A 57,543-nucleotide genomic window follows, 5' to 3' on the forward strand; every position below is an offset into this window, starting at 1 on the left:
CGCTTCTTGTTGCGGCGATCGCGGTAGGCGTATTGGCCTGCGCGCATGACCGCTTGCTTCGCGATGCGGTAGACGTTATTGCGACGGCCGCGGTAACCCTTGGCCAGGTTGATGATCTTCTTGTGGCGGGCACGTGCCGTAACCCCACGTTTGACTCGAGGCATGTTTCGCTCCTATGAGTAAAGGTTGAGGGTTAGGCGAAGGGCATCATCGCGCGCACGGAATCCAAATTGGAATCGTGCACAGCGGCGGAACCGCGCAGGTGGCGCTTATTCTTCGTGGTTTTCTTCGTAAGAATGTGGCGCTTGAAGGCTTGACCGCGCTTGACGGTACCGCCCGGACGCACCACGAAGCGCTTTGCAGCGCTCTTCTTGGTCTTCATCTTAGGCATGACGAACTACTCCGTTATTAGATGGCGATGGGTGTGCGGCCGGCCGAAAAGCCCCAGATCCGCCCTTTGAAACCCAGTCCACTTGTCTGCGGCACGGCCGTTTCCGGCCGCCGCGCTTTCAGGACGCGCGCCCGGCATCGCCGGGCACGCCTCCGAAACCTGCTTACATCGATTACCGCTGCAACGCGCACGCCGTCTCGGCCGCTCAACCCCGGCCGATTCGCGACACGCCAATCGGCGAGCCTTGCGGCGCACCTTGCGGCGAACCGAATGTCACTTCTTTTTCTTCGGCGCGAGCACCATGATCATCTGGCGCCCTTCCATCTTCGGCATCTGCTCGACCTGACCGACTTCTTCGAGGTCGGTGCGCAAGCGCTCGAGCATCCGCATGCCGATTTCCTGGTGCGCCATTTCGCGCCCGCGAAAACGCAACGTGATCTTCGTCTTGTCGCCGTCTTCGAGGAAGCGCGTGAGGTTGCGCAGCTTGACGTTGTAATCGCCGTCATCGGTACCCGGGCGGAATTTGACTTCCTTGACCTGGATGACCTTCTGCTTGAGCTTGGCCTCGTGCTGCTTCTTCGCTTCCTGGTATTTGAACTTGCCGTAATCCATCAAACGGCAGACCGGAGGAACCGCCTGCGGGGCGATTTCCACCAGATCGAGGTCCTGCTGTTCCGACATGCGGAAAGCATCAACCAGTTTCACAATGCCGAGCGGTTCGTTGTCGACTCCGACTAGACGCACCTCGGGTGCCGAAATCTCACCGTTGATGCGATGCCCCTTATCAGTAGCGATGTTCCGTTTCCTCTAAAAATTAAAAAAACGAGCCGCGCTGCCGCAGTGGCTACTTGAACGCCTTGATGTCTTGACCCAGGCGTTCAACGAAGGCATCGACAGGCATCACGCCAAGATCGACACCGCCACGGGCACGCACGGCTACCGTTTGTGCTTCACGCTCTTTGTCGCCCACCACAAGGAGGTACGGCACTTTTTCGAGCGTATGCTCGCGTATTTTATAGCTAATTTTCTCGTTGCGCAAATCCAGCTCGATTCTAAGCCCTTGTTTTTGCAACGATTGGGCCACCGACCGCGCGTACTCGGCCTGACTTTCGGCGATATTCATGACGACAACCTGCGTCGGCGCGAGCCACGACGGCATTGCACCGGCATGGTGCTCGATCAGGATGCCCAGGAAACGCTCCATGGAACCGACGATCGCCCGGTGCAGCATGACAGGCCGGCGGCGGCTGTTGTCCTCGGCCACGTACTCCGCGCCGAGCCGCTCGGGCAGCACCATGTCGAGCTGCAGCGTCCCGCATTGCCAGGACCGGCCCAGCGCGTCCTTGATGTGGTACTCGATCTTGGGGCCGTAAAACGCACCCTCCCCTTCGAGTTCTTCCCACTGCAAGCCGCACGCCGTCAGCGCCTGACGCAACCCTTCCTCGGCCCGATCCCAAATTTCGTTCGTTCCGGCCCGCTGCTCGGGGCGCAGCGAGAGCTTGATGTCGATGTTCTCGAAACCGAAGTCGCGGTACACGCTCATCGCGAGCGTGTTGAACTTGATCGACTCCTCGATGAACTGCTCTTCCGTACAGAAGATGTGCGCGTCGTCTTGCACGAAGCCGCGCACGCGCATGAGCCCATGCAGCGCGCCCGATGCCTCGTTGCGGTGGCACGAGCCGAATTCGGCGTAGCGCAGCGGCAAATCGCGATAGGAGCGCAGGCCATGCTTGAACACTTGCACGTGGCCCGGACAGTTCATCGGCTTGATCGCGTAGTCGCGCTTTTCCGACTCCGTCGTGAACATATTCTCGCGATAGTTCTGCCAGTGGCCCGACGCTTCCCAGAGCGAACGGTCCATGATCATCGGCGTCTTGATCTCGAGATAGCCGTCGGCGTTCACGCGCCGGCGCATGTACTGCTCGACTTGCTGCCACAGCGACCAACCCTTCGGATGCCAAAACACCATGCCGGGTGATTCGTCCTGCAGGTGAAAGAGGTCGAGCTGACGGCCGAGCTTGCGGTGATCGCGCTTCTCGGCTTCCTCGAGCATATGCAGATACGCATCCTGCTCTTCCTTCTTCGCCCAAGCCGTACCGTAAATGCGCTGAAGCTGCTCGTTCTTCGAATCGCCGCGCCAATAGGCGCCGGCCACCTTCATCAGCTTGAAGACCTTGAGCTTGCCCGTCGACGGCACATGCGGACCGCGGCACAAATCGGTGAAGCCGCCGTGCGAATAGAGCTTGATTTCGTCGCTGGCGGGAATCGATTCGATGATCTCGGCCTTGTACTTCTCGCCGATGCTCTTGAAGTAAGACACGGCTTCGTCGCGCGAGACGACGCGGCGCGACACCGGCTCGTCCTTCTTGGCGAGTTCCACCATGCGCTTCTCGATCTTCTCGAGATCCTCGGGCGTAAACGGCCGCTGGTAGGCGAAGTCATAGTAGAAGCCGTTGTCGATCACGGGCCCGATCGTGACTTGCGCTTCCGGATACAGATCCTTCACCGCGTAGGCGAGCAAGTGCGCCGCCGAGTGCCGAATGATGTCGAGACCGTCCGCGTCCTTTTCCGTCACGATCGCGAGCGCCGCGTCGCGCTCGATCAGCGTGGACGTATCGACGAGTTCGCCGTCGAGTTTGCCGCCGAGCGCGGCCTTGGCGAGACCCGGACCGATCGAGGCCGCAACTTCGGCCACCGTCACGGGGTGATCGTACTGTCGGGACGAACCGTCGGGCAGGCGTATCGAAACCATTGCGTTCTCTCCGAGATACCGCAAGCGGCATCTAAATCAATCGGTTGGCGGCAACAAACCAAACTGCACGCGCTTGCTGAGTGAATGACCGATAAAAAAAATGCGGCCCCGCTTTCGAGGGGCCGCATTCACTTTCACTTACAAGCAGAATCAACAGGGCGAAAGAGGTCCTCGACTAGCGTCGCTCCGAAAATGTTTCGGTCAACGTTCGCGGTGTCATAACCGTATTCGCCTTGTGCGCTTTCGCGCTTTTGACTGCCGTTGAACACCCGGCGCTAACCGGACATTCGATTTCGTTGGTAGGCTCGATTGGACTCGAACCAACGACCCCCACCATGTCAAGGTGGTGCTCTAACCAGCTGAGCTACGAGCCTGAAGAAGACGAGATTATATGGAGCCTATCTGACCTTGGCAAGCCCTTTTATGCTTCCACATGAAAAAAGTTACGACTTGCGCGCCGCGCGCACGACGCCGCCCACTTCACCGAGCAATGTGCAAGCGCGTTGGACCTGCGATGAGTTCGACACTTCGACTGTGAACTGCATGAACGCCGCATTGCGACGGCTCATTGTCTTCACGCCAACGACGTTCATCTTCTCGCGTGCGAACACTTCGGAGATATCGCGCAGCAGCCCCTGCCGGTCCTGCGCCTCGATCGTAATGTCCACGGGATAGACGGACGCGCCGCGCCCGCCGAGCACGTCGGCAGACCACGCGGTCTGCAACACGCGCTCGGGTGCGCGCGCCGCCATCCGCTCGAAGGTCGCGCAATCGCTGCGGTGGATCGACATGCCCTTGCCGCGCGTCACGAAGCCGCTGATCGGATCGGGCGGAGCCGGACGGCAGCAGCGCGCGAGCTGCGTCAGCAGCGCATCCACACCGACGACGAGCACGCCCGTCGACGCGCCGCGCGCGACGCTCGCGCCGCTGCCGCGCTTTTCGAACTGCTCGGGCGTATCGGGCGCAGGCTCGGCCGGCGCCGTATCGGAAATCGCCTGTTCGATGTTGCGCAGGCTGAACTCTTCCTTGCCGACCACGTTGAACAGATCGTCGGGCGACTTGAAGCCGAGCTTGCTCGCGAGCTGGTCGAGATTGACGGAGGTCTTGCCTTCGCGCTGCAGCGTCTTTTCGACCATCGCGCGGCCGTTCGCGATGTTCTCCTGCAATTCGATCGCATTGAACCACGCGCGCACCTTCTGCCGCGCGCGGTTGCTCTGCAGATAGCCGAGCTGCGCATTGAGCCAATCGCGCGACGGGCCGCCCTCCTTCACCGCGACGATCTCCACGGTTTGCCCGTTTTGCAGCGTCGTGTTGAGCGGCACCATCGCACCGTCGACGCGAGCGCCGCGGCACCGGTGGCCGAGTTCGCTGTGCAAGTGGTACGCGAAATCGACGGGCGTCGCGCCCTGCGGCAACGCGATCACGCGTGCTTGCGGCGTGAGGACGTAAATGTGGTCGTCGTCGAGCGTGGCATGACGCAGCTGTTCCCACGGCTTGGCCATCGCCGGCTCGCCCGCCGGCACATCTTCCGATACGTCTTCCTTCCAAGCGAGCAGTTGCCGCAGCCAGGCGATCTTCTCGTCGTACTTCTCGCTCGCGCTGAATTGGCCGCCATAGCCCCGCGCACCAGCTTCTTTGTAGCGCCAATGGGCGGCGACGCCGTACTCGGCGAAGCGATGCATTTCGTGCGTGCGGATCTGCACTTCGAACGCGCGGCCGTCGTCGCCGATCACCACCGTATGCAGCGACTTGTAGCCGTTCGGCTTCGGCCGGGAAATGTAGTCGTCGAACTCCTTCGGCACCGGCTGCCAAAGGTTGTGCACGATGCCGAGCACCGCGTAGCAATCCTTGATGTCAGGCACGATGACGCGAAACGCGCGGACGTCGTAGAGCTCCGCGAAGTCGAGCGCCTTGCCGCGCATCTTGCGCCAGATGCTGTAGATATGTTTGGGCCGCCCGCTCACTTCCGCCTGGATGTGGGCCGCCGCCAGTTCCTGCTGCAGCCGACCGATCGCCTCGGCCACGTACGATTCGCGCTCGACTCGCTTTTCGTCGAGCAGCTTGGCGATGCGCTTGTAGGTGTCGGGGTCTTCGAAGCGGAACGCCAAATCCTCGAGTTCCCACTTCAATTGCCAAATGCCGAGCCGGTTTGCGAGCGGCGCGTAGATCTCGAGCGTTTCGCGCGCCACGTCGGCCCCGGGCGATAGCTTGGCCGCCGCGTAATAGCGCAGCGTCTGCAGACGCGAGGCGAGCCGAATCAGCACGACGCGGATGTCCTGCGCGAACGCAAGCAGCATCTTGCGGAGCGATTCGATTTGCGCGCGCCGGGCCGCCTGTGCATCGCGACCCGCCTCGGGCGCCGCATTCTGCGCCGCCTTCAGGCTCACCGTGCCGAGCCGCAGCAGCTTGCGCACGTCGCCCACGAGTTGCGCGACTTCCTCGCCGAAGCGCTCGGCGATGATCCGCTCCGGTTCCGCCAGGTGCGGCGTCAGCGCGAAAAGTATCGCCGCCAGCACCGCGGGCGGATCGACGTTGAGCTTGCCGACGATCGAGGCCGTGCCGGCCGCGTGATCGACCAGCAGCTCGCCCGACGATAGGCGCGCCTCGCCGGCGTGTTCGCGCACGAACGCGAGCGCGTCCGCGTAGGACGGCAGCGATGGGGCGCCGGTGGCGACGGTATCGGCGTTCATCGTTCGACTCGTTTGCTGGACTTCAACTGCCGACTGCTCATGCTCGATTCGTGGACGCGCGCTTCGCTCAGCTCCGCTGAGCCGCGACGACGACGATTTCGACGAGACATTCCGGATTGGCCAGCTTGGCTTCGACGGTCGCGCGCGGGGGCGTGTCGCCTTGCGCGACCCACTCGTCCCACACCGCGTTCATCCCGCCAAAATGAATCATGTCCGAGATGTAGATCTGCACCGACAACAGCAGCGATTTGTCGCTGTTCGCCTCAGCGAGCAGGCGGTCGACGTGGCCGAGCACTTCGCGCGTCTGCCCGCCGATGTCCTGCGCCGTATCGTCGGCGATTTGCCCGGCCAAGTAGACCGTACCGTTGTGAATCGCGATTTCGGAAAGACGCTTGCCGACGTGATGACGAATGACTGCCATTTCGATGTTCCTGTTCGATTGAAGGTTGGGCGGGTGGCGCAGACCGCTATTATGACGCGAGCGCGCCGCCGACGAAGAACTGCCGCGCGAGAGCGATCTGCTCGACATTCAAGAAGGCCGGCGCATGGCCCACGCCGGCGATTTCGGCCGACTTCACCGAGCGGCCCCGCTGTACCATCAGCGACACGGTTTCGCGCGACAGTAGATCCGATCGCTCACCGCGCACGACGAGCACCGGCCCTTCGATCGCCGCGAACAACTGCCATAACGCGGCTTCGCCCGCGGCCGCGGCGTCGGGCGTCACCGCGTTGAACGGCACGGCGATCGCCGGATCGTAGCGAAACTCCCAAGCGCCGTCCTCGCGCTGCCGCAAGAGCGGTGCATTGATTTCGGTCCATTCTTCCTCGGTGAGCGGCCCAAAGCTCGTCGCCAAGGCGGCAGCGTGAGCGACACCCTCCTGAACGGTCGCAAATTCCGCCCGCTTGCCGACATAGCCGCCGATCCGCACGAGCGCATCGGGCTCGATGTGCGGTCCAATATCGTTCACGAGCAGCTTGCGCACCGGCGAGCCCGGCAAACCCGCCAGCGTCATGCCGATCAAGCCGCCCATCGAGGTACCGAACCAGTCGACGGTCTCGACGTTTAGCCGGGCGATCAGCGTGACCATGTCGGCCACGTACTGCGCCACGACGTATCGGTTAGGATCGCTTAGCCAATCGGATAGACCGCGCCCGACGACGTCCGGACAAACCACACGGTACGTATCGCTGAGCGCCGCGGCCACGCGATCGAAGTCGCGGCCCGTTCTCGTGAGCCCATGGACGCAAACGAGCACCCGAGGATTGCCAGGGTCGCCCCATTCGGTGTAGGCCATCCGGTGCAGCCCCGTCGGGCTCGCGCATTGCACGTAGCGCTGCGCCGGCGCGGCGCGAGCTTTGGAATCGAGCGAAGCGGCGGAAAGCGGCGTCGTGCTCATCGTATCGTCGTCCTCGGGTCAATGCGGCGCGACGCGCATCGCACACGCGCGTCGCCCATTGCGACCGATTGTAGTCGTTTCGAGACAGAGACAACGACGATCGAACCGGCGAGCGGCCCGCGAATGAAAACGGGCGGCACAGGCCGCCCGTCGATCATGCTGCGCGTCATGCGCGCGACAGGGTTACTGCACGGCGCTCGTATCGAGCGGCGCGCCCGTCTTCGCCTTGATTTCGTCGACAGTCACGCCGGATGCGAGCTCGACGAGCTTCAATCCTGCCTCGGTCACGTCGATCACGCCCAAATCGGTGATGATGCGATCGACCACGCCCACGCCCGTCAGCGGCAGCGCGCACTGCTCGAGAATCTTGTGCTGGTCGCCCTTGGCCACATGCTCCATCAGCACCACCACGCGCTTGACGCCCGCCACCAGATCCATCGCGCCGCCCATGCCCTTGATCATCTTGCCCGGGATCATCCAGTTCGCCAGGTCGCCGTTCTTGCTCACCTGCATCGCGCCGAGAATCGCCAGGTTGATGTGTCCGCCGCGGATCATCGCGAACGAATCGGCCGACGAGAAGATCGACGAGCCCGGCAGCGTCGTGATCGTCTGCTTGCCCGCGTTGATCAGATCGGCGTCGAGCTCCTCTTCCGTCGGCGACGGGCCGATGCCGAGCAAGCCGTTCTCCGACTGCAGCCACACGTCGATGCCCGGCGGCACGTAATTGGCCACCAGCGTGGGCAAACCGATGCCCAAGTTCACGTAGAAGCCGTCCTGCAGCTCTTTCGCCGCGCGCGCGGCCATCTCTTCACGCGTCCAAGCCATGTCAGTCTCCTTTCGCGCGCACGACGCGTTGTTCGATGCGTTTTTCCGGATGCGCATTGAGCACGATGCGCTGCACGAAGATGCCCGGCGTATGGATCGCGTCCGGATCGAGCTCGCCCACTTCCACGATCTCCTCGACCTCGGCCACCGTGATGCGCCCGGCCATTGCACACATCGGGTTGAAGTTGCGCGCGGTGCGCCGGTAGATCAGATTGCCTGCCTTGTCGGCTTTCCAGGCCTTCACGAGCGCCACGTCGGCCGTCAGCGAGCGCTCCAGCACATAGTGGTTCTCGCCGAATTGACGCGTTTCCTTGCCCTCGGAGATGACCGTGCCGAAGCCCGTGGCCGTGAAAAACGCCGGAATGCCCGCGCCGCCCGCGCGCAGCTTCTCGGCCAACGTGCCTTGCGGCGTGAATTCCAGCTCGAGCTCGCCCGAGAGAAACTGCCGCTCGAACTCCTTGTTCTCGCCTACGTACGACGAGATCATCTTCTTGATCTGGCGCGTCTCGAGCAGCAGCCCGAGGCCGAAACCGTCCACGCCCGCGTTGTTGCTGATGCAGGTGATGCCCTTGACGGCCGTATCGCGCAGCGCCGCGATCAGCGCCTCGGGAATGCCGCACAGGCCGAAGCCGCCGACGGCGAACGTCTGGCCGTCCTTGACGATGCCTTCGAGCGCGGCGGACGCGCTTGGATAGACTTTGTTCATCAGTGTGTCCCTTCCGTTATGGAAATCCGAAACCGGATCGGCGCAGCTCGCTTCGAACGAATCGAAGCTCATTTTAGTCGTTAAGCGCGTCCGTACCGGCTAAGGACACGCGACGCCGCGCTCGGTTTAGTGAGCCAAAGGGTACGATGGCAGCCCATTGCGGCACAATACGCAAAAATACATAAGCGAAAGCCCCGGTGCGAACAGGCGTCGGACTGCCGCGAACCATGCCCAAACTCGACTACCAAACCGCCTTCCATCTCGCGCCGATCGGCCTCGTGCTTTCCCGCGACCGAGCGATCGAAGACTGCAACGACGCGGTCGCGGCCATTTTCCGGTGCGACCGCACGGCGCTCATCGGGCGTTCGTTCGAGGTGCTCTACCCGTCCTCGGACGAGTTCGAGCGCATCGGCGAGCGGATCGGCCCCATCATGACGGCCCAAGGCAGCTACGCCGACGATCGGATCATGAAGCGCGCCGATGGCGAGCTGTTCTGGTGCCACGTCACGGGGCGGGCGCTCGAACGGGAAGCGCCGCTGGCGGCCGGCGTCTGGACCTTCGAAGATTTGAGCGCGACGCGACGCGTCGCCGTGGAGTTGACGCCGCGCGAACGCGAAGTGGCGGCTCAACTGGCAACCGGAAAGACGAGCAAGCAGATCGGCCGTGCGCTCGACATCAGCTCGCGCACGGTCGACATCTACCGAGCGCGCCTCATGCGCAAGTACGGCACGGGAAACGCCACCGAACTCATGCAGCGGCTGCTGGGCCACTGACGGGCGCGGCCGGGGCGGCCCGCGGCGCGGGGGCGCCGACTTACGCCGATTGGCGCCGACTCTCGCGTCAATCGGCACGTTCCAGATGGGGATGTTCGAGCCGCGCGCGCAGCGCTTCGGGCAGCGGCACCGAGCGTCCGGCGGCGTAGTCGATCCAGACGCACCGAGCGGCGCCGCGTGCATACAGCGTGCCGGGGTCGTCGGCGCGACGCAACTCGAAGCCCGTATCGAAGCTGCTGCGCCCCGGTTGACCCACCGTCATCCTGCCGACGATGTCGCCCGGGTAATGCAACTGCCGCAGGAACTCCATGGACGCGTTGACGATCACCGGCCCTTGGCCTCGATCGGCACCGCCGACCATGCCGATCGATTCGAACCAGCTGATCCGCACCTGCTCCATGTAGCGGAAGTACACGGTGTTGTTCACATGGCCGAATGCGTCCATGTCGCCCCATCGGATCGGCATCGACATTTCGAATATGGGCCGGTAATCGCCGATCGCCGCTTGCTTCACGGGTTGTGCGTCCTTTGCCGTGCGTGCTTCGTTGACTTCCATTGCTGCTTCCACTTCCACTTCCCCTTCCCTCGCCTCTCTTTGAACCAAAAAACGTGCGCGCTCAGGCCAGACCGAACCCGTCGTCGGCGGCGATGACCGCGCCATTGATGAATTGCGACTCGTCGGCCGCAAGCAGCAGCAATAGCCCGTCCAGATCCTCGGGCTGGCCGACCCGGTGCCGCGGCAGCATGGACAACAGCTTTTGCCCCTGGTCGGTCGTCCAATGGTGATGATTGATTTCCGTATCGATATAGCCGGGCGCAATGGCGTTGACGTTGATGCCATGCCGCCCCCATTCCAGCGCCATCGCGCGCGTCATGTGAACGATGGCGGCCTTGCTCATCGAATACAGGCCGATCTGCGGCAGTACGCGCAACCCCGCCACCGAGGCGATGTTGATGATCCGATAAGCCGGCTTTTGCGCTGCGCCGCCCGAACGCATGATCATGCGCTTGGCGACTTCCTGCGCGACGAAGAAGGCCCCGCGGGTATTGGTATCGAAGACGAATTCGAAATCGGCCGGCGTGACGTCGGTGAGCTTTTGCGTTGTCGACACCCCCGAGTTGTTCACGAGGATGTCGATCGTGCCCGCCTCCGTCTCGGCATGCGCGACCGCCGATTTGATGCTTTGGTAGTCGGTCACGTCCAACGAAACCACATGCGCGGCGCCGCCCGACGCCTCGATTTCGGCGCGCAGTTCCTTCAACCGCTCCACGCGGCGGCTCGCGAGCACGACCTTAGCCCCTGCCTGCGACAGCACTAGCGCAAAGCGCTTGCCGAGCCCGCTCGAGGCGCCCGTGATCAGTGCGACCTTGCCTTCCAGGTTGATCGAACGGCCCATTCTGGTTCCTTTAAGTCGATGAAGTTGTGCGTGAGGCGATCGAGCGCCCGACAGGCGGCCGCAAACCCATGCACCCTAGCGGAATACTCTATCACGCAAATAGAACGATCGTGCTAATCTAGCCGCATGCGGTTGCAGCGGCCCTATCGTTCGCTGACAATACGAACCCGAAAAAAAGCATTCTAATGGCTAAGGAGCCTCAATGACCCCCGAAAGTCTGATCGAGCAATATGGCCCTCGCGAGTCGATGGAGTACGACGTCGTGATCGTGGGCGGCGGTCCCGCCGGGCTGTCCGCCGCTATTCGGCTCAAGCAGCTCGCGCAGGAAAAAGGCGTGGACGTGGGTGTTTGCGTGCTCGAGAAGGGGTCGGAGATCGGCGCGCACATCCTGTCGGGCGCCGTCATGGACCCGCGCGCCATTAGCGAGCTCATTCCCGACTGGAAGGAGAAAGGAGCTCCCTTGAACGTGGAGGTGACGGAAGACCGATTCCTTTTCCTCACCGAAAAAGGCGCTGTCAAGACGCCGAACTGGGCGCTGCCCGATAACTTCAAGAATCACGGCAACTACGTCATCAGCCTGGCCAACGTCACGCGCTGGCTCGGCCAGCAAGCGGAAGCGCTGGGCGTGGAGATCTTCCCGGGCTTTGCCGCCGCTGAAGTGCTCTACCACGACGACGGCTCGGTCAAGGGTGTGGCCACGGGCAACATGGGCATCGGCAAGGACGGCGAGCCCACGGAAAACTTCCAGCTCGGCATGGAGCTGCACGCCAAGTACACGCTGTTCTGCGAAGGCGCGCGCGGGCATCTGGGCCGGCGGCTGAACGAGCAGTTCAAGCTCGATCGGGGCGTCGATCCGCAGGTGTACGGCATCGGCATCAAGGAGCTGTGGGAAATCGATCCGGCCAAGCACCAGCCGGGGCTCGTGATCCACACGGCCGGCTGGCCGCTCGATACGCAGACATACGGCGGCTCGTTCCTCTACCACATCGACAACAACCAGGTGATGGTGGGCTTCGTCGTCGGTCTGGGCTATTCGAATCCGTATCTTTCGCCGTTCGAGGAATTCCAGCGCTACAAGCTGCACCCCGAGATTCGCAAGTTCCTCGAAGGCGGCAAGCGTATCTCGTATGGGGCGCGGGCCATCACGGCCGGCGGGCTGATGTCGCTGCCCAAGCTCGTATTCGCCGGCGGCGCGCTCGTGGGCGATGATGCCGGCTTCTTGAACGCCTCGCGCATCAAGGGCAGCCATGCGGCCATCAAAAGCGGCATGTTGGCGGCCGAAGCGGCGTTCGACGCCGTGCAGGCGGGCCGCCAAAACGATGAACTGACCGCTTACCCGGAATCGTTCAAACAATCGTGGCTGCACGGCGAATTGCATCGCGCGCGCAATTTCAAGCAGTGGATGAGCAAGGGCTTGTACCTGGGCACACTGATGGTCGGCGTCGAGCAGAAACTGCTGGGCGGCAACGTGCCGTGGACGCTACACCATCAGCATCGCGATCACGAGATGCTCAAGCCCGCTTCCCAATGCACGCCGATCGAGTATCCGAAGCCCGACGGCAAGCTCACGTTCGATCGGCTCTCGTCGGTGTTCATCTCGAACACGAATCACGAGGAGAATCAGCCGGCGCATTTGACACTCAAGGATGCATCGGTGCCGGTGAACGTGAATCTGCGGACCTACGCGGGCCCGGAAGCGCGCTTTTGCCCCGCGGCGGTGTACGAGTTCGCCAAGAACGAGGATGGCAGCGACCGGCTCGTCATCAACGCGCAGAATTGCGTGCACTGCAAGACCTGCGACATCAAGGATCCGACGCAGAACATCGTGTGGGTCACGCCCGAAGGCGGCGGCGGGCCCAACTACGGGGCTATGTGAGCCGAAGGGCCGCGCTCAGCGCGGCCCTATCGTTTCAATGCCCCGCCGCGGCGGTCATCCGCCAGGCGCCGTTGCTCAGGGCGCGCTGGCCGCGATCTTCGGCGTGGCGACGTGCACGTCGCCGCATTGCGCGCGATGGCGAAGGGCATGATCGATCAACACGAGTGCGAGCATCGCTTCGGCGATCGGCGTAGCCCGGATGCCGACGCAAGGGTCGTGACGGCCGAACGTCTCGACCACGGCGCTCTGCCCTTGCTTGTCGATCGAGCGGCGCGGCGTGCGGATGCTCGAGGTCGGCTTGATCGCGATCGACACGCGAATGTCCTGACCCGTCGAAATACCGCCGAGTACGCCGCCCGCGTGATTGCCGACAAAACCCTCGGGCGTCAGTTCGTCGCCATGCACGGAGCCGCGCTGCGCGACGCTCGCGAAGCCCGCGCCGATTTCGACGCCTTTCACGGCGTTGATGCCCATCATTGCGTGGGCGATGTCCGCGTCGAGACGATCGAACAACGGCTCGCCCCATCCCACGGGCACTCCACTGGCCACAACGCCGATGCGCGCGCCGATCGAATCGCCGTCTTTGCGCAGCGCGTCCATGTAGGACTCGAGTTCGGGGACGATGTCGGCATTCGGTGCGAAGAACGGATTTTGCGAAACGAGCGACCAATCGACGAACGGGATATCGATTTCCCCCAGCGCGCTCATGTAGCCGCGCACTTGCACGCCGAATTTTTCGCTCAGCCATTTCTTCGCGACGGCGCCGGCCGCGACGGTCGGAGCCGTCAGTCGCGCCGAGGAGCGGCCGCCACCGCGAAAATCGCGCACGCCGTACTTGTGCCAGTAGGTATAGTCGGCGTGGCCGGGACGGAACGTCTCCGAGATGTTGCCGTAATCCTTGCTGCGCTGATCGGTGTTTCGAATCAAAAGCGCGATGGGCGTGCCCGTGGTGACGCCCTCGAACACGCCCGACAGAATTTCGACCTTGTCCTCTTCTTGCCGCTGCGTGACGTGGCGCGATGTACCGGGCTTGCGGCGATCGAGCTCGCCCTGGATGTCGGCCTCCGAAATCGCCATGCCGGGCGGGCAGCCGTCGATCACGCAGCCGATCGCCGGGCCGTGCGATTCGCCGAACGTCGTGACGGTGAAAAGCGTGCCGAGAGTATTGCCGGACATGAACGTGGCCTCGAAAGAAAAAGATGAGCAAGCCGCTATTATGCCCTGCCCCTGGGCGACCGAGGCCTTAGCGCCATCCGAGGGCGGACGAGCGCGCCGTACGAATCACAAGAGGCGACGACGGCTATCCGTTCGACGCCCTTGCCCGCTTTAGCGCCCCAATGGTCATGAAAGCCGCTGTCGCCCTATTTACGCGCCCCGCGCAGATCGGCCACGATGCGCTGCAACGCCTCGGGCGTCGCGGCGCTCGGCTCGAGCGGCTCCGCCACGGCCAGCGTCAGGCGGCTCATGACGCCTTTCTGAAGCGGGCGCGGCCAGCGCGCATCGGAATGACGCGAAAACACGCTGCCCCAAAGCCCGCGCAAAGCCATGGGGATGACCGGCACGGGCGTGCGCTCGACGATCCGCGTGACGCCATGGCGAAACGCGTTGAGTTCGCCGTCGCGGGTGAGCTTGCCTTCGGGAAAAATGCACACGATTTCGCCTTCGGCCAACGCCGCCGCGCAGGCGTCGTAAGCCCGCGCCAGCATGGCCGGATCCTCGTGCGCCGGCGCGATCGGGATCGCCTTTGCATGACGAAACAGCCAGCCCGCGAACGGCGTACGGAAAATACGGCGATCCATGACGAACCGGATCGGCCGCGGGCTTTCGGCCATGATGACCACGGCGTCGACGTAGCTGACATGGTTGCAGACGAGCACGGCGGCGCCTTCTTCGGGAATGCGCTCCGCATGCACGAGCCGAATCCGGTAGAACGTATGGACGAGCAGCCACGCAACGAAACGCAGCAGAAACTCGGGCACGAGCGAATATATGTAGGCCGCGACCACGACATTGAGCAGTGCCGTGACGGCGAAGATGCCCGGAATGCTGACGCCGGCGGAGGTCAACCCGATCGCCATCAACGCCGATACGATCATGAAAAACGCGTTGAGTATGTTGTTCGCGGCGATGATGCGCGCGCGGTGCGTGGGCTGGCTGCGGCTTTGGATCAGCGCATAGAGCGGCACGCTATAAAAACCGCCGAACATGGCGAGCAAGAATAGATCGGCAAGAATGCGCCAGTGACGCGCATGCCCGAGAAATTCGGCGACGCCGATGAGCCGCCCTAGCGGCGGCAGTGCATGACTGGCCCAGAAAAGATCGAGGGCGAATACGCTGATGCCGATCGACCCGAGCGGCACGAGCCCGATTTCGACGCGCCGCTTCGACAGCCTCTCGCACAACAGCGACCCGGTGCCGATCCCGAGTGAAAACGTTGCGAGCAGGACGGTAACGACATCCGGGTTCGCCGACAGCACGTCTTTGGCGTAACTGAAGAACGATGTGAGGAATGTCGCGCCGACGAACCACAGCCACGAAATCCCTAGCAGGCTGAGAAAAACCGTGCGGTTTTCCCGCGCCAGCGCCAAATTCCGCCACGTTTCGGTGACGGGATTCCAGTTGATGCGCAGCCCGGGTTGCGGAGCGGGCGAAACCGGCACGAAGCGCGAAGTCGAACGCCCGGCGAGCGCCACGGCGAGACACATGCCGGCCAGCATCCACGCACCGTGCTCGGGAGCGGCCGCAGCCGCACCGCCGATGATCGTGCCGATGAGAATGGCGACGAACGTGCCCATCTCGACAAGGCCGTTGCCCCCGACGAGCTCGCGATCGTCCAGGTGCTGCGGCAGATAGGCGTACTTGACCGGCCCGAACAACGTCGAGTGCACGCCCATGAGGAACGTGCATAGGTATAGCAGCGGCGCATGATGCGTCACGAACCCGGCGCCGCCGATCAGCATGACGACGATCTCGAATGTCTTGACGAACCGAGTGAGCGTCGCTTTATCGTATTTGTCGGCAATCTGGCCTGAGGTGGCCGAGAAAAGGACGAATGGCAGAATGAAGATGGCCGAAATCAGGAACGCGGCCGTCTTCGCGTCGACGCCAGAAAAGCGCGCCGTCTGGTAGGTCACAAGCGAACTGAACCCAACCTTGAAAACGTTATCGTTCAGCGCGCCGAGAAATTGCGTCCAAAAGAACGGAGCGAACCGCCGCTCGCGAAAAAGCGTGAACTGGGAAGGGTGTTCCCGTGAGGCGCGGCGTGGCGTGGCAGCGGCGGGCAGCGGACGGTCGCTCATGCGCCATGCGTATCGCGCGCCTGACCGTCCTCGGGCCAATCGCGGATGTAAGCCTTCAGCATGCGGTTCTCGAAGCTTTGCTCTTCGACGACGGCCTTGGCCACGTCGTAGAAGGAAATAACGCCCATCAGCGTGCGGTTTTCCATGACCGGCAGATAACGGACATGGTGCTCGAGCATCATGCGGCGCACTTCGTTCACGTCGGTTTCGGGCGTGCAGGTGATCGGATGATCGTCCATGACCTTGCGAATCGTGGCCGAGCCGACGGTGCCGTCGTTTTGCTTGAGCGTGAGAATGATCTCGCGAAAAGTGAGCATGCCGACGAGATCGCCGAACTCCATGACGACGAGCGAGCCGATGTCGTGCTCGGCCATCGTGTTGACCGCCTGGCTCAGCGGCGTATCGGGCGTGACGGTGAACAACGTGTTGCCCTTGACCTTCAGGATGTCGCTGACTCGCATGGCTCGCTCCGGTAAAGCTTGAATGGATCGGTCGATCCTAGCGGAAAGACTTGCAAAAGGAAAGCGAAGCGCCCCGCAATCAGAACAAGTTACAGGGGGCCGGACAGCCGCCCCGGGCCGCCGCCGGTGTTACGATGGCCGCCACCGAAACCCTTGCCGGGCGCCCGCCCGGACGACGTCATGTCCGCCAACCGCTTCGATACGCTCGCGCTGCATGCCGGCGCGGCCCCCGACCCCGCGACCGGCGCCCGCGCCACGCCGATCTATCAGAGCACGGCCTTCGTTTTCCGCGACGCCGACCACGCCGCCGCTCTATTCAATATGGAGCGCGCCGGCCACGTCTACTCGCGCATCTCGAATCCGACCGTCGCCGTATTCGAGGAGCGCGTCGCCGCGCTCGAGAACGGCGTCGGCGCGATCGGCACGGCCAGCGGCCAGGCGGCGCTGCACTTGGCGATCGCCACGCTGATGGGCGCCGGCTCGCACGTTGTCGCGTCCAGCGCCCTTTACGGGGGTTCCCACAATCTGCTGCACTACACGCTGCGCCGCTTCGGCATCGAAACGACGTTCGTGAAACCCGGCGACCCGGACGCTTGGCGCACGGCGGTGCGCCCCAACACTCGGCTGCTGTTCGGCGAAACGCTCGGCAATCCCAATCTAGACGTGCTCGACATCGAAACGCTGGCCGGCATCGCTCACGAGCACTCGGTTCCGCTGCTCGTCGACTCGACGTTCACGACGCCATTCCTCGTCAAGCCGTTCGAGCACGGCGCGGATTTCGTCTATCACTCGGCCACGAAATTCCTCGGGGGCCACGGCACGACGATCGGCGGCGTGCTGGTGGACGGGGGAACGTTCGATTTCGTCGCATCCGGCCGCTTTCCGGAGTTCACCGAGCCGTACGACGGCTTTCACGGCATGGTGTTCGCCGAGGAAAGCACCGTTGCGCCCTTTCTGCTGCGCGCCCGCCGGGAGGGGCTGCGCGACTTCGGCGCTTGCCTGCACCCGCAGGCGGCCTGGCAACTGCTGCAGGGCATCGAAACGCTGCCGCTGCGAATGGAGCGGCACATTGCAAACACGCGCAAGATCGTCGAATTCCTCGCCGCCCAGCCGGGCGTCGAATCGGTCGCGTATCCGGAACTCGAATCGCATCCCGATTACGCGTTGGCCAAGCGCTTGCTGCCGCGCGGCGCCGGCGCCGTCGTCAGTTTCAACCTGCGCGGCGATCGTGCGGCCGGCCGCCGCTTCATCGAAACGCTGACGCTGTTCTCGCACCTTGCCAACGTCGGCGACGCACGCTCGCTCGTCATTCACCCAGCCTCGACCACGCACTTTCGTATGGACGCCGCGGCGCTGGCGGCGGCCGGCATCGCGGAGGGCACGATTCGTCTGTCGATCGGTCTCGAGGATCCCGACGATCTGATCGACGACCTCAAGCGCGCCCTCAAGGCCGCAACCAAGCCGGCCGGCGCGCCCTCGAAGAAGGAGTCCGCATGATCCTGACCGTCCAAGGCAAGTCCGCGTACGCCTATACGGGCGGCAAACGCTTCGACCCGGCACAGCCGACCGTCGTATTCGTGCACGGCGCGCAGCACGACCATAGCGTCTGGGGCCTTCAGAGCCGCTACGTCGCGCATCACGGCTTCAACGTGCTGGCCGTCGATCTGCCCGGCCATTGCCGCAGCGACGGGCCGGCAAAAACGACCGTGGAAGCGCTGGCCGATTGGCTTGCCGCCCTTCTCGACGCGGCGGGAATAACGGCGGCGCTCGTCGTCGGGCACAGCATGGGTTCGCTCGTGGCGCTCGATTTTGCAAGCCGGCATCCCGCGCGCGCGCTCGGCGCGGCCCTCGTAGCGACGGCTGTGCCGATGGCGGTTTCCGACGCGCTGCTCGACGCGGCGCTGAACCGCGAACCGGAAGCGATCGACCTCGTGAACCGCTGGTCGCATTCGACGATCGCCGCCAAGCCGTCAAGCCCAGGACCGGGCTTTTGGCTGCACGGCATTAACCAGCGGCTCATGGAGCGCGTATCGGCGCGCGGCGAACCGAATTTGTTTCACACGGATTTCGCCGCCTGCAACGGCTACGTCGCGGGGCTAGAGCGCGCCGCGCAAGTGCGCTGCGCGGTGCGCCTCGTGCTGGGCGCGAAGGACATGATGACGCCCCCGCGCGCCACGCGAACGCTAGTCGCCGCCCTTGAGGCCGCGGGTGCGCCGGTGGATGTCGTCACGCTGGAAGCCGGTCATGCGCTGATGTCCGAGCAGCCCGACGCCACGCTCGATGCCCTATTTGCGTTCGCTCGCGCCGCCACCGCAGCGCAACGAGCGTGACGTCACAGTGGGCCGAACAGCCAGGTTGCGCCTTCCGGGCGATCGCCGGACAATGGCCGTAACGGTCGGAGCGATTTCGTTCGGACCGGCGCCGGAGCCGCCGCGCCGCTTCGCGCGGCGGGCTCGGCGCCCGCTCAGTACAAGGGAGGAAGCGATGGCTCACAGCGCTCATTCGGCCCATTTCTCGAGCTTCGCCGAGTACTATCCGTTCTATCTCGGCGAGCATCGCAATGCGATCTGCCGCCGCCTGCACTTCGTCGGGTCGCTCGGCGTCATCGGCTGCTTGGCGATGGCCGTCGCGACGGGCGGCTGGCTCTGGCTTCCGGCGGCCGTCGTCTGCGGCTACGGATTCGCGTGGGTCGGCCACTTTTTCTTCGAAAAGAACCGCCCCGCCACCTTCCGGCATCCCGTCTACAGCCTGATGGGCGATTGGGTGATGTTCAAGGACATCTGCATCGGGAAGATCGCGCTGTAGCGCCGCCGACGATAGGTCCTCTAGCGTCCGGCCAAAATCGGTCCGCGCATTGCTAGGCCGCCGGATGCGGCCACGGCGAGCGCGCCGCGCTGCCGCTGGCGCCGGGCGCGCCGCGCACCGCGCGCGCCGCCACCAGTGTCGCGAGCGACAATTCCAGCTTGGGGTTGTGCAGCGCATCGAGCAGCAGCGCCGTATCGACGCGCGTCGAGTCGAGGCGCAGCTGATACTCGAGTTCGGCCCGATCGATAATGAACATATCGAAGAGCCGCCCAACCGTCACCTGCGCCGGATTCGCGATCAGCACATACCGCTGTGCGGTGTCGTCGGCCAGCCGGGTCACCCACTCGCGCCGGCTAAGCTTGCCGAGCAGCCGTGTGACGGTATCGAGGTCGCAGCGCAGCAGGCGCGAGAGTTCGACGATGGTCAGCCCCGGCTTGCCCGCCTCGCGCCCTTCGTCCAGGCGCACGAGCAATTCCAACGCATCGAGCAGGTCGCTGCCCGCGTAGTGCCGCCTATGAAACTGTCCCAGACGAATCGCCGGCAGCGCCGAAACGATCGTCGCGCCCGCGAGGGTAATGAACCAGCAGAGATAGACCCACAACAGAAACAACGGCACGAGCGCGAATGCGCCGTACACGGCCGTGTACGTCGGCATGCGGCGCACGTAATAGCCGAAGCCGCGCTTGGCCAGTTCGAACGCGACGGCCGCGATTAGCCCGCCCACGACCGCATCGCGCCATGCCACCGAGCAGTTCGGCAGATAAACGTACAGCAGCGCGAACGCGAGCGCTGTCAGCGGCAGCGCCGCGCCCGTCAACGCCCATTCGAGCACCGACGGCACGGGCCCGTTCGAGAGCAGACTGGATTGCGCGAAGAGATACGACGAAATCGATAAGCTCACGCCAATCAATAACGGGCCAAGCGTGATGATCGCCCAGTACACGAGCACGCGCTGAGCGAACGGGCGCGGCTTGGCCACGCGCCAAATGACATTGAAGGCCGATTCGACCGTCATCATCGTCATGACGGACGTCACGAACAACACGATCATGCCCGCCGTCGTCAGCCCCTTGGCTTTCGATGCGAACTGATTCAGATACTTGAAAATCTGGTTGTTGATCTGATCGGGCATGAAGTGCTGCGCCAGAAACATCTGCAGCGACGCTTGGAATTTGGCGAAGATCGGAAAGGCCGTGAACAGGGCAAACGCCACGGTCGCGAGCGGCACGATCGCGAGCATCGTCGTAAACGTCAGGCTGCCCGCCACTTGGGCGATGCGATCTTCCCCGCTGCGCTTCGCGGCGAAGCGCGCCAGACGTTTGAGCGTGTCCAGTTCGGAACTGAGCGTCCGCAAGAATCGTTCTCCTTTTCGTTCGATGGCGGCAGCCGGCGGCGCGGGCCGGCGTGCCCGCCCCTATAATAAGCCGCTCACGATCCAAGCCTATGAAAGACATCCTCGTACTCTATTACAGCCGGCACGGCGCCACCCGCGATTTGGCGTTGTCCATCGCGCAAGGCGTCGACAGCGTGCCCGGCATGCAGGCGCGTGTGAGAACGGTGCCGGCCGTTTCCGCCGTGAGCGAAGCGACTGCCCCAGCCATTCCGCCCGACGGCCCGCCCTACGCCGAGCTGCGCGATCTCGAAGAATGCGCGGGCCTCGCGCTCGGCTCGCCTACCCGTTTCGGCAACATGGCCGCATCGCTCAAATACTTCCTCGACGGCACCACGCCGCAGTGGATGAGCGGCGCCTTGGCGGGCAAACCCGCCTGCGTATTCACCTCCACGGGCAGCTTGCACGGCGGACAGGAATCGACCCTGCTCTCCATGATGCTGCCGCTGCTGCACCACGGCATGCTCATGGTCGGCATTCCTTATACGGAAAGCGCGCTTTCGAGCACGCAAACCGGCGGCACGCCCTACGGCGCGTCGCATGTCGCGGGTGTCGGGGTGCGCGAGGCTCCGCTGTCGGCCGACGAGAAAACGTTGGCCGTCGCTCTGGGCGCCCGACTTGCCCGCACGGCATCGCTGCTGGCGGGCCGCCCATGACGACGCGCCTCGAACCCGCTTCGCCCACCGTCGCGCAGCGCGACCGATGGGCGCTCGGCGCGACGCTTTCGCTTGTGGCCTTGATCGTGCTGGCGCTGGCGTGGGAGCGCTGGCTCGCGCCGCTGCGCCCAGGCGGATCGGCGTTCGTGCTCAAAGCGCTGCCGCTCGCATGCGCGCTGCCCGGCGTTTGGCGGCGCAAGCTTTACACGCTGCAGTGGGCCTCGATGCTGGTGCTCCTGTACGTGGCCGAGGGAATCGTGCGCGGCATGACCGACCGCGGCCTGTCTTCGCGGCTCGCTTGGGTGGAGGTGGCGGTCGCGACGCTGTTCATCGGCTGCGCACTGGCCTATCTTGCTCCGTTCAAGCGTGCGGCACGAGCGGCACGACGCGAACAGGGCGAGACGCAAGACACCGGCTCGACTTAGCCTGCTCGGTCAGCCTCGCCGCCAAGCCTTGAGCGTACGATGCTGCATCGACAATCGAGGGCCTTCACCATCAAGCTTTCGCCTCGCGCGGGCTCAAGACGACCCAGACGCTTCGGACGACCACCATGACCTACACCATTTCATCCGATCGAGACGCCTTCGTCGTCGCCTGCCTCGACGCCATCGGCGCCGCGCACGTCCTGACCGACCCGCACGACACCGCGCCGTTTCTGACCGATTGGCGCCGCCGGTACACGGGCGCCGCATGCGCCGTTTTGCGGCCCGGCACGACACAAGAAGTGGCCGCCGTCCTCAAGCTCGCCAACGAACATCGCGTAGCGATCGTGCCTCAAGGGGGTAACACGGGCCTCGCGGGCGGCGCAACGCCCGACGTCACGGGCCGCCAAGCGGTCGTAAGCGTCGCGCGATTGAATCGCGTGCGGGCGCTCGACCCGCACAACAACACCATCACCGTGGAAGCGGGCGTGATCCTGGCCGAAGTGCAGCGTCACGCAAGGCAAGCCGATCGCCTGTTCCCGCTCAGCTTGGCCGCCGAAGGCAGCTGCACGATCGGCGGGAACCTAGCCACCAACGCGGGGGGCACGGGCGTGCTTCGCTACGGCAATACCCGCGAACTCTGTCTGGGGCTCGAAGTCGTCACGCCGCAGGGCGAAATTTGGGATGGGCTGCGCGCGCTGCGCAAGGACAACACCGGCTACGACTTACGCGATCTCTACATCGGAGCGGAAGGCACGCTCGGCGTCATCACGGCCGCCGTCATGAAGTTGCACCCTCTACCGGCCGCGCGCGTCACGGCGCTGGCGGCGCTCGCGTCGCCTCACACCGCCCTCGAGTTTCTCGCGCTCGCGCAACAGTGCGCCGGCCCGCTGCTGACAGGCTTCGAGATCATGTCCGATTTTTGTTTGCGTCTCGTCGGCAAGCACTACCCGCAGTTGCGCTACCCGTTCGACCAGCCGCACGCCCAAATCGTACTGCTGGAACTGTCGGACAACGAGAGCGAAGCGCACGCGCGCAGCCTGTTCGAACGCATGATGGAACAAGCGCTCGAATCAGGACTCGTGGAAGACGCCGTCGTTGCGGAAAGCCTCGCGCAATCGCGTGCGTTTTGGGATCTGCGCGAGCATATTCCGCTCGCGCAGGCCGAGGAAGGCCTGAACATCAAGCACGATATCGCGGTGCCGATCTCACGAATCGGTACGTTCATCGAGGAAACCGACGCGGCGATCGCAGCGGCCGCGCCCGGCGCGCGGATGGTCACGTTCGGCCATCTCGGCGACGGGAACCTCCACTACAACGTCCAAGCGCCGGAAGGCGGCGACGCGCGGGCTTTCCTCGCGCAGTATCAGGCGCCCTTGAACCGCATCGTCTATGAGAACGTGCACCGACATCTAGGCACGTTCAGTGCCGAGCACGGCGTCGGTCAGCTGAAAGTGGACGAGTTGACGCACTACAAATCGGATCTGGAAATAAGATTGATGCGTGCGATCAAAGCGGCACTGGACCCGCACGGCTTAATGAACCCGGGCAAAGTGCTACGCTAAGCATCGTCGCCGGACCACATGGGTCCGGCGTATCGTGCGTGCACATCGAACACGAGGCGCTCCGTGAAAATTCGCGTATTGTCCGACCTGCACTTGGAGTGCGACGAGCCTGAGGTCATTCCTCATGCACAGGCCGATCTCGTCATTCTGGCAGGCGACATTCACAATCATGCCGAAGGCATTCGCTGGGCGGCGGAAACGTTCGAAGATGACGCGCCCGTGGTCTATGTGCCCGGCAATCACGAATACTACGACGGTGAATTCGGCGCACTCGAGGTGGCGATGCGCGACGCGGCGCTAAGCGTCGATCGCGTTCAGTACCTGAACAATGCGTCGCTGGTCTCTCCCGACGGCCGTTGGCGCGTACTCGGCACCACGTTGTGGACCGACTTCGAGTTGTTCGGCGCGAGCCCTGAAGCGCTCGACGCATCGATTGCCGCCGCCGAAAAGGTCATGCTCGATTTCCGAGGTCCGATCCAAGTGACATGGCCGTCGAGCGCGAGCGCAACCGAGGCGCCGCGTCTATTCACGCCAGCCGACACGCTTGCCCTGCATGCGCATGCGCGCAACTGGCTCCAACAAGAATTGGCCAAGCCGTTCGCAGGCAAGACGATCGTGGTCAGCCATCACGCGCCGCATCGCGACAGCCTGGCCGAACGCTTCGCGGACGATCTCGCCTCGGCCGGCTTCGTCAGTCATCTGGCCGATCTCGTCGGGCCGCCCGTCGATTTGTGGATTCACGGTCACACGCATACGCCGTTCGACTACGTGGCCAATGGAACGCGCGTCGTCTGCAATCCGCGCGGCTATGTCGATCGACGCCGAAACCGCCTGGAAAACCCACTGTTCGATTGGAACAAGATCGTCGAACTGTGACCGGCCGCACGAACGAGAGAGCGCTACGACAATGCCCTGTCCGTTGCCGTGCGCAGAGGAATGTGCACTTCGATGGTCGTGCCCCGTCCGGGGGCCGACTCGATGCTGAGTTCGCCTTCGACGAGATAGGCACGCTCGCGCAATCCCGCCAACCCGAACGAGCCTGGTTTGCGCGGCCGCGCGGGGTCGAAGCCGACACCGTCGTCTCGAACCTTCAGAACGACTCGATCCGGTTCGCGCCGGACCCCCACCGCGACGTGCGAAGCGTGCGCATGACGCGCCACGTTCGTGAGCGACTCCTGCAGGATGCGAAACGTCGCCGTGGCGTAGGGTTCGTCGAGTTCGAGGTCGGCAGGCTCGACGGTCAGCTCGCATTCGATGCCGCTGCGCTGCATGAAGCTCTGCACGAGCCACTGCGTCGCGGCCACGAAGCCCAGATCGTCGAGCACGAGCGGGCGTAAGTCCGACGCGATCCGCCGTGTCGACGCCACTGCATCGTCCAGCAGCGACCGCATGCCGACCAGCCGGCGCTCCATTCCGTTATCGACGAGTTGGCCCGCAATGGATTCACGCAAGCGGTCGGCTTCGATTCTCAAGGTCGCGAGGGTCTGCGCGAGTTCGTCGTGCAGTTCGCGCGATATTCGCCGCATCTCTTGCTCCCGCGCGGAACTACCGATCGCTGCCACCTCGCGCAGTTCCGTCTGCGATAGAACGAGCGCAGCCTCGGCGCGCTTGCGCTCGGCGACTTCGCGCATCAGATCGCGATTGGACTCCGCCAGTGCAGCCGTACGCGCCGCCACGCGCGCTTCGAGTTGCGCCTTCGCGTCGTTCAACTGGGCGGTACGCTGCTGCACGAGGCGATGTTCGGCGCGCTCCCGGTCGAGCGCCTGTACGACTCGCGAGTAGAGCTTGATGTTGTCGAAGGTCAGCGCGACGAGAACGAAACTCGATGCAATGAGGCCGTAGATGCGTCCGGCATAAAAGCCGAGATCGAAGCGCGCGTGATTGAAGACCGCCGACAGTGCGATATCGAAAATCCAGGCGCAGAGCACCACGATCATCCAGAGATCGAGCAAGGTGCGAGCGCGCCGGGCGATCAGCGCCGCCAGCGCGACGAAGTTCAACGCCCAAACGACGGATACGACCCAGACAATGGCGCCCGCCTCGTGCGAGCCGCGCATGATCGGCGGCAACCAAGCGTGACCGGCGGTTGCGATCGCGGTCATGACGCATGCCGTCGAGACAGCCAAGACGATGCAAGTCAGCGCAGGGCGCCACGGCGCCGCTGGGCGCCCGCGCTCGCTGGGCGAGCGAGCGCGCGCGTAGCCGATGATGGCGAGTGGAAATGCGCCGTGCCACATCATGTAAAGCCACGCGGTGGTCTGGGCGCCACCACCGAGCACCCCTGTCGGCGCGAATAAACCAGGGAACGACAGCGTATGCGCGATCGCCATGCAGGCGCAAAAGAGATAGCCGCCTGCCAGAAATAGCAGCGGCCGCCAGAACAAAATGCTGAACTGCCCGATGAACAAAGCGGCCGTCAAGAGATCGCAGACTGCGAGCGCCGATTGATAGATCGGCACAAATGCCCAGACGGGCGTGAGATGGGTCTTGGCGAAAGGCGCCAATGCAACGAAGACGATGACGGACCCCGCCACCGCGCCAAGCGCAAGCAACCGTTCTCGGCGTGCGGGTTGCAACGTCGAAATGAATACCCGCGCTTCGTCGGTCGACTCGCCCAAATTGGCCCCCGCATCCGATCGCATGCGCCTCCGGCGTCACGCGTAATCGCCATATTATGGGACGGGACCACCGGTGAGGAAAGCTGAAACTACGAAACCGCTGGGATTCAAGATGTGTGAGCGTGGCTAGCCACGATCTGCGTCGCGGGTGCTAGCTAACGTGCTTGGCAATGAAAAACGCTGCAGCCACGAGGAGGGCGCACGACCCAATGATGCGCCAAGTCAGCGCGTGCAAGGACTTTTCGATATGCGCGAATGACTTCTCAACCCCGGCGAACGACTTCTCGACTCCGGCGAACGACTTCTCGACCCCGGCGAACGCCCTTTCAAAAGTGGCGACCGCCGCGTTGAGATCCGCCTTCGTGGCCATATGGTCTAGACGAGTTTCGATCCTCGCAAGGCGATCGCGCGTTTCGAGGTGTGCGCCTTCAAGCGCTGAGATTCTGGCTTCCATGCGACCATCATCTCCGCCCCCGCCGCCCCTGTCAATCCGGCGGCGCGAGGGCGGTGACGCGAGCGCTTCCGCGTGGCCACCCAGGTCAGTGACTGTCCCCATCGACAGGCTCCTTTAGTTGCTGCGACGTTCTATCGAATGATCCCATGGGACCGTCAAGCAGTATGCCTGTCTCAAAAGGGACGTTCTTGCGCACCCTCGGTCTGCCGAATGGCGATGCATCGCAGCGCCTCGCTGCAATATATGGAAGGGTGTTGTATCTTGTTTTCAGCGGGACGCGCTCTTGCGGCGGTTGCACAAGCGCCGAAAAGCAAAAAGCCCAGTCTCGAGGACTGGGCTAAGTGCTTGATTCCTATGGTCGGAGCGAAAGGATTCGAACCTTCGACCCTCTGATCCCAAATCAGATGCGCTACCAGGCTGCGCTACGCTCCGACGAATCCTGGATTCTAGCCGGCCTGTATGCCTGAGGTCAATCGCCGCGACACGATGACTTTCGTCGCGGCTCGGGCTGCGGCGCTCGAGTTCGTCCCTCTAGCCGTTTTGCATCCGATGACCGATGGCGCAACCGCGCCCCAAGCTAAAGGAGGCAACGACATGGAATTGATTCTCTGGCGTCATGCGGAAGCCGAGGACTCGGCCACGAGCGACGCCGCCCGGCAGCTCACCACCCGCGGCCGCAAGCAGGCGCAAAGCGTCGCAAAATGGCTTAGACACCGCCTGAGCCCCGATGCGGTGATCCTCGCGAGCCCGGCCGCGCGCACCGTGCAGACCGTCGAAACGCTGACGGATCAATATCGCACAGTAGAAGTCATCGGCCCGGGCGCTTCGCCCGAAGCGGTTCTCTGCGCCGCGGGCTGGCCCGATGGCATCGGTCCCACCGTGGTCATCGTCGGCCATCAGCCCACACTCGGCCTCGTCGTCTCGCAACTCGTGGCGGGCGAAAGCGCCGAATGGACCATCAAAAAAGGCGGCCTGTGGTGGCTCGCGAGCCGCGACCGCGGCGACGCCCGTCGCGGCGGCCCGGGCCAAGTCGTCGTCCGCGCGGTGCTCTCCCCTGACTTGATCTAGCCAAAATGAAATGCGCGTGTCTGTCGCGCGACATGTCATCGCATCGACATGCATTTGCCATGCAAACGTCATCGCCCGTTACTACATTGGCGAAGACCCAGCATTCCTTTCATAGTCATTAGGAACCAGGAACCCCCATGCGAGATCTGCCGACGCCCACCCTGCCCCTCGCTTCGATTCCGCTCGATTCGCGCCGCCGTCTGCCGCGCGAAAAAGAAACCGTTACACAAGAGCATCGTCTGCAGGTGGTCTGGGCGCGCACCGATGAAGAGCTCCGCGAAGCACAGCGCCTGCGCTATCGCGTGTTCGCCGAAGAGATGGGTGCAAGCGTGTCCGGCCCCGCCGGCCTCGATGTCGATGCATTCGACGCTTATTGCGATCACTTGATCGTGCGCGACCTCGACACGCTTCAAGTCGTCGGGACCTACCGCGTACTGCCGCCGCATCAAGCCGCCCGTATCGGCCGCCTTTACGCCGAAGGCGAATTCGACCTGTCCCGCCTCGCTCACCTGCGTGCGAAGATGGTCGAAGTCGGCCGCTCCTGCGTGCACGCCGACTATCGCAGCGGATCGGTCATCATGTCGCTGTGGGGCGGCCTCGGTACCTACATGATGCAAAACGGCTACGAAACGATGCTCGGCTGCGCGAGCGTGCCGATGGCCGACGGCGGACACTTCGCGGCGAACCTGTACGAATCGCTACGCGAGAATGCGATGACGAGCCCCGAGTATCGCGCGTTCGCGCATACGCCGCTGCCGGTCGAGGAATTGCGCACCGGCGTGCGCGTCGCGCCGCCGCCGCTCGTCAAAGGCTATCTGCGCCTAGGCGCGAAAATTTGCGGCGCGCCGGCCTGGGATCCCGACTTCAACTGTGCCGATTTCCTGACGCTGTTCCGTCTGTCGGACATCAACGCCCGTTACGCGCGGCATTTCCTCGGCTGAGACGGCTCGGCTGCCCAGGGCCGAAGGGCAGCTAGCGCTTCGGCCTTGGCATGATCATTCGTCCGTATAGATGACCCGATAGCGGATGCCGACCTTCTCCCACTCCGCCGCCTCTTGAATCAAGCTGTAGTCGGTCAGTGGGTTGCCCGCCACCCACTCGTTCGGCAAGCGCACCTCGTAGCCGCCGTTCGACTTCGCCACGCGGATGCCGGGCAGGCCGACATCGGTACGGCGCCGACACAGCAACGCCGCTAGGCGCAAGCAGAACAACAGCGGCCATTCGACTTCGCGCGCCTGCGACAGCTTGCCCAGTTTGCCGGCATGGCCGAGGACGAGGGCGGCCAGCCGAGCTTGATCCGTGCGCGAGAAGCCCGGCATATCGGCGTTGCTCGCGATATACGCCGAATGCTTGTGGTACGCGCTGTGCGAGATCGACAAACCGATCTCGTGCAGCGCGGCCGCCCACCCGAGAAACACGCGCCCTTCTTCCAAACGCTCGCGATCGGTCTCGCCGAGCTGATCGTAAAACCCGACCGCGAGATCGCCGATCCGCTCTGCTTGCGCCCGATCGACGCCATAACGGCGCATGAACCCTTCGACGGTCACGGCGCGCATGTCTTCGTGCTGCGTGCGGCCCAGCAGATCGTAAAGCACGCCCAGGCGCAGCGCCCCGTCGGTCGTATCGACGTAATCGATCCCAAGCTCTTCGAAGACGGCCAACATGATCGACAAGCCGCCTGCTAGTACCGGAACGCGATCGGGTTTGAGCGCCACCAGCTTGAGCCGATTGACGTTCTCGGCCTTGATGAGCGCGCGCTTGAGGCGTTCCAGCCCCCCGCGCGAAATGCCGTGGCTAATGCCCGGATCGTTGAAACCGTTGGCTTCGACGAGTTCGGCCAACGCACGCGCGGTGCCCGACGAGCCGATCGCCTGATCCCAGCCAGCCTGCTTGTATTCGCGCGAGATGATTTGAATTTCGCGCTTGGCGGCAAGCTCGGCCTGACGCATCGTGTATTCGTCGACGTTGCCGGCCGGAAAGAAGGTTCGGCTGTGGCTCACACAGCCGATGTAAAGGCTTTCCATCACCAGCGGCGTGTAGTGCTGGCCGATGATGAACTCCGTCGAGCCGCCACCGATGTCCACGACAAGGCGCTTGCCGGAAATAGCCGGCACCGAATGCGCGGCGCCCGCGTAGATCAGGCGGGCCTCCTCGCGGCCCGCGATCACTTCGATCGGAAAACCGAGCGCGCTTTGCGCTTCACCGAGAAACTCGGGCGCGTTCTTGGCGACGCGCAAGGTATTGGTGGCGACCGCGCGCACATGGTCCGGATGAAAATCGCGCAGCCGCTCGCCGAAGCGTTTGAGCGCATCCCAGGCACGCACTTGAGAAGCGCGATCGAGCATCTTGTCGGCCGACAACCCGGCCGCGAGCCGAACCGGCTCGCGCAGCGCATCGACCTGATAGATTTGCGCGCCGGCGGGCGTTTCCTCGACGCGGCCGACGATCAGCCGAAAACTATTCGAGCCGAGATCGACCGACGCAAGAAGGTGCGGGGTATTGGGCATGAAGAAAGCGAGCTCTCGTTAGCTGGGACGACCGGCCCGGTGCGATTCGCCCGGGGCCGCGCGGCGCTGTTCAAAAACGCCATTTTAAGCAAATAGTATTTGGTCTCGGTGGACGATTGCGGTCTCAGGAACCGTAAGGGCTGCCATCGGACCCCGGCGCGCAGCGTGCTGTACCACTTTTCGGCCTCAATGTTGCACCAAATGTCCGTAGAATAAGTGACAGTATGACTTTTCATCGCATTGACACCGAATTATGAGAATGTCCGAGCGCCCGTTCGTATCTTCATCCGACCCCTCTCATTTGCTGCCGATGTCTCTGCGCTACCCTCTGCTGAACCGTGAGTTAGGCATTTTAGGCTTCAACGAGCGCGTCCTCGCACAAGCCGCCGATCCCTCCGTGCCGCTGCTCGAGCGACTACGTTTCATCTGCATCACGAGCAGCAACCTCGACGAGTTCTTCGAAGTGCGCATGGCGGGGCTGCAGGAGCAAATGCGCGATAACCCGGGCACCCTCGCGCCCGACGGCATGTCACTGCAGCACGTCTACGATCTCGTCGTGGAACGTGCGCACAAGCTCGTGAACCGTCAGTATGCGATGCTGCACGAGACGGTGCTGCCCGCGCTCGAGCAAGAGGGCATCTATTTTCATAGCTGGGAAACGTGGACCGAGGCGCAGACCGAATGGGCGCGCCGCTACTTCGTCGACGAGCTTCTGCCCGTACTGACGCCGATCGGCCTCGATCCCGCTCACCCGTTTCCCCGCGTGCTGAACAAGAGCCTGAACTTCGTCGTCGAACTCGAAGGCAAGGACGCATTCGGCCGCCAAGCCGTCATGGGCATCGTCCAGGCGCCGCGCGCACTGCCGCGGCTCGTGCACATGCCGCAGGAGCTTTCGGGCTTCGCCTACGGCTTCGTGCTGCTCAGCTCGTTCATGCAGCGCTTCGTGCACGAGCTGTTCCCGAATCTCACGATCCGCAGCTGCAACCAATTTCGCATCACGCGCAACAGCGAGTTGTTCGTCGACGAGGACGAAATCACGAATCTGCGCGTCGCCCTCCAAGGCGAGCTGCCGGCGCGCCACCTCGGCAACGCCGTACGCCTCGAAGTGTCGGCCGACACGCCGCCGCACCTCGTGCGCCGCTTGCTCGACGAGAGCGGGCTGAGCGAAAAAGATTGCTATCGCGTCGAAGGCTCGGTCAATCTGGTGCGGCTCATGCAGCTGCCCGACCTAGTCGATCGTCCCGATCTGAAATTCGTCCCCCACGTGCCGGCCACCCCGCCGGTGCTGGCCAATGCGGCGAACCTCTTCGACACGCTCGATCAAGGCGACGTTCTGCTCCATCATCCCTACGAGAGCTTTCAGCCCGTACTTGAACTGCTGCTGCAGGCTGCGCAGGATCCGAACGTCGTCGCCATCAAGCAGACGATCTACCGCACGGGCACCGATTCGCCGCTGATGGACGCGCTCATGCAAGCGGCGCGAAACGGCAAGGAGGTCACGGTCGTCGTCGAACTGCTCGCGCGTTTCGACGAAGAAACGAACATCAATTGGGCGTCTCAGCTCGAGGCCGTCGGCGCACACGTGGTCTATGGCGTGGTGGGTCACAAGTGCCACGCCAAGATGATGCTGATCGTTCGTCGCACGACGCATAACGGCAAGTCCACGCTCAAGCGCTACGCGCACCTGGGTACGGGCAACTATCATCCTCGCACGGCGAGGCTGTACACCGATTTCGGCCTTATGACGGCCGACCAGCGCATCTGCGAAGACGTCCATCACGTGTTCCAGCAATTGACCGGCATCGGCGGCGAACTAACATTGCACGAACTCTGGCAATCGCCGTTCACGCTACACCCGAAGCTCGTCGAAGCGATTCGCACGGAAGCCGACAATGCGCGCGCGGGGAAAAAAGCGCGCATCGTCGCAAAGATGAACGCCCTGCTCGAGCCGACCGTCATTGCCGAACTGTACGAGGCCTCGCAAGCGGGCGTGAAAATCGATCTGATCGTGCGCGGCGTGTGCTCATTGCAGCCGGGCGTGGAAGGACTTTCGGAAAACATCTCGGTGCGCTCGATCGTGGGGCGCTTCCTCGAGCATCATCGAATCTTCTATTTCTTCGCCGACGGCAAGGAGCGCGTCTATCTGTCGAGTGCCGACTGGATGGACCGCAACTTTTTCCGCCGCGTGGAGGTGGCCTTCCCGATCAACGATCGGCGCCTGAAACGGCGCGTCATCGCCGAGGGGCTTTCTGTTTTGCTGGGCGACAATCAATCGGCCTGGGTCATGCAAAGCGATGGCCACTACCGCCGCAGCCGCCCCGGCAAGGCCTCGCGCAACGCACAGGTGGGTTTGCTGCTGAAGTTCGGCTGCTGACGCGCCGGTTGCATTTAACCGCCGGCCAAAAGCGACAGACGCTCGACGCGCCGCACCGATCGACGAGCGATCGATGCGGCCAGCTTCGCCTTATGCGTGCGCCGGCTGCCGGCGCATCGTGCGTTGCGCGGGAAAGCGCACGCTGAACGTGCTGCCCCGGCCCTCTTCGCTCTTGACCTCGAGCGTCGCATCGTGCCGCTGCAGCACGTGCTTGACGATGGCAAGCCCGAGCCCCGTGCCGCCCGTATCGCGCGAGCGGCTGCGATCGACCCGATAAAAGCGCTCGGTCAAGCGCGGAATGTCCGCGGCGGGGACGCCCAAACCGGTATCGGTTACTGAAAACACGGCCTCGCCGCCGACCTGCTTCCACACGACGTCGATCGAACCGCCGTCGGGCGTGTAACGGATCGCGTTCGTCACGAGATTGCCGAGCGCGCTCAAGATTTCCGTCTGCGCACCGGACACCGTCAAACTTTCGTCGGCCGTGAATCCGAATTGATGGCGCCCCCCCGACAGATTCGCGGCATCTTCCCGCAGGTGCGAGATGACAGCGCCCATGTCGATCGCGCGATCGCTGGGCGGCTTCGCATCGCCTTCGAGCTTCGCGAGCACCAGCAAGTCGTCGACGATGTTGCGCATGCGCGAGGCCTGCTGATCCATGAGCTCCAGGTAACGATCGCGATCGGCCTGTTCTAGCGGGATTTCGCGCATCGTTTCGAGAAAACCCGAAAGCACCGTGAGCGGGGTCTTCAGCTCGTGTGAGACGTTCGCGACGAAATCGCGGCGCATCGCATCGGTTCGTTCGAGTTCGGTGATGTCGGCCGACAGCACGAGCTTCCGATTTTCGCCGTACGGAAATACCTGTACGGACAGCACGTTCTGCCGTTTGTCGCCCATGCCCCGCATGATCAGCATTTCGTCGTACTGATGCAAACTCAAATAGCGCACGAAATCTGGGTGACGCACGAGGTGTGTGATGTGCTGGCGCAGATCGCGTTTTGCGTCGAGGCCGAAATGCTCCTCCGCGATCGCATTGCACCATTCGATTTGATCGTGATCGTCGAGCATCGCCACGCCGTTCGGCGAAGCTTGAATAGCCTGGATGAAGCGCGAGTGCTGCTGCTCCACTTGGCGCACTTGGGCGTGCCACTGCTTCGCGAGCTTGTGCAGCCGGTAATAAATCTCGCCCCAGATGCCGGGCGCGCTCGGCACTTCGCCGTAGACCGGCGCATCGAGCAGACGCCAAAGGCGCTCCGTGTGATAGGTGGAAAACAGCGTTTGCGCGACGAGCGCCACGGCGGCGACGATCAAGGCGGTGCGCACGCTCGTGACGGCCGCGATCGCCGCGCAGACGAGCGCGAGCAGCAGGAGCGATACGATCGAGCGCGCCCAAATGATGTTCATGGCGTTGTCGGTGAATCGAATGAAAAGTGCGCCGCAATTTCCCCGCGCGGCGCACCCGGCGGCGCGTTACGCGCTCTTGGCGAGACGATAGCCGCTGCCGCGCACCGTTTCGATCATAGCATCGCATCCCGCCGGCTTGAGCGCGGCCCGCAGGCGCTTGATATGCACGTCCACCGTCCGCTCTTCGACGAACACGTGGTCGCCCCAGACTTGGTCGAGCAATTGCGTGCGGCTATGCACGCGCTCGGGATGCGTCATGAAAAAGTGCAGCAGCCTGAATTCGGTCGGACCGAGATCGAGCTTGATCTCGCTGCCGGACGAATTCGCGGCGACGCGGTGCGTGGCCGGATCGAGCTTGAGTCCGTTGATCGCGACGACGTCTTCCGTCAACTGGGGCGCGCGCCTGCGCAGAACGGCCTTGATGCGCGCCATCAGCTCCTTCGGTGAAAACGGCTTCGTGACATAGTCGTCCGCGCCGATTTCGAGGCCGAGCACCTTGTCCTGCTCGTCGCCGCGGGCCGTCAGCATGATGATGGGAATGTGCTTCGTGCGCTCGTTGTTGCGTAAATCGCGCGCGAACGCAATGCCCGACTTGCCCGGCAACATCCAGTCCAGCAGCACGAGATCGGGCAGCACGTCGCTGATCAGCGCCTGCGCCTGCTCCGCGTTATAGGCGCGAATGGGGCAATGCCCTGCATGCTGCAAGTTGACGGAAATCAGTTCGGAAATCGCGGGCTCATCTTCAATGATGAGAATGCTGCTCGGCATCGTCACCTACCTCTTGATACGGTCTATACGATTAACTAAGGGCTTCGCGTTCGAGGGCGTCGCGCGACTTATGGCGCACGTCGGTGCCCTTCACGATATAGATGATGAACTCGGCGATGTTCTTCGCGTGATCGCCGATCCGCTCGATGGCCTTCGCGATGGTCAAGAATTCGAGTCCCGCCGAAATCGTGCGCGGATCCTCCATCATGTATGTCACGAGCTTGCGCACGAATGCGCGGAATTCCTCGTCGATCGCCTTGTCGTCGCGCACGATCTGCGCGGCCGCCACCGTGTCGAGCCGAGCGAACGCATCCAGCGCGCGGCGCAAAATCGACACGGCCATGTCGCCGGACACCTTGATCTCGGCGATATTCACGGTGCGCGCCGCACCGTCTTCCATCAAGCGCTTGACGCGCTTGGCGATCTTCTCGGCCTCGTCGCCGGCACGCTCGAGGTTCGTGATCGTCTTCGAAATGGCCAGCAAGAGGCGCAGGTCGCGCGCGGCCGGCTGGCGGCGCGCGATGACATTGCTGCACTCTTCGTCGATCACGACTTCCATCGTGTTGACCGTTTCCTCGGCAGCGATCACCTGGTCGGCGATACCCGCGTCGAATTCATTCAAGGCCTGCATCGCGCGCGTAATCTGCGCCTCGACGAGACCGCCCATTTCCAATACCTTCGACGAAACCAGATTGAGGTCCGCGTCGAATTGGCTCGACAGATGCTTGTCCGACATCGCTGTCTCCTTAATTCATCAGCCGAAGCGGCCGGTGATGTAGTCCTCGGTTTCCTTGCGGACCGGCTTGATGAAGATCTTTTCCGTATCGCCGAACTCGATCAGCTCGCCCAGATACATGTACCCCGTGAAGTCGGAGCAACGCGCCGCTTGTTGCATATTGTGCGTCACGATGACGACCGTGTAATCGTTTTTCAACTCGGCGATGAGTTCCTCGACGCGGCCCGTCGAGATCGGGTCGAGCGCCGAGCACGGTTCGTCGAGCAGCAGCACTTCCGGGCGGATCGCGATACCCCGGGCGATGCACAAACGTTGCTGCTGACCTCCCGACAGGCCGTAGCCGCTCTGGTTGAGCTTGTCCTTCACTTCCGTCCAGAGCGCCGCCTTCGTCAAGGCCCATTCGACGCGGTCGTCCATCTCCGAGCGCGAGAGCGATTCGAACATCTTCACGCCGAACGCGATGTTGTCGTAGATCGACATCGGAAACGGCGTCGGCTTTTGAAAAACCATGCCCACGCGAGCGCGCAGCAGGGAAATGTCGCGCTTGGTCGTGAGCAGGTTTTCGCCGTCCATCATGATCGCGCCTTCGGCGCGCTGCTCCGGATAGAGGGCGAACATCTTGTTGAACGTGCGCAAGAGGGTCGACTTGCCGCAGCCCGACGGTCCGATGAACGCCGTCACCTTGCCCTCGGGAATGGCAAGGTTGATGTTCTTGAGCGCGTGGTACTTGCCGTAGAAGAAGTTCAGATCCTTCACTTCGATCTTCGGCGCCGCGGGTGCGAGCGGGCGCTCGCCTGCAGCCGGTTCGAAACCGACGGGAGCGGCAGGACGCTCGACTTGGGAAAGGTGACTTTCAGCCATGTTCATGATTGGGCGCTCCGGGGCTTTACTTCTTGCCGAACATTGCACGCGCGAGGATGTTCAATCCGAGCACGCCGAGAGTAATCAGGAAAACACCGGCCCACGCGAGCGATTGCCACTGCGGGAACGGACTCATTGCGAATTTGTAGATGGTGACGGGCAGATTCGCCATCGGCTGGTTCATGTCGACCGAGTAGAACTGGTTCGACAAGGCCGTGAACAGCAGCGGCGCGGTCTCGCCGGCGATTCGGGCGATAGCGAGCAGCACGCCCGTCATCACGCCCGCAAGCGAGGCCTTGAGCGTGATCGACAGCACCATCTTCCACTTCGGCACGCCAAGCGCAAACGCTGCCTCGCGCAACGCATTGGGCACGAGGTTCAGCATGTTTTCGGTCGTGCGGATCACGATCGGAATCTGCAGCAGCGCAAGCGATACCATGCCGGCCCAGCCCGAAAAGTGCCCCATCTTCGCAACGACGATCGCGTAGACGAACAAGCCCACGACGATCGACGGCGCCGACAGCAAGATGTCGTTGATGAAGCGCGTCGTGCTCGCAAGCCAGCCCTTTCGGCCGTACTCGGCCAGATAGACGCCGGCGAGCACGCCGATCGGCGTGCCGAGCACCGTCGCGGCGCCGACCAGCATCAGCGTGCCGACGATCGCGTTCGCCAGACCGCCCCCGTCTGTGTTCGGCGGCGGCGTCGATTGCGTAAACAGCGAGAGCGACAAGCCGCCGACGCCCAAGCTCAGCGTGGTATAGAGAATCCACACGAGCCAGAGCAGACCGAACGCCATCGCGGCCAGCGACATCGTCAGGGCGATGGCGTTGACGGTGCGGCGGCGGCGCTGCAGGCGATCGCGCGTGGCGGCGAACACTTCGGGGCTCGCCGAACCGGGGATGTGCATCGAGGGGCCGCTCATTTCGTGCCCTCCGCCTTCTCGAGACGCAGCAGCATCAGCTTCGAAATCGCAAGCACGATGAAGGTGATGACGAACAGAATCAAGCCAAGCTCCATCAATGCCGAGGTATGCAGGCCCGGGCCCGCTTCGGCGAATTCGTTCGCGAGCGCCGACGTAATGCTGTTGCCGGGGGAAAACAGCGAGACGTTGTCGAGCAGATTCGTGTTGCCGATCACGAACGTCACGGCCATGGTTTCACCGAGCGCGCGGCCGAGGCCAAGCATGACGCCGCCGATGACCCCGCTCTTCGTGAACGGCAGGACGATCTTCCACATCACCTCCCACGTCGTGCAACCGATGCCGTAGGCCGACTCCTTCAGCAGCACGGGCGTGACTTCGAACACGTCGCGCATGACCGAGGCGATGTACGGAATGATCATGATCGCGAGGATGACGCCCGCGCAAAGAATGCCGATGCCGATCGGGGGGCCCTTGAACAGCGCGCCGATGATCGGCAGCGGCCCGAGGACGGCGCCGAGCGGCTGCTCGAAATACGTCGCGAAGATCGGCGAAAACACGAGCAAGCCCCACATGCCGTAGACGATCGACGGAATGGCGGCGAGCAATTCGATGGCGATGCCGAGCGGGCGGCGCAGCCAGACCGGCGAGAGCTCGGTCAGAAACAGCGCGATGCCGAAGCTGACGGGCACCGCGATGATGAGCGCGATGATCGAGGTCGCGAGCGTGCCGTAAACCGGTACCAGGGCTCCGTAGACGTCGCTGGGTGGATCCCAGTCGGCGCTCCATAGAAAGTGCAAGCCGAATTTTTCGATCGTCGGCAGCGATTCGACAATCAGCGAGACGATGATGCCGCCCAGCAGCACCAGCGTGACGATCGCAGCGAGGCGTGCGAGATTGCCGAAGATGAAGTCGCCGAGGTGGCTCGGCGCGCGCTGAGCGTGCTCGGCCGGCGTGGTCGACATGAGGCGAGTGTCGGACATGTGAACCCGTATGCTGTGGCCGCTACCCGGATGGCGCGGCCGATGGGGCCGTGCCCGGCAAAGCGCACTCGCTTTGCCGGGCCTTCCTTCTGACTACCTACTCGGTGTTGCGTACTACCGCATCAAGCCTGCTTACTCGGCAACAGCCTTGCCCGAAGCGTCCTTCACGTTCGCCTTCCATTGCTTCTCGATCTCGGCCGTCACCGACTTCGGCAGCGGAATGTAGTCGAGCGAGGTCACGGCGTCGCTGCCGTTCTTGAAGCCCCAGCCGAAGAACTTCAGCGTTTCCGCACCTTGCTGAGCCTTGTCTTGCGACTTGTGCAGCAGGACGAACGTCGCGCCGACGATCGGCCATGCTTGAGCGCCCGGCTCGTCCGTCAGGATCTGATAGAACGACTTGTTCCATTCAGCTCCCTTTGCGGCTTCCGCGAACGTGGCCGTATCCGGAGTCACGACCTTGCCGTCGTGGTTCTGCATCTTCGTGTAGACCATGTGGTTTTGCTTCACGTAGGCCCACTCGACATAACCGATCGCACCCGGCAGACGCTGGATGAACGCGGCGACGCCGTCGTTACCCTTGCCGCCCGTACCAGTCGGCCAATTGACCGTCGTGCCTTCGCCCACCTTCGACTTCCATTCCGGGCTAACCTTCGACAGGTAGTCGGTCCAGATGAACGTCGTGCCCGAGCCATCGGCGCGGCGCACCACGGCGATTGCCGTATCGGGCAGCTTCACGCCCGGGTTCAGCTTGGCGATAGCCGGGTCGTTCCACTTCGTGATCTTGTTCAGGTAGATGTCGGCCAGGACTTGACCCGACAGCGTCAGCTCGCCGGCCTTGATACCCGGCAGGTTGACGGCCGGCACCACGCCGCCGACCACCGTCGGGAACTGGAAGAGACCCTGCTTTTCGAGCTCGTCGTCCTTGAGCGGCATGTCCGAACCGGCGAAGTCCACGGTCTTTGCTTCGATTTGCTTGATACCGCCTGCCGAACCGATGCCTTGATAGTTGACCTTACCGCCGCCCGACTTAACGTAGGCGTCGGCCCACTTCGTGTAAAGCGGTGCGGCAAAGGTGCTGCCCGCGCCGGTGATGTCGGCGGCTTGCGCGGAAACGGCGAAGAGCACGCCGGCCAAGCCAGCGAACGCGGTTTGCATCAATTTCATGGAAATAATCCCCCAGTGGTGTGGTCGTGTATGCGCGACACCGCGAAGATTAGGTCGAAACTGTGACAGTAATATGACTACCGATGAAGCGTACATGACGTTTAGCTTTCCAAACGAAAGGTTCGCCATGCAATTCGCGTAAAATGCCGTGAATTAGGGGAAGATGCAGGCAACACGTCCCGCGCAGCAGCACAAGCGTAGACGAAAAACGCTGCCTCGGCAGCGTTTTTCCATGGGTGGTTACATGCGACGCGGTTCAGGTGGTGGACTGCTCCACCACGCGTGCGATGTCTTGCGCGTGACGCACCGCCGCATCCCGCTGGCTCGCCTCGACCATCACGCGCAGAACGGGCTCGGTGCCCGAGGCGCGAATCAGCACGCGCCCGGTACCGTCGAGGGCGCGCTCGGCCTGCGCCACGGCCTGAGCGATGGCGTCGCTCTTCTTCCAATCGGCGCCGGGCCGCATCCGGACGTTGATGAGCTGCTGCGGGAACAGGGCGACGCCCTCGAGCAGTTGCGCGAGCGTACGTCCGCTGCGCTTGATCGCCGCGAGCACGAGCAACGCGGAGACGATGCCGTCTCCCGTCGAATGCCGATCCAGCGACAAAATGTGTCCTGAGCCCTCAGCGCCCAATTGCCAGCCGCGCTCGCGCAACTGCTCGAGCACATACCGGTCGCCCACCGCCGCGCGCACGAACGGCACGCCCTCGCGCGCCAGCGCGACTTCCACGGCCATGTTCGTCATCAACGTACCCACGGCGCCGGGCACGCGTCCCTCGGTGGCCATACGGTCCTTGACGAGGACATAGAGCAATTCGTCGCCGTTGAAAAGCCGGCCCGATGCGTCGACCACTTGCAGGCGGTCGGCGTCGCCATCCAGCGCGATGCCCAGATCGGCCTTGTTCGCGCGCACGGCCCGGACCAATGCGTCCGGTGCGGTCGCACCGACGCCGTCGTTGATGTTGAAACCATTCGGCGCAACGCCGATCGGCACCACGTCGGCGCCGAGTTCATGAAAGACGTGCGGCGCGATGTCGTACGCCGCGCCATGCGCGCAATCGACGACGAGCTTGAGCCCGTGCAAATCGAACGACGCCGGGAACGTGCTCTTGCAGAACTCGATGTAACGCCCGGCCGCGTCGTCCAAACGCCGAGCCTTGCCGAGCTGCTCGGAGCTCGCGCAGACTAGCGGCTGCTCGAGCTGCTCCTCGATCCGCAGTTCGACTTCGTCCGGCAGCTTGTTGCCGTCGGCGCTGAAGAACTTGATGCCGTTGTCGTAGTAGGGGTTGTGCGAGGCGCTGATGACGACGCCTGCCGCCAAGCGCAGCGCCCGCGTCAGATAGGCCACACCCGGCGTCGGCATCGGCCCGGCGAGCATCACGTCCACCCCCGCGGCCGAAAATCCCGATTCGAGCGCGGCTTCGAGCATGTAGCCCGATACGCGCGTGTCCTTGCCGATCAACACCGTCGGCCGCGACCCGGCGTTCGCCCATCGGTCCGCCTGCGCCAGCACTTTGCCGGCCGCATAGCCGAGCCGCAACACGAAGTCGGGCGTGATCGGCGCCTCGCCCACCTTCCCCCGAACGCCATCTGTGCCGAAGTAACGACGTGCCATCCTTGGATCCTTTTGCTCTCGAGTGTATTGATTCGTTTGTTCTGTCCGTCAGCGAACGGCGTCTTGCGCCTCGCGAACGGCGGCCCATACCTTCAACGCGTCGACGGTTTCCGCGACGTCGTGCACGCGGACGATCGCCGCCCCCCGCTCCACCGCGCAGACGGCCGCCGCCACGCTCGCCGCCACGCGCTCGGCCGGGGCGTTGCGCCCGGTCACCGCGCCCAGCATCGACTTGCGCGACATGCCGGCCAAGATAGGGAACGGCGCTCCACCCGCGGCAGGCATCGGTGCGCTTTGGCGCAAACGTGCCAGCAGCGCGAAATTATGCTCGCGCGTGGCCTTGCCGAAACCGAAACCAGGGTCGACGCAGATTCGTTCGCGCGCGATGCCCGCTTGTGTCAACGCTTCGACACGGCCCTGCAGGAACGTGCGCACATCGTCGACGACGTCTCCATAATCGATCTCGCCGCGCTGCATTGTCTGCGGCTCTCCGAGCATATGCATGACGCACAGGCCGCAGTTCGTGTCGCGCACCGCATCGACGGCGCCCGGGCGGCGCAAACCCCAAATGTCGTTGATGAGGTCCCCGCCCGCCGCCAGCGCCGCGCGCATGACCTCGGGCTTGTACGTGTCGATCGACAGGGGCACGTTCATGCCGGCCAGCGCCTCGACAATCGGAGCGACGCGTTCCAATTCTTGCGCGAGCGGGACGGCCGGCGCGCCGGGGCGCGTCGACTCGCCGCCGATATCGATGATGTCCGCACCGTCCGCCAGCATCCGTTCGGCCTGACGCAGGGCGTCGTCGCGCGCGGCGTAACGCCCGCCGTCCGAAAACGAATCGGGCGTGACATTGAGAATGCCCATGACGAGCGGGCGCGAAAACGTCAGCGTGAAGCGCCCGCAGACGAGCGGTTCGGGGATAGCGGGACGGAGGGGCTCAGGAATCGACACGGAACGACAAAAAAGTGAAGGCAGCCGGGAGACGCCGGCGCGCCTGCTGCTCGGAACTCGAAGCTCGCGTTGCTCGGCGCGGCTGGCCCGCGTCCAAACGACGGTGCTTGAGCGAATGCGCAATCCACGACTGCCGAAGAAAACCGCAAAATCAAAAAATACGGGCCGGTGCTTGGCGCACCGACCCGTCGTCTTTAGGCTAGTCGCTTCAGGCCGGCGCAGTCGCGCTGCCCGGTCGTACTTCCGCGCCGGCGCCGCCGCTGCCGCCCGACGACGCATCGGTCGACGGGACGCTCTTGGGCGAGCGCGGCGGATGGCCTTCCATGATGTCGTTGATCTGATCGGCGTCGATCGTCTCCCACTCCATCAACGCGGCCGTCATGGCTTCGACCTTGTCGCGATGCTCATCGAGCAAGCGCCGCGCGAGATTGTATTGCTCGTCCAGCAGGCGGCGAATTTCCGCGTCGACCTTCTGCTGCGTCGCTTCCGAGATCGTCCGCGTGAAGCCGCGGCCGAACGGCGACGCATCGTTTTCGTCATCGACGTAGACCATCGGTCCCAATGCGTCGGTCATACCGAAACGCGCCACCATCGCGCGCGCCGTCTGCGTCGCCTTGTTGAAGTCGTCCGACGCGCCCGTGCTGACCAAATTCAGGAATAGCTCTTCCGCCACGCGGCCGCCGAACAAAATAGCAAGCCGATCGAGCAAGTAATCCTTCGAATAGGTTTCGTTGTCATGTTCGGGCAGCTGCCACGTCACACCCAGCGCGCGACCGCGCGGAATGATCGTGACCTTGTGGACGGGGTCGGCCTTCGGCAGCAGCTTCGCGACAACGGCGTGACCCGATTCGTGGTACGCGGTGGCGCGCTTCGCATCCTCGCGGATGACGGCCGACTTGCGCTCCGGCCCCATGAAAATCTTGTCCTTCGCGTCTTCGAAGTCGAGCATCTCGACGATGCGTTTGCCGCGGCGGGCGGCGAACAGCGCAGCCTCATTGACGAGATTGGCGAGATCGGCGCCCGAAAAGCCCGGCGTGCCGCGCGCGATGACAGACGCATCGACATCGTTCGCGATCGGCACCTTACGCAGGTGCACCTTGAGAATCTGCTCGCGGCCGCGGATATCGGGCAGACCGACATAGACTTGGCGGTCGAAACGGCCCGGGCGCAGCAGCGCCTTGTCGAGCACGTCGGAGCGGTTCGTCGCCGCGATCACGATGACGCCCGAATTCGCTTCGAAGCCGTCCATTTCGACGAGCATCTGGTTCAGCGTCTGCTCGCGCTCGTCGTTGCCGCCGCCCATGCCGGCGCCGCGATGACGGCCGACCGCATCGATTTCGTCGATGAACACGATACAAGGCGCATGCTTCTTCGCTTGCTCGAACATGTCGCGCACGCGCGCCGCGCCCACGCCGACGAACATTTCGACGAAATCCGAACCCGAGATGCTGAAGAACGGCACCTTCGCTTCGCCCGCGATAGCGCGCGCGAGCAGCGTCTTACCGGTACCCGGAGGGCCGACGAGCAGCACGCCGCGCGGGATGCGCCCGCCAAGCTTCTGAAACTTTTGCGGATCGCGCAGGAAATCGACCAGTTCGGAGACTTCTTCCTTCGCCTCGTCACAGCCTGCAACGTCGGTGAAATTGATCGCGTTGTTGTTCTCGTCGATGAGGCGCGCTCGAGATTTGCCGAACGAGAAGGCGCCGCCTTTGCCGCCCCCCTGCATCTGCCTCATCATGTAGAACCAGAACCCGATGATCAGGATCGTCGGCCCCAGGTAGTAGAGCGCGGAAACGAGTGCGTTCGGCTCGTCGTCAGCCTTGCCGCTCACCTGGACGCCGTACTTCATCAGATCGCCGACCATCCAAATGTCGCCCGGCGACACGATCTGGTACTTTTGACCGTCTGCTGGAGTGACCGTCAGATTGCGCCCTTGAACGATGACGTTCTTGACCTTGCCGTTCTTGGCGTCGTCCATGAACTGCGAGTACGAAACGCCTTCCTGAACGCGGGGCTTGTCGAACTGCTTGAACACCGTAAACAGCACCAGTGCGATGACCAGCCACACTGCTGCCTTCGAAAACATGTTGTTGTTCAAAGCCCACTCCTTCCTCATAGACGGGTGCCTACATTTTCCTTGCGGCACACCAAAGCATTCTAATCCAGTAGGCTAGCCCCTGCCATAACGTTTCGCTACCACGAAAATAGCGTTTTCGGGCATGCCGACGACGTTTTTGGCGCCGCGGCGGGGCAAAACCGCCTTCATTGCCGCCCGATCACCCGGGCCGCTTCAAAACCTTGCCCAAAATGAACGTTTCGGCCGATTTGTCTCGCGACGCCTTGGGCTTGCGGGCGGCGACGACCTTGAACTGGCGCTTGAACTTCTCGACGATCTGGCTGTAGCCGCTGCCGTGAAAGCATTTCACGAGCAAAGCGCCTTCCGGCTTCAGATGCGCCTGTGAGAATTCGAGTGCGAGATCGCAAATATGTTCGATTCGCGCGGCATCGGCGAGAGCCACGCCCGACAGATTGGGCGCCATATCGGAAATTACAAGGTCCACACGGCGATCGCCGACAACTTCCTCCAGTTGGGCGAGCACGCTGTCCTCGCGAAAATCGCCCTGGATGAAGTGGACGTCGGCGATCGGTTCCATCGGAAGAATGTCGAGCGCGATGATCGTGCCGTCGATCCCGCCTTCGCGCGCCGTATCGCGCCGGGCGCCCTGCGCGAGCTTATTGCGGGCGTACTGGCTCCAGCTGCCGGGCGCCGAGCCCAGGTCGACGATGACCTGCCCGGGGCGGATGAGCTTGTCCTGCACGTCGATTTCCTTGAGCTTGTACGCGGCCCGCGCGCGGTACCCCTCGCGCTGGGCGAGCTTCACGTACGGGTCGTTGATGTGATCGTGCAGCCACGATTGATTGAAGCGGTTTTTTGCCATCGAAAGGTCGTCTATTGCTGCGTCGAGCAGCACTTTTACTGCGCCCAGCCGCGCTTTTGGCGGATAATACGCGTTTTGCCGGCGCGCCGTCCGGTCCCGCCGGCCCTCGGTTCGGCCTGCCGGATCGTCCACGCACCCACTCGCGCGGCCGTCCCTATTTTAGTCGAGTCGTTCACCACCCTATGCCCGCCCTCAAAGTCTCTCCCGCCCAACGCGCCGATCTGCGCTCCCAGGCCCATGCGCTCAAACCGGTCGTGCTGATCGGGGCCGAAGGACTGACCGACGCCGTGCTGGCCGAGATCAAGGTCCATTTGACCGCGCATGAACTCATCAAGATTCGCGTGTTCGGCGACGAACGCGATGCGCGCGTCGAGCTCTACGAATCCATCTGCGACACGCTGGGCGCCGCACCCATCCAGCACATCGGCAAATTGCTCGTGATCTGGAAGCCGCAAGCCGCCCCAGCCGCCAAGCCTGCCGGCGCACGGGGCAAAACGGCGATACCCACGGCGCGCGAAGCGGCCGCCGATTCGGGCAAACGCGGCGCCGCACCGCGCGTCGTCAAGGTCGTCAAGCAATCGCAATCGAATACCGTGCGCCGACCCAAAGCGCAAAAAGTCGTGGTGCGCGGCAACGAGCGCGTGACGGCAGGCGGCACGGTCAAGCGGGCGAAAAAGCGCCAAACGAGCGCGAAGCGTCAGCATCAAACGGCGAAATAGCCGGGTAAATCGTTCCGGCGGAAGGAGCCGCAGGCGGCGCGCGCCGCCGTTCAGGCTCAGGCCGCGGCGCCCGCCGCTTCTGCGGCCCGGCCGTGAGATCCCGCCGGCAGCATCCAGACCAGCGCGAGGCCGATCAGCGTCTCGACGAGGTAGAACAGGCTTGCGATGCCATGCAGCAAGCCAAAGCGCGCGGCATAAGGCGAATGTGCCAGGTCGAGCCCCGATTCGCGGGCCGTCGAACGTAGCGCGTCCATAAACGGCTGCAAGCCGAAGTATCCGATCAGCACGCACAGCAGCATGCCGGCCACCAGCCATCGCAGCCGCCGATACTCCGACACGCCACGCCGCACGAGCACATTGCCCAGTGCGAGCGTCAAAATGCCGCAGATCACCCCGACAAATGCCTCGATACGAAACAGTCGAGCCGCGACATCGCCCGCGACCGAGCGCTGAAGCATGGCGAACAAGGTGGGGGCGACGACATAGCCGATCGTCAGCGCGCTGCCGACCCAAACGAAGGTCAGCAGGCGGAATACGCGATGAGGGGCGGAAGACACGAAGTACGCTCGCCTAACGATTAGACCGAGTTAGACGTAGCGCACCGACATGATTTCGTACTCGCGCACGCCTCCGGGCGCTTGCACGGCGGCGACGTCACCCTCGAACTTGCCGATCAGGGCGCGAGCGATCGGCGAGCTGACCGAAATCAGACCGTGATCGATATCGGCTTCGTCGTCGCCGACGATCTGGTACGTCACCTTGGAACCGGAATCGAGATCTTCGAGTTCGACCGTGGCCGCGAACACGACGCGGCCTTCGGCGTCGAGCGTGGCGGGATCGATCACCTGCGCGGCGGCCAGCTTCGATTCGATTTCGGCGATGCGCCCTTCGATGAAGCCCTGTTTTTCCTTGGCGGCGTCGTATTCGGCGTTTTCCGACAGATCGCCTTGCGCGCGCGCTTCGGCAATCGAATTGATGACGGACGGACGCTCGACCGATTTCAAACGCTGCAGTTCGTCGCGCAGTTGGTCGGCGCCTCGCTTCGTCAAGGGAATCGTGCTCATAGACAGATCAGTAAACAAAAAAACGGCAATCAAAAAAGCACCGCGGTTAAGTGCATCCCGCCTGATAAGACGCCCTGGCGGGATACCGCTTAACCGCGGCACGTGGGGTGTGATGCGACCCCAGCTTGAATGAAGTAATCGAAGGCCTAGTTTAGGCGACCATGTAGTCCTTGTAAATCATAGACTTCCAAGTTCTTCAGGTACCGCAGGCCTTCGACCGCGGCGCGCGCGCCCGACATCGTCGTGTAGTACGTGACTTTGTTCGCCTGCGCGCTCATGCGAATCGAACGCGAATCGGCGATCGCCGCCCGCGTTTCGTCCACGGTCGTGAACACGAGCGCAATCTCGCCGTTCTTGATCATGTCGACGATGTGCGGGCGGCCGTCCTTCACCTTGTTGACGACCTTGACCGGCACGCCGGCCGCCGCGATCGCCGCGGCCGTGCCCTTCGTCGCGACGATCGGGTAGCCGAGTTCGTGCAGCATGGACGCGACTTCGACCGCCTTCGGCTTGTCGGCATCCATGACCGTCAGCAGTACGGTGCCCGATTCGGGCAAGCGCGAACCGGCCGCGAGCTGCGACTTGAACAATGCCTCGCCGAACGTCTTGCCCACGCCCATGACTTCGCCCGTCGAGCGCATCTCGGGCCCGAGCACCGGATCGACTGCCGGGAACTTCACGAACGGGAAGACGGCTTCCTTCACGCTGAAGTACGGCGGCTCGATCTCCTTCGTGACGCCCTGCTGCTCGAGCGACTGGCCAACCATCGCGCGCGCGGCGATCTTCGCGAGCGGCAGGCTCGTGGCCTTCGACACGTACGGCACGGTACGCGACGCGCGCGGATTCACTTCGAGCACGTAGATGACGTCGTCGATCTTGCCGTTCGTGTCGCGCACTTGCTGAATCGCGAACTGCACGTTCATCAGCCCGACTACGTTGAGCGCCTTAGCCATGGCGGCCGTCTGACGCTTGAGCTCCGTCACGGTCGCTTTCGACAGCGAGTACGGCGGAAGCGAACAAGCCGAATCGCCCGAGTGAACGCCCGCTTGCTCGATATGCTCCATCACGCCGCCGATGAACACGGCGCTGCCGTCGGAGATGCAGTCGACGTCGCATTCGATCGCGTCGTTCAGGAAGCGGTCGAGCAGCACGGGCGAATCGTTCGAGACCTTGACGGCCTCGCGCATGTAGCGTTCGAGGTCGCGCGGCTCGTGCACGATCTCCATCGCGCGGCCGCCCAGCACGTACGACGGACGCACGACGAGCGGGTAGCCGATTTCATCCGCCAGCGCGAGCGCTTCGCTCTCCGCGCGCGCCGTGCGGTTCGGCGGTTGACGCAAGCCCAGGTCCTGCAGCAGTTTTTGGAAGCGCTCGCGGTCTTCGGCCGCGTCGATCATGTCGGGCGACGTGCCGATGATGGGCACGCCGTTCGCTTCGAGATCGAGCGCAAGCTTGAGCGGCGTTTGGCCGCCGTACTGCACGATCACGCCGAGCGGCTTTTCCTTGTCGACGATTTCGAGCACGTCTTCGAGCGTCAGCGGCTCGAAGTAGAGACGATCGGACGTGTCGTAATCGGTCGACACCGTTTCCGGGTTGCAGTTGACCATGATGGTCTCGTAGCCGTCCTCGCGCATCGCGAGCGCCGCGTGCACGCAGCAATAGTCGAACTCGATGCCCTGCCCGATCCGATTCGGACCGCCGCCCAGCACCATGATCTTCTTGTTCGACGTGGGCTGGGCCTCGCACTCTTCCTCGTAGGTCGAGTACATGTAGGCCGTTTTCGTGGCGAATTCGGCAGCGCAGGTGTCGACGCGCTTGTAGACGGGGCGCACGTTCAGCTCGATGCGGCGGCGGCGCACGTCGGCCGCACTCGCCTTCAGGAGCTTCGCGAGGCGCCGGTCGGAGAACCCGCTGCGCTTCAGGAACAGCAGCTCGTCCTTCGACAAGCTCTCGAGCGTGCGGCCGGCCAGCGCCTTTTCGTTGCGCACGATCTCTTCGATTTGCGCGAGGAACCAGGGGTCGATCGCGGTTTCCTCGAACACTTCCTCGAGCGTCATACCGAGACGGAACGCGTCCCCGACGTACCAAATGCGCTCGGGCCCAGCCTCGCCGATCTCGCGCACGACTTCGTCGCGGTCGAGCGTTTTTTCATCGAGACCGTCCACGCCCACTTCCAGACCGCGCAGCGCTTTTTGGAACGACTCTTGGAAGGTGCGGCCGATCGCCATGACTTCGCCGACCGACTTCATCTGCGTCGTCAAACGCGAGTCGGCCTCGCGGAATTTTTCGAACGCGAACCGCGGAATCTTGGTGACGACGTAGTCGATGGTAGGCTCGAACGAAGCCGGCGTCTGCCCGCCCGTGATTTCGTTCTTGAGTTCGTCGAGCGTATAGCCGCACGCGAGCTTCGCCGCGACCTTCGCGATCGGGAAGCCCGTGGCTTTCGATGCGAGCGCCGACGAACGCGACACGCGCGGATTCATCTCGATGACGATGATGCGGCCGTCGCGCGGGTTGATCGCGAACTGCACGTTCGAACCGCCCGTATCGACGCCGATCTCGCGCAGCACGGCGAGCGACGCGTTGCGCAGCAGCTGGTATTCCTTGTCGGTCAGCGTCTGCGCCGGCGCGACCGTGATCGAATCGCCCGTATGGATGCCCATCGGGTCGAGGTTTTCGATCGAGCAGACGATGATGCAGTTGTCGGCGCGATCGCGCACGACTTCCATCTCGTACTCTTTCCAGCCGAGCAGCGATTCTTCGATCAGAAGCTCGCGCGTGGGCGACAGATCGAGCCCGCGACGGCAGATTTCCTCGAATTCTTGACGGTTGTACGCGATACCGCCGCCGGAGCCGCCGAGCGTGAACGAGGGGCGAATGACGATCGGATAGCCCGAACCGCCCGTTTGCCCCGCGATGTCGGCGTGGACCTTGAGCGCCTCTTCCATCGAATGCGCCGTACCCGACTTCGCCGAGCCGAGCCCGATCTTCGTCATCGCATCCTTGAACTTCTGGCGATCCTCGGCCTTGTCGATCGCCTCGGGAGAAGCGCCGATCAGCTCGACGCCGTACTTGGCCAGCACGCCATGGTGGTGCAGATCGAGCGCGCAGTTCAGCGCCGTTTGGCCGCCCATGGTGGGCAGGATCGCGTCGGGGCGCTCCTTGTCGATGATGCGCTCGACGACTTCCCACGTGATCGGCTCGATGTAGGTGACGTCGGCCGTGTTCGGATCGGTCATGATCGTCGCCGGATTGCTGTTGACGAGGATGACCTTGTAGCCCTCTTCGCGCAGCGCCTTGCACGCCTGCGCGCCCGAATAGTCGAACTCGCAGGCCTGACCGATGATGATCGGCCCCGCGCCGATGATGAGAATGCTCTTGATGTCTGTCCGCTTGGGCATAACGCTCTCGCTAATGTCTTTCTGATGTATTCGATGGGCGGCGGCGCGACGGTGCGCGCCGCGACACGGCAATTAAGCGGCGGCGCTGCCGCGCTTGGCGTCCATCAACGCCGTGAAGCGGTCGAACAGGTAGCCGATGTCGTGCGGACCGGGCGATGCCTCGGGGTGGCCCTGGAAGCAGAACGCCGGCTTGTCCGTCAGCTCGAAGCCCTGCAACGTGCCGTCGAACAACGAAACGTGCGTGACGCGGGCGTTGGCGGGCAGCGTGCTCGCATCGACGGCGAACCCGTGATTCTGCGATGTGATGACGACGCGGCCGTCGGCCAAATCCTTCACAGGGTGATTCGCGCCGTGATGGCCCGTCTTCATTTTGACCGTCTTGCCGCCGACCGCCAGGCCCATGATCTGATGACCGAGGCAGATGCCGAAGGTCGGGATGCCGCGCTCGATGAACGCCTGGGTGGCGGAGATGGCGTAGTCGCACGGCTCCGGATCGCCGGGGCCGTTCGACAGGAAGATGCCGTCCGGATTGAGCGCGAGCGCGTCCGCCGCGCTCGCTTGCGCGGGCAGAACCGTCACGTGGCAGCCGCGTTCCGCGAGCATGCGCAGGATGTTGTACTTCACGCCGTAGTCGAACGCGACGACGCGGTATTTCGGCGTGCGCTGCGCGCCGAAACCCGAGCCCAGACGCCACTCGGTTTGCGTCCACTCGTACGCCTTGGCCGTGCTGACGACTTTGGCGAGATCCATGCCAGCGAGGCCCGGGAACGAGCGAGCGAGTTCGATCGCCTTCGTTTCGTCGGTGCTGCCCGCCAGAATGCAGCCGTTTTGCGCGCCCTTGTCGCGCAAAATGCGCGTCAGGCGGCGCGTATCGATGCCGGCGATCGCGACCACGCCTTCGGCCTGCAGGTAATCGCCGAGCGTGCGCTCCATGCGAAAGTTCGAGGCGCGCGCGGGCAGATCGCGCACGATCAAGCCGGCTGCGTGCACCTTGGTCGACTCCACGTCTTCGGCGTTCACGCCGACATTGCCGATGTGCGGATAGGTGAGCGTCACGATCTGGCGCGCATAGCTCGGATCCGTCAGGATCTCTTGGTAGCCAGTGATCGCGGTATTGAACACGACTTCGCCGATGGTATGCCCGGCCGCGCCGATGGCATAGCCGCGAAAGATCGTGCCGTCGGCGAGTGCGAGCAGTGCGGGAGGAAATGACGGCAACACGGGAAGCTCCTTCAGGAACACCGCGCGCCGACCTGTTTATCCGACCATGCGATCGCTCGCTGCCTTTGCGTGGCGCAAGCTCGCACGCTGCGGCGTCGGATTCGGCGGTGCTCGAGGCTTCGATCCATTGACCGGATGTGCTCGAAGGGCACCGCTCGCGACGTCGAAGCGCGGCGGATGAACGGGATGAATGAGGTAGGCGCTAGGGTGCGGGTTGGATAGTGCAAACTTTCAAATTATAGCCGAAATACCCCTTCCCTACAATCTGAACCCGTCCCTCCCGCGCCGGCGTACGCTTCGCGTGCGGCCCGTGCATGGGTGGCGAGAGGACGTCACAGACGATCCTACACCTGCAGGCAGGCGCCGCAAATCGGGAGGCCCGCAGCCCTATTCCTCCGACACATGGCGCCTCGGAAACGAAAACGCCGTCACTCGGTGACGGCGTCGCAAACAACGTGAGGTGAATCGGAGCGTCTACCGCGCACCGCCCCCGCGGCGCACGGCCACCTCGCGAGAGGCCGCTTATTTTTGCTTGGACTTGCGCGCCCCGGACGCGGCCTTCGTGCGGCCTGCCGCGACCTTCGACGCCTTTTCCGCGGGCTGCGACGAACCGGCGCGCGACTTCGTCGTCTTCCCGCCGTGGGCCGCAGCCTTGACGACGCGCGTCGCAGCGTGACCCTTGGCGCGCTTATCGTAGCGCGATTTCGGCTTTGCATCGTCCGCGCTCGCATCGATTTTTTGAGCGCGCGCGCCGTCCGGCACCGCCGTCGCGATTTTTTGCGGTCCCGGCTCGGCCGGCACGGCGCGACCGACCGGTACGTGCAGTACGATCACTTGGCCGGGCATGACCAGCGAGCGATGCGTCCTGTTCCACGCCCGGACCTGGCCGACCGACACGCCGTAGCGCGCCGCGATGGCTTCCATCGATTGCTTCCGGCGTACGCGAATCAGCATCTTGCGCGTATCGGGAACGTCGGGCTCGACGGCGAGCACGGCGCTTTCCGCCACGTCGGCGCTGATGTCTTCGTCATCATCGTCGCCGCGCGGCACCACGAGCGTCGAACCGGGCTTCAAACGCATGCCCGCGGGAATCTTGTTCACCGACATCAGCGTCTGCGCGTCCACGCCGATCTTTTCGGCCAGCGCCTGCGGGCGCGTACGCTCGGTCACCGTATAGGTGGTCCACGAAGAAAGCTGTCCGCCGAAGCTCTTGAGGTTGTGCTCGAACGCGCTGGCGTTGTCGAACGGCAGGAGAATCTGCGGCTGCGTCGCGCCGACGATCACGGGCTTCTTGAACGACGGATTGAGCGCGCGGAATTCGTCCGTGGTCATGTTCGCCAGCTTGGCGGCCACGTCCACGTCCATGTCGTGCGAGGTCGTCACGGTCACGAAGTAGGGGTGATTCGGAATCGACGGCAACGTGAGGCCATACATCTGCGGATTGGTCACGATGTTCTTGACCGCCTGCAGCTTCGGCACGTAATTGCGCGTTTCGTTGGGCATGCGCAGGCTTTCGTAGTCGGTGGGCAGACCCGCCGCCTGATTGCGCGCGATGGCGCGCTGCACGTTTCCTTCGCCCCAGTTGTAGGCGGCGAGCGCCAGATACCAATCGCCGAACATATCGTGCAGGCGAGAGAGGTAGTCGAGCGCGGCGCCCGTCGAAGCCAGCACGTCGCGGCGCTCGTCCAGCCACATGTTCTGCTTCAAGTTATAGGTGCGCCCCGTGCCCGGAACGAACTGCCACATGCCGGCCGCCTTGGCGACCGACAGCGCCTGCGGGTTGTAGGCGGACTCGATGAAAGGCAGCAAGGCGAGCTCGGTCGGCATATGCCGCGATTCGAGTTCCTCGACGATGTAATACAGATATTTCTGCGAGCGCTCGGTCATGCGCTGCACGTAGTCGGGACGCTGCGCGTACCAATTCGCCTGCATGTCGACGAGGTCGTTCTTCAGATCGGGGATCTGAAAACCGCGGCGAATTCGCCCCCAGAGATCCGAATCCGCGCTCGTCGTCAGCTGATCGACCGAGCTGTTATCGACATCGATGGTCTGCTTGGCGGCGGTGATGCGCAGGGAGTCGGTTGTGGCGGTGGGGTTGGCAGCGTCGGAAGGTGAGGAGGCCGTTGGTCCTTGGCTCGCGCACGCGGCGAGCATGAGGACCAATAGCGCACTGAAGATAAATCGCATGAACGTCTCTGCTTCCAAAGCTGGAAATTGCAGGCGATAGTACGAAAGGGATTGGCTCGCGTCAACTGGAAAAGAAGGGAAAAAACCAGTCAAATCCGCGACTTGCCGCGTTTTCTCCATCTTTCAGTCGAAATTTGCGCCGCATGCAACCCTTTCGCAAAACCCCAAAAAGACGAAAAAGCGGCGCGTCGGGTCGTTTTCATCGCAAAAATAGGCTGTTGGGAGGCATGGTCGGCATCTTTTGACTAGAGGATTACGCCTGCGAGCGCCCAACGGCCGTCCGTACGTCAGCGAGCGCCGTTATCGAAACCGGTTTTTCCACTCGCGCATCAACGTGAAAGATTGGAGTCGGTCCGATATCGACTCGTGCAATTGTTCGCCAAGCGCTCGCTGCAGCGCGGGCGCTTCGGCGCGAAGAAACGGATTCACGGCCCGCTCGTGCGCGATCGTCGTCGGCAGCGTCGGCACGTTGCGCTCGCGAAGCGCGGCGGCCTGATCGCGCCAAGCGCGCAATTCGGCGTTCTCGGGATCGCAGGCAAGGGCGAACCGGATATTCGATAGCGTGTATTCGTGGGCGCAATGCACGCGCGTCTCGCCGGGGAGCGCCGCCAGCTTGTCGAGCGAGGCGAGCATTTGAGCCGGCGTGCCTTCGAACAAGCGTCCGCAACCGCAGGCGAACAGCGTGTCGCCGCAAAAGACGTGCGGCGATGCGTCGGCGCCGCCCGGCTGGAAGTAAGCGATGTGGCCGCGCGTATGGCCAGGCACATCGATCACGTCCAATTCGAGATGCGGAAGGGATAAACGAACGTGGTCGCCGCCGGAAAGCGGGTGCGTGACGAGCGCAATGCCTTCCGCGGCGGGCCCGTACACGGGTATAGGGGTATCGCCTATGAGCTCGGCGACGCCTCCGACATGGTCGGCGTGGTGGTGCGTGAGTAAAATAGCGCTCAGTCGCCAGCCGCGCTCAGCGAGATACGCCCTGACCGGGGCCGCCTCGCCCGGGTCGACGGCGACCGCATCGCGCCCGTCCGATACGAGCCAGATGTAGTTATCCGCAAACGCCGGGACCGGCACGTATTCGAGCGTATTCATAGGCGACGCACTCACCACGATGTCTGACCGACCGATTATAGACTGGCCCGCCTGGACCGATTCACCGGCCGGGCGTTACGTGCTGGATTGGGAGCAAGCGCAGCTCGACAGCCTCGTGTCGAACGTGTTCGGCTACCACGCGCTGCAGCTCGGCCTGCCGCAGCTCGATGCGCTGCGCGAGAACCGCATGCCGTGTCGCGCACTCGTGCTCGACGCGGCGAGCGGCGCGAGCGCGCCGTACACGTACCCGCAGCGGCCGCCGCAGACGGTCGAGCCGCATCGATCCGACCCCGCCGGCGTCGCTGGCCGGTACGCGCCGGGCGCGCGCCCGACGCTTTGGTGCGACCTGCTCGATCTGCCGTTCGAGGCGCAAAGCGTGGACTTGCTCGTCATGCCGCACACGCTCGAGTTCACACGCGACCCTCACCGGCTCCTGCGCGAAGCCGAACGCGTCTTGATGCCCGAGGGCCAGCTCGTGATTCTCGGCTTCAATTCCTTGAGTTTATGGGGGGCACGCCATGCGTTCGGCAAGATGACCGGCCGCCCGTTCGTGCCGGCCTCGCACGACCTCATTGCGTTTACGCGAATCAAGGACTGGATCAAGTTGCTGGGATTCGAGCTTGAACGCGGACGCTTCGGCTGCTATCGTCCGCCCCTCGCCAATGAAAACTGGCTCGAGCGGTTCGCCTTCATGGAGGCGGCCGGCGATCGCTGGTGGCCGATTTTCGGCGCGGCTTATATGGTGACGGCGGTCAAACGCGTGCGCGGCATCCGGCTCGTCGGCGCCCTCAAGGCGAAGAAGCCCGTGCTGGCGCCGGGTCTCGCGCCGGCCGCGACGCACCAGACGCACCAAACACCTAACCCGAGAATATGACGTGAGTGACGTGACGCCCGAGTTCATCGAAATTTTTACCGACGGCGCCTGCAAGGGCAATCCGGGCCCTGGCGGATGGGGCGCCCTCCTCCGCTTCGGCGCGCAAGAAAAGGAGCTGTTCGGCGGCGAAGCGAATACGACGAACAACCGTATGGAGCTGATGGCGGTCATTGCCGCGCTCGAAGCGCTGAAGCGTCCCTGCAAAGCGATCGTCCATACCGACTCGCAGTACGTCCAAAAAGGGATCAGCGAGTGGATCCACGGCTGGAAGAAAAAGAACTGGATGACGGCGGCCAAAACGCCCGTGAAGAACGCCGATCTCTGGAAGCGCCTGGACGAACTCGCGGGGCTGCACCAAATCGATTGGCGCTGGGTGAAAGGCCACGCTGGCCATCCCGAGAACGAGCGGGCCGACGCGCTGGCGAACCGGGGCGTGAGCGCGCTCGCGGAAAGCTGATCGCCGCTGGCCCTTCGTTCGTCGGGCGCGGAACGCACCGCGCCGTTTGCACCGCTTTTTCACGAGACACACGAACCATGCGTCAAATCGTTCTCGATACCGAAACCACTGGCCTCAATGCCCGAACCGGCGATCGCATCATCGAAATCGGCGGCGTCGAACTCGTGAACCGCCGGCTCACGGGCAACAATTTGCACTTTTACATCAATCCCGAGCGCGACAGCGATCCGGGCGCGCTGGCGGTGCACGGGTTGACGACCGAGTTCCTCAGCGACAAACCGAAGTTCGCCGAGATTGCCGATTCATTGCGCGACTACCTGCGCGATGCCGAACTCATCATCCATAACGCGCCGTTCGATCTGGGGTTTCTGGAAGCCGAATTCGCCCTGCTCGGCCTGCCGCCGTTCAGCGAACATTACGCGAGCGTGATCGACACGCTCGTTCAGGCCAAGGCGATGTTCCCCGGCAAGCACAATTCGCTCGACGCGCTGTGCGACCGCTTCGGGATCAGCAACGCCCATCGCACGCTGCACGGCGCGCTGCTCGATTCGGAATTGCTCGCCGAAGTCTACTTGGCGATGACGCGCGGGCAGGAAAGCCTTGTCATCGACATGCTCGGCGAAGCGCCGGCGCACGACACGCAGGCCGCGGCGAGCCGCAAGGCCGTGTCGTTCGAAGCCTTTGCCCTGCCTGTGCTGGCAGCGGACGACCTCGAGCTGCAAGCGCATGAGGCCGTGCTCAACGATCTCGATAAAGCGATGAAGGGCACGAGCGTTTGGCGGCGGGAACCGGCGCCGGAGTCGGCCGACGACGCGGTCGACGCACGCGCCGCATAAAAATTGCTTTACGAGCGGCCGCGGGTCTGACATAATTCGAGGCTCTTCGGGTGGTTAGCTCAGCGGTAGAGCACTGCCTTCACACGGCAGGGGTCACTGGTTCGATCCCAGTACTACCCACCAGATTCATGGGTACGTAGGAAGCCCGAAGAACAAAGGCCCTCTGGCGAAAGCCGAGGGCCTTTTTCTTTGCGTTTGCAAACCTCGCGGAATGCCCTTTTGGCGCAGGAGCAATGCACCTCGAAAATCAGCCCAGACAACGACCAACGACGGTCTGGAGCATCCAGTGGCATCAATCTTGAAGCGGGAAAACTATTGGCGCGCGTTCATACGCCTGCGCGGCTACCCCACCCAAACGCGCACGTTCGACACAAAGGCTTTAGCCGAGGCTTGGGCACGGTGCATCGAGTCCGAAACGGATCGAGGGAGCTTTGTCGATAGAACTTAAGCGGAGCGCAACACGCTTGACGACCTATTGAAGCGATACGCTAAGGAGGTCTCGCCCCATAAGAAGAGCGGTGCGGGCGAAATCGAGCGGATAAAAAACTGCGCGAAGACCTCATTTCACAATACAAAATCACTGCTCTATCGAGCAAGGTCATCGCGGACTACCGCGATCGCCGACTGGCCGGCGATGCAAAACGAAAACCGGTCACAGGATCGACTGTCAACCGTGAGCTAACGCTCATTGGGCACGTCCTCAATGGGGCGCGCAAGGAATGGGACGTCCACATAGACGTCAACCCGGTATCACTCATCCGTCGTCCGCGAGAAAACCGATCCGCACCCGTCGGTTGTCGCACGACGAAGAACAGCCATTGCATGCAGAATTATCAGACAGTCCACGCGACGAAAACAGTCGCTTTGAACTCGGTGGCAGTCGAAACGACCGAGTAAAACCGATCATCATTATCCGGTCGGGACCG

At 63.4% G+C, this 57,543-nt stretch carries 51 protein-coding genes and 3 tRNA genes; 17 read left to right on the forward strand and 37 right to left on the reverse strand.

Going from position 1 to position 57,543, the window contains the following annotated elements:
• From ACTHNR_RS14760 to ACTHNR_RS14805, 10 genes are all read right to left on the reverse strand, one after another.
• The coding region (locus ACTHNR_RS14760) for a 50S ribosomal protein L20 (protein ID WP_440548451.1) at positions 1-164 on the reverse strand (164 nt) is incomplete at its 3' end.
• 29 nt (positions 165-193) lie between these two features.
• Positions 194-391 (reverse strand): 50S ribosomal protein L35, encoded by a 198-nt coding sequence (gene rpmI, locus ACTHNR_RS14765; protein WP_440544007.1) that lies wholly within the window; start codon positions 389-391, stop codon positions 194-196.
• Between the two features lie 273 nt (positions 392-664).
• Positions 665-1,186 carry a translation initiation factor IF-3 gene (infC, locus tag ACTHNR_RS14770; protein ID WP_440548452.1) on the reverse strand — a complete coding sequence of 174 codons (522 nt, stop codon included), beginning with the start codon at positions 1,184-1,186 and terminating at the stop codon, positions 665-667.
• A 49-nt stretch (positions 1,187-1,235) separates the two neighbouring features.
• Positions 1,236-3,143, reverse strand: a complete 1,908-nt coding sequence (gene thrS, locus ACTHNR_RS14775) for a threonine--tRNA ligase (RefSeq protein WP_440548401.1) — start codon at positions 3,141-3,143, stop codon at positions 1,236-1,238.
• Between the two features lie 297 nt (positions 3,144-3,440).
• Positions 3,441-3,517, reverse strand: a tRNA-Val gene (locus ACTHNR_RS14780).
• A 69-nt stretch (positions 3,518-3,586) separates the two neighbouring features.
• Positions 3,587-5,833 carry a RelA/SpoT family protein gene (locus ACTHNR_RS14785; RefSeq protein WP_440548402.1) on the reverse strand — a complete coding sequence of 749 codons (2,247 nt, stop codon included), beginning with the start codon at positions 5,831-5,833 and terminating at the stop codon, positions 3,587-3,589.
• Positions 5,834-5,900: 67 nt separating this feature from the next.
• The gene (locus ACTHNR_RS14790) at positions 5,901-6,254 is read right to left on the reverse strand and encodes a RidA family protein (RefSeq protein ID WP_440548403.1); all 354 of its coding nucleotides are present in this window, start codon (positions 6,252-6,254) and stop codon (positions 5,901-5,903) included.
• A 49-nt stretch (positions 6,255-6,303) separates the two neighbouring features.
• Positions 6,304-7,230, reverse strand: coding sequence for an alpha/beta fold hydrolase (locus tag ACTHNR_RS14795; protein ID WP_440548404.1), 927 nt, complete (start codon positions 7,228-7,230; stop codon positions 6,304-6,306).
• Between the two features lie 183 nt (positions 7,231-7,413).
• Positions 7,414-8,055, reverse strand: a complete 642-nt coding sequence (locus tag ACTHNR_RS14800) for a CoA transferase subunit B (protein WP_440548405.1) — start codon at positions 8,053-8,055, stop codon at positions 7,414-7,416.
• Position 8,056: 1 nt separating this feature from the next.
• Positions 8,057-8,761 (reverse strand): CoA transferase subunit A, encoded by a 705-nt coding sequence (locus tag ACTHNR_RS14805; protein WP_440548406.1) that lies wholly within the window; start codon positions 8,759-8,761, stop codon positions 8,057-8,059.
• A 227-nt stretch (positions 8,762-8,988) separates the two neighbouring features.
• Between ACTHNR_RS14805 and ACTHNR_RS14810 the strand changes: the two genes are divergently transcribed.
• Positions 8,989-9,534, forward strand: a complete 546-nt coding sequence (locus ACTHNR_RS14810; RefSeq protein WP_440548407.1) for a LuxR C-terminal-related transcriptional regulator — start codon at positions 8,989-8,991, stop codon at positions 9,532-9,534.
• A gap of 67 nt (positions 9,535-9,601) precedes the next feature.
• Here the strand turns inward: ACTHNR_RS14810 and ACTHNR_RS14815 are convergent, their stop codons facing one another.
• Positions 9,602-10,006 (reverse strand): acyl-CoA thioesterase, encoded by a 405-nt coding sequence (locus ACTHNR_RS14815; RefSeq protein WP_440548453.1) that lies wholly within the window; start codon positions 10,004-10,006, stop codon positions 9,602-9,604.
• A 145-nt stretch (positions 10,007-10,151) separates the two neighbouring features.
• The gene (locus ACTHNR_RS14820) at positions 10,152-10,931 is read right to left on the reverse strand and encodes an SDR family oxidoreductase (protein ID WP_440548408.1); all 780 of its coding nucleotides are present in this window, start codon (positions 10,929-10,931) and stop codon (positions 10,152-10,154) included.
• A 202-nt stretch (positions 10,932-11,133) separates the two neighbouring features.
• On the opposite strand from ACTHNR_RS14820, the gene ACTHNR_RS14825 reads away from it, so the two are divergent.
• Complete coding sequence (locus tag ACTHNR_RS14825) at positions 11,134-12,807, forward strand: electron transfer flavoprotein-ubiquinone oxidoreductase (RefSeq protein WP_440548409.1); 1,674 nt, start codon at positions 11,134-11,136, stop codon at positions 12,805-12,807.
• Between the two features lie 75 nt (positions 12,808-12,882).
• Here ACTHNR_RS14825 and aroC read toward each other — a convergent pair whose 3' ends face one another.
• The 3 genes from aroC to ACTHNR_RS14840 form a co-directional block, all read right to left on the reverse strand.
• Positions 12,883-13,983, reverse strand: a complete 1,101-nt coding sequence (gene aroC, locus ACTHNR_RS14830) for a chorismate synthase (protein WP_440548410.1) — start codon at positions 13,981-13,983, stop codon at positions 12,883-12,885.
• A gap of 185 nt (positions 13,984-14,168) precedes the next feature.
• Positions 14,169-16,106: an MFS transporter gene (locus tag ACTHNR_RS14835; protein ID WP_440548411.1), complete on the reverse strand. Its 1,938-nt coding sequence runs from the start codon at positions 16,104-16,106 to the stop codon at positions 14,169-14,171.
• A complete protein-coding gene (locus tag ACTHNR_RS14840; protein WP_440548412.1) occupies positions 16,103-16,567 on the reverse strand; it encodes a CBS domain-containing protein in 465 nt (154 codons plus the stop codon). The genes ACTHNR_RS14835 and ACTHNR_RS14840 overlap by 4 nt, the downstream gene beginning before the upstream one ends.
• A 180-nt stretch (positions 16,568-16,747) precedes the next feature.
• Between ACTHNR_RS14840 and ACTHNR_RS14845 the strand changes: the two genes are divergently transcribed.
• From ACTHNR_RS14845 to ACTHNR_RS14855, 3 genes are all read left to right on the forward strand, one after another.
• A complete protein-coding gene (locus ACTHNR_RS14845; protein WP_440548413.1) occupies positions 16,748-18,064 on the forward strand; it encodes an O-acetylhomoserine aminocarboxypropyltransferase in 1,317 nt (438 codons plus the stop codon).
• Entirely contained in the window at positions 18,061-18,897 is an 837-nt protein-coding gene (locus tag ACTHNR_RS14850; protein WP_440548414.1) for an alpha/beta fold hydrolase, read from the forward strand. Before ACTHNR_RS14845 ends, ACTHNR_RS14850 begins: the two co-directional genes overlap by 4 nt.
• A gap of 154 nt (positions 18,898-19,051) precedes the next feature.
• Positions 19,052-19,372, forward strand: coding sequence for an Mpo1-like protein (locus ACTHNR_RS14855; protein ID WP_440548415.1), 321 nt, complete (start codon positions 19,052-19,054; stop codon positions 19,370-19,372).
• Between the two features lie 52 nt (positions 19,373-19,424).
• On the opposite strand, the gene ACTHNR_RS14860 is transcribed toward ACTHNR_RS14855, so the two are convergent.
• A complete protein-coding gene (locus ACTHNR_RS14860; protein WP_440548416.1) occupies positions 19,425-20,726 on the reverse strand; it encodes a YihY family inner membrane protein in 1,302 nt (433 codons plus the stop codon).
• 89 nt (positions 20,727-20,815) lie between these two features.
• Between ACTHNR_RS14860 and wrbA the strand changes: the two genes are divergently transcribed.
• The 4 genes from wrbA (at position 20,816) to ACTHNR_RS14880 (ending at position 24,281) form a co-directional block, all read left to right on the forward strand.
• Positions 20,816-21,418 carry an NAD(P)H:quinone oxidoreductase gene (gene wrbA, locus ACTHNR_RS14865; protein WP_440548417.1) on the forward strand — a complete coding sequence of 201 codons (603 nt, stop codon included), beginning with the start codon at positions 20,816-20,818 and terminating at the stop codon, positions 21,416-21,418.
• Positions 21,415-21,843, forward strand: a complete 429-nt coding sequence (locus ACTHNR_RS14870; protein ID WP_440548418.1) for a DUF2069 domain-containing protein — start codon at positions 21,415-21,417, stop codon at positions 21,841-21,843. The genes wrbA and ACTHNR_RS14870 overlap by 4 nt, the downstream gene beginning before the upstream one ends.
• Before the next feature lie 125 nt (positions 21,844-21,968).
• Positions 21,969-23,405, forward strand: coding sequence for an FAD-binding oxidoreductase (locus tag ACTHNR_RS14875; protein WP_440548419.1), 1,437 nt, complete (start codon positions 21,969-21,971; stop codon positions 23,403-23,405).
• 63 nt (positions 23,406-23,468) lie between these two features.
• Positions 23,469-24,281, forward strand: coding sequence for a metallophosphoesterase (locus ACTHNR_RS14880; protein ID WP_440548420.1), 813 nt, complete (start codon positions 23,469-23,471; stop codon positions 24,279-24,281).
• A gap of 23 nt (positions 24,282-24,304) precedes the next feature.
• On the opposite strand, the gene ACTHNR_RS14885 is transcribed toward ACTHNR_RS14880, so the two are convergent.
• From ACTHNR_RS14885 to ACTHNR_RS14895, 3 genes are all read right to left on the reverse strand, one after another.
• A complete protein-coding gene (locus ACTHNR_RS14885) occupies positions 24,305-26,023 on the reverse strand; it encodes a sensor histidine kinase (RefSeq protein ID WP_440548454.1) in 1,719 nt (572 codons plus the stop codon).
• Positions 26,024-26,174: 151 nt separating this feature from the next.
• Positions 26,175-26,477 carry a hypothetical protein gene (locus ACTHNR_RS14890; RefSeq protein ID WP_440548421.1) on the reverse strand — a complete coding sequence of 101 codons (303 nt, stop codon included), beginning with the start codon at positions 26,475-26,477 and terminating at the stop codon, positions 26,175-26,177.
• Between the two features lie 355 nt (positions 26,478-26,832).
• A tRNA-Pro gene (locus tag ACTHNR_RS14895) sits at positions 26,833-26,909 on the reverse strand.
• Positions 26,910-27,071: 162 nt separating this feature from the next.
• On the opposite strand from ACTHNR_RS14895, the gene ACTHNR_RS14900 reads away from it, so the two are divergent.
• Both ACTHNR_RS14900 and ACTHNR_RS14905 read left to right on the forward strand, forming a co-directional pair.
• Positions 27,072-27,545, forward strand: a complete 474-nt coding sequence (locus ACTHNR_RS14900; protein ID WP_440548422.1) for a SixA phosphatase family protein — start codon at positions 27,072-27,074, stop codon at positions 27,543-27,545.
• A 137-nt stretch (positions 27,546-27,682) separates the two neighbouring features.
• A complete protein-coding gene (locus ACTHNR_RS14905) occupies positions 27,683-28,486 on the forward strand; it encodes a GNAT family N-acetyltransferase (RefSeq protein WP_440548423.1) in 804 nt (267 codons plus the stop codon).
• A 54-nt stretch (positions 28,487-28,540) separates the two neighbouring features.
• Here the strand turns inward: ACTHNR_RS14905 and ppx are convergent, their stop codons facing one another.
• Entirely contained in the window at positions 28,541-30,052 is a 1,512-nt protein-coding gene (gene ppx, locus ACTHNR_RS14910; protein ID WP_440548424.1) for an exopolyphosphatase, read from the reverse strand.
• A gap of 310 nt (positions 30,053-30,362) precedes the next feature.
• Between ppx and ppk1 the strand changes: the two genes are divergently transcribed.
• Positions 30,363-32,426, forward strand: coding sequence for a polyphosphate kinase 1 (gene ppk1 / locus ACTHNR_RS14915; RefSeq protein WP_440548455.1), 2,064 nt, complete (start codon positions 30,363-30,365; stop codon positions 32,424-32,426).
• Between the two features lie 90 nt (positions 32,427-32,516).
• On the opposite strand, the gene phoR is transcribed toward ppk1, so the two are convergent.
• From phoR to ACTHNR_RS14970, 11 genes are all read right to left on the reverse strand, one after another.
• On the reverse strand, positions 32,517-33,830 hold the full coding sequence (gene phoR / locus ACTHNR_RS14920) for a phosphate regulon sensor histidine kinase PhoR (RefSeq protein ID WP_440548425.1): 1,314 nt from the start codon (positions 33,828-33,830) through the stop codon (positions 32,517-32,519).
• Positions 33,831-33,896: 66 nt separating this feature from the next.
• Complete coding sequence (gene phoB / locus ACTHNR_RS14925; protein ID WP_440548426.1) at positions 33,897-34,598, reverse strand: phosphate regulon transcriptional regulator PhoB; 702 nt, start codon at positions 34,596-34,598, stop codon at positions 33,897-33,899.
• Positions 34,599-34,629: 31 nt separating this feature from the next.
• Positions 34,630-35,334, reverse strand: coding sequence for a phosphate signaling complex protein PhoU (gene phoU / locus ACTHNR_RS14930; RefSeq protein WP_440548427.1), 705 nt, complete (start codon positions 35,332-35,334; stop codon positions 34,630-34,632).
• A gap of 18 nt (positions 35,335-35,352) precedes the next feature.
• Entirely contained in the window at positions 35,353-36,201 is an 849-nt protein-coding gene (gene pstB / locus ACTHNR_RS14935) for a phosphate ABC transporter ATP-binding protein PstB (protein WP_440548428.1), read from the reverse strand.
• Between the two features lie 19 nt (positions 36,202-36,220).
• Positions 36,221-37,117: a phosphate ABC transporter permease PstA gene (gene pstA / locus ACTHNR_RS14940; RefSeq protein WP_440548429.1), complete on the reverse strand. Its 897-nt coding sequence runs from the start codon at positions 37,115-37,117 to the stop codon at positions 36,221-36,223.
• The gene (pstC, locus tag ACTHNR_RS14945; RefSeq protein ID WP_440548430.1) at positions 37,114-38,097 is read right to left on the reverse strand and encodes a phosphate ABC transporter permease PstC; all 984 of its coding nucleotides are present in this window, start codon (positions 38,095-38,097) and stop codon (positions 37,114-37,116) included. The genes pstA and pstC overlap by 4 nt, the downstream gene beginning before the upstream one ends.
• A 132-nt stretch (positions 38,098-38,229) precedes the next feature.
• A complete protein-coding gene (gene pstS / locus ACTHNR_RS14950) occupies positions 38,230-39,261 on the reverse strand; it encodes a phosphate ABC transporter substrate-binding protein PstS (RefSeq protein ID WP_440548431.1) in 1,032 nt (343 codons plus the stop codon).
• Between the two features lie 256 nt (positions 39,262-39,517).
• Complete coding sequence (glmM, locus tag ACTHNR_RS14955; protein ID WP_440548432.1) at positions 39,518-40,876, reverse strand: phosphoglucosamine mutase; 1,359 nt, start codon at positions 40,874-40,876, stop codon at positions 39,518-39,520.
• Positions 40,877-40,924: 48 nt separating this feature from the next.
• The gene (folP, locus tag ACTHNR_RS14960) at positions 40,925-41,821 is read right to left on the reverse strand and encodes a dihydropteroate synthase (RefSeq protein WP_440548456.1); all 897 of its coding nucleotides are present in this window, start codon (positions 41,819-41,821) and stop codon (positions 40,925-40,927) included.
• A 214-nt stretch (positions 41,822-42,035) separates the two neighbouring features.
• Complete coding sequence (ftsH, locus tag ACTHNR_RS14965) at positions 42,036-43,925, reverse strand: ATP-dependent zinc metalloprotease FtsH (RefSeq protein ID WP_440548433.1); 1,890 nt, start codon at positions 43,923-43,925, stop codon at positions 42,036-42,038.
• Positions 43,926-44,103: 178 nt separating this feature from the next.
• Positions 44,104-44,766: an RlmE family RNA methyltransferase gene (locus ACTHNR_RS14970; RefSeq protein WP_440548434.1), complete on the reverse strand. Its 663-nt coding sequence runs from the start codon at positions 44,764-44,766 to the stop codon at positions 44,104-44,106.
• A 182-nt stretch (positions 44,767-44,948) separates the two neighbouring features.
• Here ACTHNR_RS14970 and ACTHNR_RS14975 point away from each other — a divergent pair, with 182 nt between their 5' ends.
• Positions 44,949-45,485, forward strand: a complete 537-nt coding sequence (locus ACTHNR_RS14975) for a YhbY family RNA-binding protein (protein WP_440548435.1) — start codon at positions 44,949-44,951, stop codon at positions 45,483-45,485.
• 56 nt (positions 45,486-45,541) lie between these two features.
• Here the strand turns inward: ACTHNR_RS14975 and ACTHNR_RS14980 are convergent, their stop codons facing one another.
• The 6 genes from ACTHNR_RS14980 to gloB form a co-directional block, all read right to left on the reverse strand.
• Positions 45,542-46,042, reverse strand: coding sequence for a DUF4149 domain-containing protein (locus ACTHNR_RS14980; protein WP_440548436.1), 501 nt, complete (start codon positions 46,040-46,042; stop codon positions 45,542-45,544).
• Between the two features lie 30 nt (positions 46,043-46,072).
• Positions 46,073-46,549 carry a transcription elongation factor GreA gene (gene greA / locus ACTHNR_RS14985; RefSeq protein ID WP_440548437.1) on the reverse strand — a complete coding sequence of 159 codons (477 nt, stop codon included), beginning with the start codon at positions 46,547-46,549 and terminating at the stop codon, positions 46,073-46,075.
• 146 nt (positions 46,550-46,695) lie between these two features.
• On the reverse strand, positions 46,696-49,950 hold the full coding sequence (carB, locus tag ACTHNR_RS14990) for a carbamoyl-phosphate synthase large subunit (protein ID WP_440548438.1): 3,255 nt from the start codon (positions 49,948-49,950) through the stop codon (positions 46,696-46,698).
• A gap of 72 nt (positions 49,951-50,022) precedes the next feature.
• Positions 50,023-51,171, reverse strand: coding sequence for a glutamine-hydrolyzing carbamoyl-phosphate synthase small subunit (carA, locus tag ACTHNR_RS14995; RefSeq protein ID WP_440548439.1), 1,149 nt, complete (start codon positions 51,169-51,171; stop codon positions 50,023-50,025).
• Positions 51,172-51,693: 522 nt separating this feature from the next.
• Positions 51,694-53,358 carry a transglycosylase SLT domain-containing protein gene (locus tag ACTHNR_RS15000; protein ID WP_440548440.1) on the reverse strand — a complete coding sequence of 555 codons (1,665 nt, stop codon included), beginning with the start codon at positions 53,356-53,358 and terminating at the stop codon, positions 51,694-51,696.
• Positions 53,359-53,658: 300 nt separating this feature from the next.
• Positions 53,659-54,450 (reverse strand): hydroxyacylglutathione hydrolase, encoded by a 792-nt coding sequence (gene gloB, locus ACTHNR_RS15005; protein ID WP_440548441.1) that lies wholly within the window; start codon positions 54,448-54,450, stop codon positions 53,659-53,661.
• Positions 54,451-54,469: 19 nt separating this feature from the next.
• Here gloB and ACTHNR_RS15010 point away from each other — a divergent pair, with 19 nt between their 5' ends.
• The 4 genes from ACTHNR_RS15010 to ACTHNR_RS15025 all read left to right on the forward strand — a co-directional run bounded on the left by ACTHNR_RS15010 (position 54,470) and on the right by ACTHNR_RS15025 (position 56,740).
• Positions 54,470-55,324, forward strand: a complete 855-nt coding sequence (locus tag ACTHNR_RS15010; protein WP_440548442.1) for a class I SAM-dependent methyltransferase — start codon at positions 54,470-54,472, stop codon at positions 55,322-55,324.
• A 10-nt stretch (positions 55,325-55,334) separates the two neighbouring features.
• Complete coding sequence (gene rnhA / locus ACTHNR_RS15015; RefSeq protein WP_440548457.1) at positions 55,335-55,781, forward strand: ribonuclease HI; 447 nt, start codon at positions 55,335-55,337, stop codon at positions 55,779-55,781.
• Positions 55,782-55,858: 77 nt separating this feature from the next.
• Positions 55,859-56,617, forward strand: coding sequence for a DNA polymerase III subunit epsilon (dnaQ, locus tag ACTHNR_RS15020; protein ID WP_440548443.1), 759 nt, complete (start codon positions 55,859-55,861; stop codon positions 56,615-56,617).
• Positions 56,618-56,665: 48 nt separating this feature from the next.
• Positions 56,666-56,740, forward strand: a tRNA-Val gene (locus ACTHNR_RS15025).
• Positions 56,741-57,543 lie beyond the last annotated feature (803 nt).

Origin of the sequence: Trinickia sp. (genome assembly GCF_051954495.1) — a bacterium.
Lineage (GTDB): Bacteria > Pseudomonadota > Gammaproteobacteria > Burkholderiales > Burkholderiaceae > Trinickia.

Coding starts and splice junctions, on each gene's coding strand:
- ppx (WP_440548424.1), bottom strand. CDS start 30,052: ATGCCCAATACCCCGCACCTTCTTGCGTCGGTCGATCTCGGCTCGAAT.
- ACTHNR_RS14905 (WP_440548423.1), top strand. CDS start 27,683: ATGCGAGATCTGCCGACGCCCACCCTGCCCCTCGCTTCGATTCCGCTC.
- wrbA (WP_440548417.1), top strand. CDS start 20,816: ATGAAAGACATCCTCGTACTCTATTACAGCCGGCACGGCGCCACCCGC.
- ppk1 (WP_440548455.1), top strand. CDS start 30,363: ATGTCTCTGCGCTACCCTCTGCTGAACCGTGAGTTAGGCATTTTAGGC.
- ACTHNR_RS14855 (WP_440548415.1), top strand. CDS start 19,052: ATGGCTCACAGCGCTCATTCGGCCCATTTCTCGAGCTTCGCCGAGTAC.
- phoR (WP_440548425.1), bottom strand. CDS start 33,830: ATGAACATCATTTGGGCGCGCTCGATCGTATCGCTCCTGCTGCTCGCG.
- ACTHNR_RS14845 (WP_440548413.1), top strand. CDS start 16,748: ATGTCCGCCAACCGCTTCGATACGCTCGCGCTGCATGCCGGCGCGGCC.
- dnaQ (WP_440548443.1), top strand. CDS start 55,859: ATGCGTCAAATCGTTCTCGATACCGAAACCACTGGCCTCAATGCCCGA.
- pstS (WP_440548431.1), bottom strand. CDS start 39,261: ATGAAATTGATGCAAACCGCGTTCGCTGGCTTGGCCGGCGTGCTCTTC.
- ACTHNR_RS15010 (WP_440548442.1), top strand. CDS start 54,470: ATGTCTGACCGACCGATTATAGACTGGCCCGCCTGGACCGATTCACCG.
- phoU (WP_440548427.1), bottom strand. CDS start 35,334: ATGTCGGACAAGCATCTGTCGAGCCAATTCGACGCGGACCTCAATCTG.
- rpmI (WP_440544007.1), bottom strand. CDS start 391: ATGCCTAAGATGAAGACCAAGAAGAGCGCTGCAAAGCGCTTCGTGGTG.
- pstC (WP_440548430.1), bottom strand. CDS start 38,097: ATGTCCGACACTCGCCTCATGTCGACCACGCCGGCCGAGCACGCTCAG.
- ACTHNR_RS14785 (WP_440548402.1), bottom strand. CDS start 5,833: ATGAACGCCGATACCGTCGCCACCGGCGCCCCATCGCTGCCGTCCTAC.
- greA (WP_440548437.1), bottom strand. CDS start 46,549: ATGAGCACGATTCCCTTGACGAAGCGAGGCGCCGACCAACTGCGCGAC.
- ACTHNR_RS15000 (WP_440548440.1), bottom strand. CDS start 53,358: ATGCGATTTATCTTCAGTGCGCTATTGGTCCTCATGCTCGCCGCGTGC.
- thrS (WP_440548401.1), bottom strand. CDS start 3,143: ATGGTTTCGATACGCCTGCCCGACGGTTCGTCCCGACAGTACGATCAC.
- ACTHNR_RS14820 (WP_440548408.1), bottom strand. CDS start 10,931: ATGGGCCGTTCGATCAACCTGGAAGGCAAGGTCGCACTGATCACGGGC.
- aroC (WP_440548410.1), bottom strand. CDS start 13,983: ATGTCCGGCAATACTCTCGGCACGCTTTTCACCGTCACGACGTTCGGC.
- ACTHNR_RS14970 (WP_440548434.1), bottom strand. CDS start 44,766: ATGGCAAAAAACCGCTTCAATCAATCGTGGCTGCACGATCACATCAAC.
- ACTHNR_RS14975 (WP_440548435.1), top strand. CDS start 44,949: ATGCCCGCCCTCAAAGTCTCTCCCGCCCAACGCGCCGATCTGCGCTCC.
- ACTHNR_RS14815 (WP_440548453.1), bottom strand. CDS start 10,006: ATGTCGATGCCGATCCGATGGGGCGACATGGACGCATTCGGCCATGTG.
- pstA (WP_440548429.1), bottom strand. CDS start 37,117: ATGAGCGGCCCCTCGATGCACATCCCCGGTTCGGCGAGCCCCGAAGTG.
- glmM (WP_440548432.1), bottom strand. CDS start 40,876: ATGGCACGTCGTTACTTCGGCACAGATGGCGTTCGGGGGAAGGTGGGC.
- ACTHNR_RS14790 (WP_440548403.1), bottom strand. CDS start 6,254: ATGGCAGTCATTCGTCATCACGTCGGCAAGCGTCTTTCCGAAATCGCG.
- ACTHNR_RS14835 (WP_440548411.1), bottom strand. CDS start 16,106: ATGAGCGACCGTCCGCTGCCCGCCGCTGCCACGCCACGCCGCGCCTCA.
- ACTHNR_RS14870 (WP_440548418.1), top strand. CDS start 21,415: ATGACGACGCGCCTCGAACCCGCTTCGCCCACCGTCGCGCAGCGCGAC.
- carB (WP_440548438.1), bottom strand. CDS start 49,950: ATGCCCAAGCGGACAGACATCAAGAGCATTCTCATCATCGGCGCGGGG.
- pstB (WP_440548428.1), bottom strand. CDS start 36,201: ATGAACATGGCTGAAAGTCACCTTTCCCAAGTCGAGCGTCCTGCCGCT.
- ACTHNR_RS14795 (WP_440548404.1), bottom strand. CDS start 7,230: ATGAGCACGACGCCGCTTTCCGCCGCTTCGCTCGATTCCAAAGCTCGC.
- ACTHNR_RS14810 (WP_440548407.1), top strand. CDS start 8,989: ATGCCCAAACTCGACTACCAAACCGCCTTCCATCTCGCGCCGATCGGC.
- ACTHNR_RS14800 (WP_440548405.1), bottom strand. CDS start 8,055: ATGGCTTGGACGCGTGAAGAGATGGCCGCGCGCGCGGCGAAAGAGCTG.
- ACTHNR_RS14890 (WP_440548421.1), bottom strand. CDS start 26,477: ATGGAAGCCAGAATCTCAGCGCTTGAAGGCGCACACCTCGAAACGCGC.
- gloB (WP_440548441.1), bottom strand. CDS start 54,450: ATGAATACGCTCGAATACGTGCCGGTCCCGGCGTTTGCGGATAACTAC.
- ACTHNR_RS14840 (WP_440548412.1), bottom strand. CDS start 16,567: ATGCGAGTCAGCGACATCCTGAAGGTCAAGGGCAACACGTTGTTCACC.
- ACTHNR_RS14825 (WP_440548409.1), top strand. CDS start 11,134: ATGACCCCCGAAAGTCTGATCGAGCAATATGGCCCTCGCGAGTCGATG.
- ACTHNR_RS14875 (WP_440548419.1), top strand. CDS start 21,969: ATGACCTACACCATTTCATCCGATCGAGACGCCTTCGTCGTCGCCTGC.
- ACTHNR_RS14805 (WP_440548406.1), bottom strand. CDS start 8,761: ATGAACAAAGTCTATCCAAGCGCGTCCGCCGCGCTCGAAGGCATCGTC.
- ACTHNR_RS14900 (WP_440548422.1), top strand. CDS start 27,072: ATGGAATTGATTCTCTGGCGTCATGCGGAAGCCGAGGACTCGGCCACG.
- ACTHNR_RS14850 (WP_440548414.1), top strand. CDS start 18,061: ATGATCCTGACCGTCCAAGGCAAGTCCGCGTACGCCTATACGGGCGGC.
- phoB (WP_440548426.1), bottom strand. CDS start 34,598: ATGCCGAGCAGCATTCTCATCATTGAAGATGAGCCCGCGATTTCCGAA.